Genomic DNA, 50,424 nt, shown 5'->3' with positions numbered 1-50,424 from the left:
AGCACCTCGGCGTCGACGGGCATCCCGTTGGCGTCCGTGCGGTACACGGCGAAGCGGGCGATCGAGTCGACGGTCTCCGCGGCGCGGTTCAGTGCCTTCTGGGTGACCGTGATCGGCTGCCCGCCGTCGTCCTCGCTGTAGTCCGACGCGTCGAAGTCATCCGGGGTCGCGTACTGGCGGGCAGCCATCGGTCACTCCTTCGGCTGCTCGGCGGGCGCCAGCCCGGTCGGCTGGACGGGCTCCTGCGCGGGAGCCTCGGTTGCCGCAGGCTTCTCGACGGGAGGCACCTTCTCTGCCGGCTTGTCGTCTGCGATCGTCGCGCCGATGGCCTCGAAGTAGGCGGCAAGGTTCGGCCCGATCGAGGCGACCGTGGCCTTGCCATCGGTGAACTGCGTCCCGGCGATGAGCGCGCTGCGCTTGTCGCGGAGCGTGATGGTCTTGCTCACGATGTGTCCTTCCCCGCTTGCGGGCGCCCCGGAATTGCTCGGGGCGCCCGCGCGGCGGCTACTTGCTCTTGGCCTGGCCGGCCTTGTCGTCAGTCGCCGTCGTCTCGGTGGACTTGGCGCTCTCGTCCGGCGCGGACGGTGCGGGGGCGGTGTCCGGCTCGGGCACCACAGGCTCGGCCGGGATGACCGGCTCCTGTGGGCCCTGCGGCGCGGACGGTGCGGGGGCGGTGATCTCTTCGATCTCCTCGCGCACCCAGCGGGCCAGATTCTCGAGGTGTTCGAGGAGTCCCTCGGACTCGATCTCCTGGCCGCTGTTCACGTTGCGGTACTTGAACGCCATGCTGTGGTCCTCCTTGGACTACGCGGCCTTGTCGGCGCCCTTGATGAGCACCGCGCGGGCCGGGTCGAGGGTCTTGACGCCGTACAGCACGTCGAGGGACACGATGTCCTTCTTGCTCTTGATGTCGTAGTCGTAGACCACGCGGATGCCGAAGCCCTTGTAGCCCTCGATGGCGGCGTTCTGCGCGCCGAGGGGCAGCTCGAGCTGGCGGGTGACGAGGGCGACCGCGGTGCGGTGGAATCCCACGTTCACCTCGGTCGTCGGCTGGCCGGCGGCGGGGTTCGCGGCGGGCTGGCCGATGTTCTGGCTCATGTACGGGTCGAAGCCGAACAGGAAGCCGCCGAAGTTCGCCTGGCGGAGGGCCGCGGTCGAGCCGGACTGGTCTGCGCGCTGCAGGAGCGGGTCCTTGAGCCACGCGCCCTTGGTCTTCGGGCCGACGATGACGCGGCGCTCGGTGACCGGGACGTTGGCGATGTCGAGGACGGTGCCCGCGTCGACGAGGGAGTCGGCGGCGGTGTACAGCGACGTGTAGTCGCCAGTGCCCGAGCCGACCTCGGCGGTGATGTCGTTGCGGAACGACAGGACGTCGCGGTCGATCTTCTGCGAGATCGCCTCCATCGCCGGGTCCAGGAGCTGGGCGGCGAAGTCCTCGATCTTCAGCGACAGGTCCTTGGTCGTGACCGAGAAGCTGACGTCGGCGTGGTGGTTGAGGACCACGGGGACGTTGCCCTCGGTCGCGTCCTGCAGGTCGATGGAGCCGCCGTCGGCGAACTCCTGCGCCTCGAACACGGCCGGCTTGCGGACGTTGACGGTGTCGCCCACCTTCGCGACGAACTCGGGAGAGTAGTCGCGGTGGACGAGCTGGGCGGCGACGGTCGTCTCGTAGAGCGTCGCCAGAGCCGCCTGTGCGATGACCTGCGGCGTGAGGAACGTGTTTGCCATGATGGTGGCCTTTCTTCGTGCTTGGGAGGCCTAGAACGTGTAGCCGCGTTCCTTGCGGTAGCGCTTGCGCTGGGCCTCGATGTCGTCTTCCGGCTCCGGGGTCTGGTCGCCGGTCGTCGGTGCATCCCCTGTGGACTGCGAGGCCACCAGGACTTCACGCAGCTTCGGGTTCTTGTCGACTGTCGCCTTGACCAGTGCGGAGACCTGCTCCGCGTAGTCGTCGGCGTTCTGGTCGAGCGCGGTGAGCGCACCGGTGCCCTTGAGGTAGGGCGTCACCAGGTCGAGGTCGGCTCCGTGCGTCTTCGCGGCGGCGCGGATCGCATCCTCTTCCGTGCGTGCGGCTCGCTGCTTGGCGAGCGCGTCGCGTTCGGTCTTGATCGAGTCGCGCTCCTGGGTGAGCTGCTCGATGAGCTTGCTGGGGTCGGCGGGCTCGTCGTCCTTGATGAGTCCGAGCGCCTTTCCGATGGTCTGCGCCTGCTCGGCTGCGGCGTCTGCGCGGGCCTTCGCGACCGCGTCATCGATGGCCTTCTGCGCGGCGTCCTTGTTGCCGGTGCGGAGCTTGGCGTTCTCGTCGCGGAGCCGCTTGAGTGCGGCGTCGACGCGGGCGGGGTCCGATTTCCAGTCGTCGTCGGCGGGCACCTGGTCGGTGTCGGGCGTCGCGTCGGCCTGGGCGTCAGTAGCCGCGGGTGCGACGTCGACGGGGTCTGAGCCGCCGCCGAGGTCGCCGTCTTCGGGGGCCAGGGTACGCAGGTTGCGGTTCACGAGCTGGCCGAATGCGTTGCGGTGCATGGTGTTGCTCCTTCTCCCGCACCTGGCGGGCATCGGGGACGAGCTCGGAGGCGCACCAGGCGCCAGCGAGCGTGTGGGGGTGGTGGGTTGAGCCCTGACCTCGCCCGGCACCCCCACAGCGAAAGGAGGCGAGGTCAGGGGGTGTGCGAGCCCGAATCCGGGCATGAAAAAAGCCCCGGGGCTGGTGAGCTACGGGGCTGGGGTGAGTGGGCCGCTAGGCGGTGAGCACTTCGGGGATGGTCTGCGGGTCGGCGCGCTTCAGGTCGTCGGCGAGCCGCTGGGCGTACACCTCGGCGCGGTCCTGCGGATCCCACAGGTCGATTGCGAAGTTGCGGCCGTCGCCAAACTGGTCGTCGGCCTCGATCGTGATCGTCACCGTGGCCGGGACGATACCCGGAAGCAGGGACAGGTCGTCGCTCGGCAAGGTCGCCAGATTGAGGGTGCGGCGAAGGTCGGCTCGGGGGTCGTTGGACCGCTGCTTGAGCCGGATCCGCACTGTCGCATCCTCGTACATGGCGCTCCTATGGTAGACCGACTGCGAATCCGTCACCGATGATCAGCAGCCCGTCGATGTCGGTGTAGCGCTGCATCGCCTGGGCTGCGATGTCTCTGGCTGACTTCTCGCTGACGGGCGTCTTCGCGCCGCGCACGTCAATCACGATGCGGCCCGCTTGGCGTCGCGCCGTGCGGATCTGCGTGAGGATCGTCTTCGTGTTCCCCGACTCCGAGGTCTTCATCTCGAGCGTCTGCCCGCTGCGAGCGAGGATCGCGTCGGGGCGCTTCTCCGTGTCGCTTCGGCGGACAGCCCATACTGGGTGACCGGCACCCGACAGCCAGGTAGAGATCGCACGCTCTGCCTTGCTGAACGTCGACCCGTCCTCCACGACGGCGCCAGCCGCGCGGAGACTCGTGACGTCGGGCCGCGCGTAGGTAGACGGCTTCGACATGCCCGCTGCGAACGAGTCGGGGACGCTGCGCGCCTGACTCGGCGACGGCTTGGGCGTTCCACGGCCGCGCGGGTTCTCCGTGCCGCCGTCTGCGAAGCCGAGCTGTTCACGGTACGAGCGCCGGGAGACGCCGGTGGTCGCGACGTGCTTGCGGATCTGCGCCTGTGTGGCCTTCACATCGGCGAGAGCCTCGGCACGTGCACGCGGGTCGAGTGCCGTCGCCGCGTCGCGCTTCGACTGCCGCACCTGCCGCTCGAGGGCACGGAGCCGGTCTTGTGCCTTCTCCATCGCCGGGTCGAGCGTCGACGGGTCTTGCAGTTGTGTGACGCCGGGAAGGTAGCCGACGACGGAGCACTTGTCGTTCGGGTGGCCCCAGCCACCGTCACGTGCCTGCTGCAGCGTCCCATCGATGTGGATCACGGTCGGTGCGCCTGTGCGGGCATCCGGGACAGTGACGTCTCCGAGCGTGCCATCTGAGGACAGGACCAGGCCGGCCCAGGGTCGGCACCGTGAGCACGCGGACAGTGAGGCGATGATCGACACGAGGGAAACACCGGAGGCCTGCATCTGCGCGACGGCCGCATCCTGCCAGGCACGCTGCGTCGCCGTGCGGGTCGCCATTTCGGCGTAGGAGCCGATGCGCCAGTTGCGGTCCGCCTTGTCGACGAAGCCGGTGATTCCCTCGTTGAGAAACCGCTGCACGATCGCGCGTTGGGTGACCTGCAGCGTCGACGTGCCGGTCAGCACGTCAGGCGAGATGAGGGAGACCATGCGCTGGTATGCATCCGAGTCGAAGCGGAGGATGCGCTGGTTCAGCGCCTCAAGCTTGTTCGTGAGATCCAGGCGCAGAGCGATCGCCGCGTTCACGGACGCCGGCGCCAGGCCGAAGCCACTCGCGCGGGGCAGATGGTCTGCGGCGCCGAGCATCGCCGCGGCGGCCTGTGTGCCCTGTGCGGTGGCGATGTCGATGATGCGGTCGGCGAGCTGCTGTGCGTCCACGCCTTGCAGCGCTTCGCGGGAGAACGCTTCGAGCTGCCGGATGGTGTTCAATCGCTCCGTCATGGACGGGAACACCTCTAGGCCGCGCGCCACACGGCGGCGCAACTCGGTCAGCAGCCGGAATTCGATGTCCGAGTAGAGGTCCGCGATGTCACGGCCGAGATCCTCAACGAGCTGGGCGTGGGTGAGATCCGGATCCGGAACGTACTGGACCATGGATCACCCCCACGCCCGCGTAGCTACTCGTCGGCGCCGTACACCTTGTCTCGCGCGCGGCGCAGCGTGCGGATGAGCTTGTTGAGCTCGTCTCGCGTCAGGACCGGCGTGAACATGAGCGTGCGACCCTCGCGCTGCCCCTTCGGGTTCTCCACTGCGAACTGCGCGTAGCTGATGTCGACTTCGAGTCCGACCTGAACGTGGCCGGTCGGGTACTGGTCAGTGGTGCCACCGGCGAACCACGACACGAACAGCGCTGACTCTGCGCCGACGATGCCTTGCGCTGGCGGCTCATCGCTGGACGCTTCGACTGGTGTCAGCAGGTCGCCGGACAGCACCGGGTCGTTCCGGTCGAGGTCGATGTAGTTGATCTGCTCTCTGGGCATCTCGCCCCTTCCTGTAACCGCCCGCAGGCGGCTTCACGGCATCGCGCCGGAAGTTGAAGTTTGGCTAGTGGCCGTCGATGTCGCGGGCGTCGATCACCCGCACGTTGTGCTCGGCATCCCACTCGGCCTCGTACTGCTCGTGCAGCATCAGGTCGCGGTCGGTGTCCGGCATCATGCGTGCGCCTTGGCGTGTTCGCGCACCTCGCGTCCGTCGAGTGAGGCGTGCACGTGAATCCACACGTCGGCGCCGTCTTGGTCGTGGTGCAGCTCGACCTTGGGGCCGCACGGGCAGCCCTCACCGAACTCGTGCCGGATCAGGTCGTCAATCGGTAGGACATCGACGCCGCGTGCTCCGGTTGCGAGGTTCTCGACCGCGACAGACATCCACCGTTGACGACGAGCACGGCGCCAGAGGCGACCGAGCCGCGCGAACATCAGTCGTCCCCGGATTCCAGTTGAAGCTGCAGCGCCCGCACGAGACCGAGGCCGACGTAGTGCGGCTGCCGGTCAGCGAACTCGCTGAGGTACTGCACTCGTTCGTTGTCGAAGTCCTCGGTGTTCGCGCCGGCCGCGATCAACGCGTAGCCGTTGACCATCGCACCGTTCAGCTCGTCGGCGACATGAACGGCGATTGCCTGGTCCAGCGCCGCCTTCGTCTCAGCACTCACTCGGTGCCTCCTCGTGCGCCCACATGTGTGCCCAGAGGTCGGCCATGTCCGGCGTGCACTCGAGCCGCAGCTCCTGATCAAACTGGCCCACGATGTCGGCAGTGACGGGTACCGGCACGATCTGCTCGCACACCGGGCAGATGACCTCGACGGTTCCGACGCTGACCGGGCCGCTCGCGACTGTCATGCTCGCTCCTCGATGTTGTGTCCCCGTGGCGCGCAGCCGCCCCTACCCCTCGGTGCAAGACCGAGCGAAAGCAGGGATAGTGGGGGCGCTTCGGCGAGTCAGACCGTTGACGCGCCACGGGAGGACCGGTCAGGCGGCGTCGTTCTCGGCGTCGCTCTGGTCTTCGTTGTCGTCGGCGCCGGTGAACGTCGACGGGTCGGTGAGCTGTAGCGGCTGATGCTCGGCGTTGATCCGGTCGACTTCCTTCTTCACGAGGTCGTCGTTCCAGTCGGGGTTCGCGCGCTTGACCGCCGTCCATGTTGAGATAGCGCGGGCGGCACTGAGCTGGGCGATGATCCGCGATTCCTTCTCCGCGTCGACCTGCAGCTCCTGCGGCCACGATGCGGCGACCTGCGCGCCGGCGATGCCGCCGCGTCCGGGGAACACGATCGCGTCGAGCTCGAGGGCCACGCTCGCGATGTAGGTCAGCGCGGATGTCGCGTACCGCTTCTGCTTGTCGAAGGTCGTCTCTTCGCGCTTGTCGCGCATCAGCTCGCCGGTCGCCGTGAGGTTCCCGGCGCGCTCCTCGTAGTCGCGGGCGCCGAGGCCCGCGTTGCGGAGAACGATCTTCGACAGGCTGAGGATCATCTGCTCGTGCGCCGCCGTGCGGATCTCGAACTGCTGGGCGGTGATCTGCGCCTTGTCGTCGACGTTCTTGATCGAGTCGATCTGCGCGAAGACCTCTTGCTCCTCATCCCAGGACGCGCCGCGGCCGGGCCCCGTGGTCTTGAGGAAGTTCTGCGGGATGAAGATGCGGCCGCGGCCGATCTTCAGATCGCGCATGTACGACGACCAGGCCTCGTCGACGGCGTTCAGCTCCGACTCGACGCCCGCATAGTCGGAGCGGCCGAGGTGCGCGAGCGTGCCGAGCTTGCGGAAGTCGCGGTCCTTCTTCACGTTCGGCTCGTACGCCGCGGTGAGGCGGGTGATACCCGTGTACAGGGTGACCGTGTGCGTCTCTGGGTCGATCTCCTTGCCGCGGTCCGCCGTGACGAGCCACGCAAGCTCCGGCAGCGTGTCCGCGGGGACGGGGAAGCCGACGTTGTCGCCTGTGCCCTTGTACAGCCCGTGGAGGATGCGGCCCGGTTCGTGCCGTTCGAAGTGCCGGTAGAAGTCCTCACCGTCGGCGTGCGAAGACCAGAACGTGACCGCGGCGAGGCGGCCTGCGGACCATTCGGGGATCGCCGTGTCCGCGTCGTGCGCCCGAGGGTACACGTGGTCATTCGTGGCTGTGTTCCATGCGACGGAGAAGTACGTGCCGCCGAGCGCGGAGGTCAGCTCGCCGGACTCGGCGAACATCATGCGCGCCTCGTCCGAGTTCATGATCAGGTCCAGGCGGTCCTGCACGATCTGCTCGGCCCGCGACGGCAGGCCATCCGGGTCGGCGGTCGCCGAAGTGAACTCGGGAGGCTCGGCCCACAGCATGTCCGACTTCATCGTGGCGACGTCGGCGGCAAGGGGAACATGCAGCGCGGTGCGCCGCGTTCCCGGTGTGACCCGCTTGCCCCAGAACAGGTTCGAGATCCCGTTGAGGACCGTGCCGTAGATACCGCCTGTGCGCGCTTCACCGTTGTGGGCGTGGGTCGCTGACGGGGCGCCGGTCGCGTAGATCGCCTGCAGCGTGTCGATGTCGCCGCGGTACCAGGCGTCATGCTCACGGAACCGGTCGAAGACGGGACGGAAATCGGTCGGAGGCCAACTGGTATTCGGGACAGGCAGCGGCATGCGTTGTGTCCTTTCGGTCAGGCGGCCAGGTCGTACCAGGTGATCTCGTCGCGCCACTGGAACTCGGTGGAGGCGATCGCGTAGCGGCCGGCGTCGAGGGAGTCGTCGGCGACCTTGATCGGCTCGTCCTTGCCCGCGGCGGTGGCCTTCGGGTCCCACGAGTAGCCGGCTGCTTCCTTGATGAAGCCCTGGCACCGGTCCGACACCGCGAGGTGCCCCTCGGCGAGCAGCGAGGCGACCATGCCGATGCCGTATGCGACGTCATTCACAGCGCGCTGGTTGCCGATGCCATTGACGTTGAGCTCCTGGCGGAAGTGCTTGGCGGCCGGGTCGGCGTAGATCGTCTCAGGGCGCAGCGCGGTCTCGTACGGGAGGTGCTGGGCGGGCAGCCACGCTTTGAACTCCGCGGCCATCTGCGACGGCGCGAGGGTGACATTGTCGGTGATCCGGTCGCGGCGGAATTCGTCGACGAGATACAGGCGCGATCGGGGCTTGAGCGATGTTCCTTCTCGTGAGAGGCCGAGGATGATGCCGGACGTCGCGTGGTTGGTTCCGAAGTCGAGGCCGATGGCGAGCAGCGCCTGCATTTGCGGGAGCGTCTCCCAGGGCACGACGTGTCGGTCGGGGTCCCACATGTCGTAGATGGCACCCTCGGCGGCGACCCATTCGCCCTTAATGAAGCGGCGATTCCACAGGCCCGTGAACTCGCGGTTCTTCTGCTCAATCCACGACCGCTTCAGCGTCGGGTTGTCGTCCATCGTGAAGTGGAAGTAGGACCAGCCGAGCTCGCGGTAGCGGTCGAGGAACTTCACCTTGAACCAGTGAGCCGGGGAGTCGGGGTTCGTGGTGCCGAACAGCTTCGCGCCGGTCACGGACATGCGGCCCAGGAGCTGGGTGAAGAACTCTTCGGGGATGACCGTGATCTCGTCGACGTATGCGCCGGCGACGGTGAGGCCACGGACGACCTTCTCGGCCTTCGCGTCGGACGCGCCGAGCACGAACACGGTCTTGCCGAGGATCCGCGCGGTCGGGGCGCCGGATGTGTAACTGACCTGCTTGGCGAGCGGCCCGAAGAGACCCGCGTCCATGAGCGGCATGAACACGTTGCGGTACGCCGAGTCGCGGGTGCGGGCCACGACGACGAGCACGCCGCCCGATGGGGCTACGGCGACGAAGCCGAGCCAGCGCAGCAGCGAGCCGATGGTCTTGCCGGAGCGGATCGCGCCGTCCCAGACGTTCACCGAGCACTTCGAGTCCCGCACTGATGACAGCTGCTTGGGGGAGAGTGCGACAGACAAGCTCGCCCCCTCGTCGTCTAGGCTCGAGACGTGGCAGCAACCAATCACGGCGACATCGCCGCGATGACCGTCGAGGAACTCCGCGCCGAAGACGAGCAACTCAAACAGCAGTGGGACCGCCTTGAGCGGAAGTCCGATCCGCGCGGCATCTATGCGGCCCAGCAGGAGACGATCGAGACTCGCCGTGACGCCATCCGGAAGGTGCTCGCCGAGCGCGACTGAACGCCGACTTTACATAGTTGGTGATTATCAGGCCGGGTTATCCACAGGCTCGTCGTCCTCCGACGCCGAGTCGTCAACACCGATCTGAGCCATCAGCTTCACGATCATCGACACGCCCTCAGCCGCACCGCCGTCACCATCACGCTCAACCACACGCGTCACCTTGTCGAACGCGATCGCAGCCGTGGTCATCATCGACCGCTTCGCCTCAACCGGCGGCTCGTCGAGCGTCTCCTCAGCGAACGTGTTGTCCTTGCCGCCGAAGTTGAACACCCGATACTCGCCATGCATGTCGTCGAGGATCAGGTGCGCTTCCTCGAGCATCCGCTCAGCCAAAGCCGCCCGACCGGCAGCGAGATCAGCAACACGAGCTCGGGTCGCCTCCTCCGTCTGAGACCGATCGAAGCTCAGCCCCATGTTCCGCGCATGCCGCGAAACCGTCTCCGTCGACGCATTCAGCTCAGCCGCGATCTGACGAAGCGGCATCCCCGCAGCGTGAAGCTCACGCAGACGTGCGCGTTTCTCATCGCCAAACGTATGAGCCGCGGCCATTGGATCACCTCGTTCGCTTCACGGCCCCAGGCCGGGTGTCAGCAGGCCCCTTCACCGTTGGCTAGTGTTCGGTGGGAGGTAGGCATGGCGCGTCTTGGAGAGCGGCTCGGGTTGCGTGAGCCGAGGTCTGTCCTTCAGACGGACTCGCTTGACGGTCCGACGCGAAATCGGATCTGGAACGTCATTGAGATGGTTCGGGAACACATTCGGGAGCACATCGATTGGCAGATCGATGAGAGCATCCTCCAGGCCATTTGGATGGTCCATTACGAAGAGCGCCTTGACGAGCTGGGGCACAGCTCGAAGGCTGTGGCTCGCATGAAGGACGACGTGGTCTCGGGTGACTGGCTTGCTGTACTCGAGGTCGTCGAGAGTTTCGTGAATCAGCTTGACCATCCGAAGACGCGCACCATTCGCACACAGGCTCTTGACTTGTTCAACCTGGCATTCGTGCGCTACCTGGTCGGTTTCCGCTTCGTCGGGACAGAACTCGTGTCCGTCACCGACAAGGAGGAGATTGAACAGATCGCCGGAGCACTTGAGGCGACGAGCGGAACGACTTCGCGGACGCACTTGGACCGAGCACTAGCGCTGCTGGCCGACAAGCGGGAGCCGATTTACGCGAAGGTCATATCTGAAGCCGTCGGTGCGGTCGAGTCGGAGGTCCGGCTCCTGACTGGCAAGAACGATTTGGCGGACGGTCTGAAGCAGCTGGAAGCGAAGGGCTACGCAATCCACCCTGCTCTCAGAGGCGCGTGGACGAAGCTCTACGGATACACGAGCGATGCCGGCGGCATCCGTCATGCGCTCATCCGGGATGACGAAGTTGATGAAGCGCTCGCCGTGTACTTCCTTGTCTCCTGCTCTGCGTTCATCAACCTGCTGCGTAAGGTGAGCGCTTCCGACCGGACCTAAGCCAACGAAGTCCACCATGGCGGAGCGCCGCGGCTCCGTCTGAGCTATTGAGGCGCTGGCCGGAGTTGAACCGGCTTGCGCGGCGTTGCAGGCCGCTACCTGGCCGTTCGGTCACAGCGCCGTGGTTTGGTGGGCGCGCCTTTGCGGTGATGTGTTCCGCGGGCCGCGCATCGGGCATCACTCCGACCGGGCGACCCCAACCGTCGATTACGGCGGCATGTCGAACGCGTCCTGGCTCCTCCACCAGGGGTCGAACCTGGAACCTCACGGTTAACGGCCGTGCGCTCTGCCTGTTGAGCTATGGGGGATCGGTGGGGCCGGCTGTGGTCTCGTCCCGGGAGTGCCGTCGTTGGCCCCGATGCCGCTTGCCTGTTACGTGGCACTCGCCTTGGCGTCTCTGACCGGTCCTGACCCGGCGACCTTCGCGTCGACAGCGCGATGCTCTTCCATCTGAGCTACGGAGACACAAGAGCGGCCGGAGATTATCGCGGGCCGGCCGCTGTTCGCTCGCCGCTACGAGCGCCCGCTGATCGGGCGGGAAGTCTGCCCGGGTTCGCGGTCAGCTGGGCCGGGCGCCCTGGTTGCCCCTGTGGGGGAGTAGTGCCAGTTATGCGGCCCTTGTCTGGCGCGGGCTACGTGTTCTGTTGTGCCGGCGTATGAGCTCGGCGTGCGTCGGCTTCGCGGGGTCTTCCGTGCGACGCGTGACGGTCAGTGACAGCTCGCTCTGGCTGTGCCCGACTCGTGCGGCATTCGGGTGCCGCTCTCGACCGACCTGGGGTGTTCAAGCCCGGGCCGGGAGACAGAGAAGGCGAAGCGCCGATTTTTTCGACAGCTTCGCCTAGCCCCTCAAGTATGTGCGAGATTCGGCGGGTCCGCAACGACATCCGTCTCGGCGTGTCGTTCGGTGACCCCGTCCAGGCCGTCGTCCCAGAATCGATTGAAGAGCGAGCCGGTGAGCGCGTCCCAGATCTCGTCACTCACCACACGGTCGGGTGCGACATTGCTGCCCGCGCGGCGCGTGATCCATGCCGCCTCGTCAATCGTCATCTCCACGGTGACGGTCGCAGGTATCTCGTTCTCGCCGAGGGCGATGTTGCGCACCTTCACTGTGCTGGCTCCTCGTCATCGAATTCAGCGCCTTCCAGGGCAGCGTCCGAGCGCCACCGGAATCCCTCTCGCTCCACCGCCGCCTTCGCGCCGGTGATGAAGTCGCGCCACCGCGTCGGCTCTGGGCCCGTCCTGCCGTGCAGGTCGCGAATCTGCCTCACGAGTTCGTCATCACCTGGGTTCTCGTGTAAGCCAAGGACTTCGGAGATCACGTCGCGGAAACGATCGGCGGCGTCGGCCGCGATGCGGTGTGCGGCCTTCTCGTCCTCTAGTGCCGTGACGAGCAGCTCAACCCTCATCGCGCTGAATCCTGTTCGACTACGGCGGACGCCATTGCTGCCTCGCGGGCTTTCCGTTCACCCGCGGCGATCGCTTCGCCAAGCATGCGGAACTGGGATGAGTCCCACGTCGCGCCGCAAGCATTGCAGCGGGCACCGGTCGTCGTCTCGGTCTGCTTGTCACGCATGAACACGAGGGCGCGGGACTGGATGAGCTCGCCGGCGTCGTGCTTGTCGAGGTACTCGACGCCACACGCGGGGCAGGGCGCCTTGATCGGGACCTCGCGGGCGGTGGGGTTCAGGTAGGAGCGCACGGCGTTGGCCCATCGCTCGACGAGGGTGAGGGCGCTGTATTCGTGGCGGGCGTAGAAGAACGTCGGCTGGCCGGGCTTTGGTTTCTCGACGGGTTCGCGGGTCTGGATCTCGTAGAGCACGTCTTCGCGGGCGCGGACGGCCCACTGGGTGACGTAGTCCTCGGCGTGCCCGTACGGGGTGGGCCGTTTGCTGACCTGGGCAAGCACCTGTGCGGCTTCGTCGGTGATGCGCTCGAGCAGGTCGACGGCCGCGGTGTCGATGGGAGGCCGCGATCCGAACGCGGCGGACCCGCCGCCGGATTCCATGCCGCCGAAGATTGCTTCGCGCAGCTGGTGGAGGAGCGGGCCCTCGGTGGTCGTCTTGATGCCCTGGTCCGTGTGGACGATGACCAGGTGGTCTTGGGTGAGCTGGTCCACCAGGTCGGCGAACGACGCGGTGACGGTTCTCACGATGCCCTCCGCTCGGCAGTGATCTTGATGATCGCCGGCTCGGTCGTGACCCTGTTGTGCGCGTAAGTCGACACGTCGACATGCCTAGTCTCGATGTTCGTGATAGTTACGTCGTTGGGCAGGCGGCGCAGAGCAGCAACCATGCTCTCGGGTGTGGCATCTGCGCTCTCGGTCCACCGTTCGTAGCTGATGCGTTCGTAGCTCACAGTTCGCCCTTCTCGAGTTTGTGCGCCCACACGTCGAGCTGCCGTTTGATCTCGGCGTCCTTCTCGTCGTCGAAGATGTGCAGCCGGTACGCGAGCTGACGGATGCGGTCTGCGGCATGCTGGTCGAGGACCCGCTCCGTTTCGGTCAGGTCGACGTGCTCGTCGGTGATTTTGTCGAGCTCGGCGAGGGACGTGTCGGTGAATCCGTTGAGGAACGTCCGACCGGACCAGTCGCGCACACGGGTTCGTATCCGGTAGAGGACGACGTTCTCGCGCTTGAGCTTGGTCGCGTCGATGGGGCGCTTGGAGGCCATCGGTGCTTCTCGCTTTCCGCCGCGCGCTCGCGCGGCGGGAAAAGATACACCCTGAATGCCGAGGACGCGCGCGCCACAACGCGCTGCGCTACTTCGCGATGAGACCTTCGTTCGCCCACGCGACGATCGCGGCCGCGCCGTGGAAGGCCGCTCGCGCCTCACGAAGATCAACCTCGCCGTTTCGGTGGCGATCTTCCTGGCCATCCCAAAGCGCCTGGATGAATCCAATCAGGGTCTCGGCGTTGCGGCCCGCGTGGTCAGCGCGCTCATCGAGAGGGAGCGTCCATGGCATCTTGGCATTGCGCATAACCGCGAGCATGGTGCCGAGAGTCGCGCCTGTGTTCTTGGGCTCGATTGTCTGATGAAGAGCAGTCTCGACGGCTTTGACGGACATCTTGTATGCCTCGCCGGGGTTGGGGCTGATCCCGTATGCCGCGGTGAACGCCCTGTGGAGCAACAGTCCGGGGCCCGCGTCTGCAAAGGTGGCGAGGAGAGCATGAAGCTCTCCTTCTGGAAGGCGCTCAACCAACCGCTCGTGGCCCTCTGCGTCAGGGGCGACTGTGTATTTCGAATTGTTGATCTCAAAGATCCGCCTGAGTTCGACGGGGGTGGCTGTCCCTGAATAGAGGTAGGCAACCACATCTGCGAACCGCAGCATCAGCATCGGCGTGAGCTGGCGCATGCGTCGGAGGACGTCTTCTCCGGAGATGTGTCCCGTCGGGGTGTCCCCCAGTTCGATTCCCGCGAGTGCCCTAATCTCGCGCGCCATGTCCAGGTTCAAGAACCGATATGGGCCCACGACATAAGTGACCGCTTCATACAGGGCAGCCATCAGTGCATCGCGCAGTGGCGGCGGGGTCCCATCCTGAAGCACCAGCAGATCGGTGTACTCCTCGTCCGTGACGCCAAACGGTCGAAATCGTTGCGCAGCCATGGCGCGAGCCTATCTATGTGAGCGGACGCCAGCGCCGGCGATCGTGGGTGGTGTGCAAACCTTTCGCGGTGGGGGTTCCGGTAGGCGCGGAAAGCGCCTGTGCGGCCGCGGGTCGATGCTTTCGCTGGGAAGCGGCGCGAGCCGTACAGGCGCACCAGCCGAGCGCTGCCTGTCCCAAGTTGGACGTTGACGCTTGCGGCGCTGACTAGCCTTCGGACGCAATCTCAGCCGTCGGCGGCTTCTTCTTCTCCGGGCGAGCGCGCCGGTTACTCGTTTCAGGCGAGGACACTGCGGCTGTAGACGTCGGTTCGATGACGACCGCTCTCTCCCATAGCCGCTGATAAGCCCCTCGGATGGCTTCGGAAGCAGCTTTGTCGGGGAGTGGGGTAATAACGCCCGGCCGCCGTGAGATCGTGTTGAGACTGCTGCCGAAGATCACCACGTCGCCTAGGTCCGGAATGAAGAAGCGATCGTGCAGTTCCTTTGCTGGGAGGTATCGAACTTCAAGCGGGCGGGTGACCGCTGCAAGTCCATGTGCCAAGATCGGCCGCTTCCGGCTCATGTCTTGATCTCCGGTCAGGATCCTCGTGACCGACGGAACATCGGCGAGGTCGAAGAATTGCGGCGTTCCCAAGTACGGATCAACGATCATCCCCGCCGACTGTCCCGTGATGACGTCGAAAACGCGCGCGTACGCCAGCGGATCTGTTGGGTCAATGACTACCGTCACTGGCTCGTCTGTTGAGACGTCAACGGTGGGACGGTTGAGTTCTTGAAGCACGGCCATCCCGAGTTTGGTCGGACGCACATGGCCGTGCTGAACCGTAGCCCAACCGAGGCGAGAGAAGTACGCCGACATCGTCTCGCCTTCTTCAACTTCGAACTGTCGGCCCAGGGCATCAGCCACTGAAGCAATGCTCGTCCTCATGTGCAAGGGCAGGGTTACCGGCTTCCGTCGCGTAGGCGCCTTCGCGTAGGCATCAAAGTCCGCTGTCGCGAGCTCCTGGTCGTTGCGCGTTACTGCGGCCATGTATGCGAGAGCTCGGTGAGCGCTTTCGTCTGCAAGTTCCACATCCGAGACGCTATCTCTCTGGCGGCGTGACAGTTATGACCCGGCGGCGGTCGATTGTCCGCCGGAAATTGCCTCATACGTCTGCTCGAAGATGTCGGGCTTGCACGGGTAGAACGTGTCGGGCTTCGAGTCGGGGATGATCCAGTCGCCGTGCCGGACGACCGCGGTCTCGCCGTGGGTGGTGGTGACGTTGATCGCGAGGTAGTCAGGGCCGGTTTCGTCGCACGTGTCGCTCGCCTCGACGGCCTCGATGTAGTAGCCCGGATTCATCTGGTTGATGACATTCGGGCCGACGAACTCGCAGACCTCCTTCCAGGTCGACCAGCGCAGCTGAACCGCCTCGATCTCGACCGGCTTCTTGCGGAACTTGGTGGTCATGCGTTGGTCCCTTCTACGTGCTCGCGTGCGAGCTGGAAAACGATCTGGTCGTGGACCTCATCGGGGAGTCGGCGCAGGCCGAGCGCGCCCTTGAACGGGATCGGGTGGGGGAGCGGGCGCGGGTTCGCGAGTTCGAAATGCCACGCGCCCAGCTCGGCCCAGTCGGAACACGCGCCCTGAGCCCCGCCAAAGAATGAGAAGCGCTCGCACTGCTCATCGTTTGATCCGTGCACGTCGATGAGGTCGACGACGCCGATGATCGCGCCGAGCGGGAGACGGTACGGCCACGACTTCTCGCTACGCATGAGCAAGCCGCTGAGGTCCTTCTCGACCTCGATGCCGTGTCCGTAGTCGATCCGGTCGCCGCGGCGGCCCGGCTGAGCGAGGCCAGCGTGGATAGCGATTGGGCCGCGGTATCCGCCGGTGAGGTCCCTCGTGCGGTTCTCCACCGTCTTGCCCATCCTCAGAATGGCCGTCGCCCACGGCTGGCGAACTGTCAGCACGCGCATCTCGCTCACGAGCGCTTCCCCAGGTCGAGTTCGGGGATCACGTCGAAGGTGAGCGTGTCGAGGTTGAGCAGGTCGGCCCAGTCGTGCGCCTTCCTGCGCTTCACGTACGCGAGGGTCACGTGCGGCTTGTACTCGGGGAACGTGTCCACGTGGGGGAGGAACGAGAGGCGGGCGTGCGCGTCAGCGAGCTCGCGGGTCACGTCGAGGCGGGCGACGACGCACCCGTACGGCTCGTCCGGGTCTGGGGAGTCGAACACCTCGACGTGCGAGACGCTGAGCTGCGCCGGCGGCTCCCAGTCGGCGAGCACGGCTCGCACCTGATCTTCGATCTGCCAGGCGCGCTGCAGCAGACCGTAGAGCAGCGTGACGTGTCCGCCCTTCGCCGCCACCGCGCCGTCAACCCACCAGTGCTCGGGGTTCGTGGACGTGTACAGGTCGGCCTGGTCGAGGAGACCCTCGCGGCCGTCGAAGACGTCGAACGAGCTGACGGGGAGCATGACGCACCCCAGCTCGCTGACTTCGATGCCGAGTGCGTCGGTCACCGCCTTGAACTGGCGGATGCTCTGAGCGGCGGTCATGCGATCGTCCTTCCTGCGAGCGTCTCCGCGCGCGTCTGCGCGTGGTGCTCGCGGTCGTAGTGGAGGTGGCACCCCTGACACATGGCCATGAGGTTGTCGTCGGAGCAGTTCTCGGGCGTGTGGTCGAGATGCGCGGTGGTGAGGATCACCGTCGAGCCGGTGCCGTAAGCCGGGCCGCGGTGCACGTTCGGACATCGGCCCTCGTGCGTGCCGCGGCCGCAGCGTCCGTCGCACTCGCATCGGCTTCCCGCGCGCTCGAACTTGATCCGGTCGCTGATCTGCTTCCAGTCCTCGGGGTAGCGCGCCCGCTCGCTTTCACGGATCGGCATCAGCGGTTCGCCAGCTCAAGCAAGACCGCCGCGTGGCAGATGTCGGGCTCGCCCGGTTCGGGAAGCGGGCACCAGCACGCGAGGTCATGGCCGGCGAGTTCGGTACGGATCTCGTCCACCCTGGGCGCGAGACCCGGGTGATTCAGCACCAGGTCCCGGAACCGCCGCACAGCGGATGCGCGCGCACCGTCGAGGTCCGTGCACTGGCCGATGAACCCGACCCCGTCTCGTTCGAGATCGAACGGCCCGCGACGGTGCACTGGGACGATCCGGATCGGGTTGCCCCACTTCGATGGCCGCGCGACGACGATCGCGCCCTCCGGCTTGCGATAGCCCTTCTTGCGGCTCAGTCGGATGCGCTCAGGCATCGGTGCGCCCTCCTGCGAGCGCGCGCGGCTGGTGCGCGGGGCACGGCGCCGGCACGCCGCAAAATCCGCACTTCGGGTCCCACGTGCCGACGAACGCGTTCGGGGCATCGCGGTGCAGGTGCTCGTGGTGCGCGGTCTTCTGCGCGGCCGACATGAGGCAGATCGTCATGTCGAGTGGCAGCGGCTCCGGGTCGAGGCGTGGCGCGCGCACGCGGGCTCGGAGCTTTCCGTTCGATGCGACCAGCAGACCCCATCCAGCGGGCAGCTCGCCCTTTTTCACGATCGATGCGTCTGGGATGACAAGCCACCAGTGGTGCATGTACCTCTTGAACGCCTCCGACTTCTCCGGGTCGCGGAGCTCGACGAGCCAGTCAGAGCGCGAGACCTTCACCTCGTGACCGTGAAGTGCGAGCGATGACCCGTAGGGGACGCCCGGATACTTGTCGGCCGCGATGAAGTCGACGATGCGGGTCGCGTTGTATCCCATGCCATTGCGCACGTGCTCGGCACGCACCCAGCGGTCAGCGAAGGTGCCCGCGCGCTGGTACGAGTAACGATCGAGCAGAAGGTCGAGCATGTCGCGCTCGGTCATCCTCGGCTGCGGGAGACGTTCGGCGATCGCCTCGATCTGCTCGGGGTCCACCAGCGCGCTCACGAGCGCGCCCCGGCCGTCAGCTCGAGCCTGCCGCCCGTGGTGATCGCCGTCGACACCATCACAGCACCTCCGGTTCGTCATCGAGGATCACGACATCGGACTCCGGATCGATGCCAGCCGGGTCCGGCGCGAAGGCCGCGAGGTTCGCGAATCGCACGGATGTTCCCTGACCCCACGGGCCCGACGTGGGAGTCGACTGCATAATCGCGACGAGCGTGTCCTCGACGACGGCGCTCGTGGAGAGTTGCACTCGTACGCGCTTGCCGATGTGCTCGCCGCTGAGTTCAGTCGGCTTGATGGTGTGCGTCATGGTTGGCCTCCTGTTCAAAAGGGCGTGTCGTCGCTGTAGCCGCCAGGCGTCGGCCACGGGTCGGCGGCGCCGAGGGCCGTGGCAGCCCACTCCTGCTGTGCGCCCTGGGGCGTCACGCCCTGGTCACCCGTCCACGCCTGCTGACCTTGCTGGTTCGTGCCTGCCTGATTGCGCGCCGCGCGCGTCACCTGCGCGGTCGCGTAGCGCAGCGACGGACCGATCTCCTGCACGTCGAGCTCGATGCTCACGCGGTTCTGGCCGTCCCGGTCCTGGTAATTGCGCTGCTTGAGGATGCCCGTCGCAACGACCCGCGCGCCCTTGGTGAGCGAGCCCGCGACGTGCTCGGCGAACTCGCGCCAGGCGCTCGCGCGGAGGAACAACGCCTCACCGTCCTTCCACTCGTTCGACTGACGGTCGAACTGCTTCGGGGTGCTCGCGATGGTGAAGTTCGCCACCGCGAGGCCCGTCTGCGTGTAGCGGAGATCGGGATCGGACGTGAGATTCCCCACGACTGTGATGATCGTCTCGCCGCTCATGCAGCTACCTCCTTTGCCGCTTCTGCGGCCTTCCTGCGGTCGCGCTCTTCGAGAGCTGCGATCGCGATCTCAAGTTGTCTGTCGGCCGGAATGACCAGTGTTGGCTTGTGCTGTTTCTGGTGCTTGCGGCGCTTCACGGGCGCCTGCTCGGGAAAAGCGGCGGGAGAAGATATGCCTGTATTTGGCTCTTGTCCAGTCCAGATTTCGGCACCCCACGAATGAGCGCGCCGCCACGCCTGGTACTCGGGCGTTTGCTTGTACTCGTCGACGGTCATGCGTGCCGCCGCCATGTGGCCGGGCGCGGGTTTGCCTTGAGCTTCAGCCGCAGACGGATGTCCTTCACCTGCGCATTCGTGAGGCTCAGCTCGGCGGCAATGTCCGCGTCGCACATGCCCTGAAGCACCCGGGCGCCGACCTGCTGCTCGAGCGTGAGGCCCGACAGGTCGCCGGCGATCATGCCGCTGATGATGTCCGCCACCGTCGTGCCGAGCCGCTCGGCGCGGGCCACGAGCCGCTGGTAGATCTTCTCCGGAAGGTTCAGCGCGACCCTCATGCGCTCGGCTCCTGGTCGATCTGAGCCTGAGCCCGGATCTTCGCGTCGACGTACGCGATTGCATCCTCGAACGTGTTGAGGTGCAGCCGGTGACGGAAATACGCCGGCAGCGACGGATGCGACACCCGCCAGCACAGCTCGCCCGTCCACGGGAACCGTGCCCGGCTGATCACCCACTTGGGCTCGGAGTTATCCACAGGGTTGCTCGCGCGGTTACCAACGTGAGGGATCTCTGAAAGGTGAGTAGCTCGTGCGTTAGTTCGTTCGTTCGTTCGTGCCATTGGCACAACGCCTTCCTGCCATGCGCCTGCCATCGCGTTGCTATCCGTCCTGCTATCCGGGTTGCTATGCGTTCCGCGCATTGCCCCACCTCTCCTCGGCGCCCTTCTTCCCTGCCGCCGACTTCACCTCGTGGATTGCCTGCGCCTCAGCGCCGACGACCTGCCTCGTGCCGAAGTTCTTGATCTGCCAGCCGCCCTCGACGACGATCCACAACCGGGCGTCGACCAGGAGCCGCGCATCAGCGGCCGTCCCGTGCACGAACGGCAGCGTCGCCTTCTTGATCAGGCCGTCCGTGCCCTGCCCGACTGCATGCGCCAGCGAGCAGAAGTACACGAACGCAGCAGCCTTCCCCTTCGCCCCCAGCCCGACCAGGTCGAGCACCTTGTCGTGCGTCGGGAAGTTCGTGTCCGCCCGGAACCAGGGAAGTCCATCAGCCATCAGCCGTCCCAACCCATCTCGTGCATGCGCTTTCGCGCCTCCTTCTCCGTGATCTGCGTGAACCCGCCGACGTCGTCGTAGAGCACCCAGACGAGCGAGAGCGTGAACCGGCCCGGGACCTTCACCCAACGCCGCGCAGGCCACTCGCGCGGATCAGCCAAGGGCCATCCCGGAACAGCCCAGCCCTCCGCGACCGCCTCGCGCGGATGCTCAGTGACCCAGCCGTGACACCCGTCCGTCCCGGATCCGCACAGCAGATTCAAGTTCGACGCGAGCGTGAGGCCACCCTGCGACCTGTTCTTCCGGTGATCCCGGTTCACACCAAACACGGGATGCACGCGGCGGCACTTCACGCACACGCCGAGATCGCGCAGCGTCACGAGCTCGTAGGCCAGTTGCTCTTCAGCAGCGCTCGGGCGCTGCGTCTGCTCGTACTTCGGGCCGATCATGCGCGGAATCCCGACGGGAGTTCTCCCAAAACCGGCGCGATGATTGAACTATGACAGCCCTGACAAGCCAGTTCATTGCCCAGATTCAGCGAACGCCGTTCACGCTCGTCGTTGATGGAAGGACAGTCGTCGTGCGCGCGTCGCGTGCTCGATTCGGACTGGTGTCCGCGGAAGCGGAGGTCATGGAGGGTGACGTGCGAATCGGCTACCTCACGGCGTATAGCGAGACAGAGCGAGGTGCGGTCCCAGCCTCCCAGGTCGGTCTTGGCGCGCCACGGCTCTTTCGCGAGCTCGAGCCCGCGGTTCGATTGATTCTGCGCAAGTCGCCGGCGCCCAACGTCGACTGACAGGTCAGGCTTCACGCGGCGACCCCCAGCGACTCGACCGATGTCGCGAGCAGGTCGCGCGCCGACGGTGGAGTGACCGCGTTCCCCGCAGCCTTCACCAGGTCACGCTTGGAGATCGGCTTCACACGGTCAGGCGACTGCCACTTGTAGTCGGCGGGGAACGCCATGCCCGCCGCAATCTCGTGCGGCTCGAGCATGCGGAACAGCGCCTCGGGCACCAGCTCTTCGGCGGCCTTCAGGTCGGCGGCTGAGACGCGCGGCTTGCCGGTCATCTCCCCGTGCTGGATTAGCGAGACGTTGCCGCTCGTCGTGATCGTGCGCAGGTACTCGGTGACTGGTGTGCTCATCGAGGCATCCGATGATCCGTGCGAACCGTGGGAGTTGTTCCGGTGGATCAGCGCGTGAGCTGCACCATCTGCGACGATCGTGCGCAGCGGGTCCGTCATCGGGTAGAGGTTGCGGTCCGCGCGATCGCGGAACTGCGACACTAACGCGTCGACGAGCATGTGGTGATTCCCACCCGCTGCGACCGTCGACATCGGATCATCCACGGATCGTGACGTCGACGTGCCGTACATCTCAGCCAGGAACGGAGACACGAGCGCCGTCTCCGCGCGCGTGGTCAGCGTTCGCAGGTACTGGTCAACGGACTGTGCCTGCTTCCCGTCGCGCGCCTCGACGGGCACGAGCAGCGAGGCGTGCATGCCGCCTGCGACGAGCGCGGGCAGTACCTCGGAGATCTCGCGCGCCCGAGACTCGTCGGAGCCGGAGACGTGGTTGACGATCAGCGGATTCACGAGCGCTTTGGTCGCGGTCGTGGTGAGCGACTTCAGCGCGTCCTCGATCGGCCACGCCCTGTAGTACGCCTCGAGCTCGCCGTGGTTCGGGTGTTTCGGGTCCGCCGCGTCGTACGTGTTCCCTGCTGCCTCGGCGATGAGTGGTCCCCAGTAGCGGGCGATGCCGGCGGCGATGCGTGCGCGGGTCTTCGGCTTGAGCCGGTCGCCGATGCGCTCGCCCGGGATGGACCAGTCGATCGCGGATGCCGCGGGAAGCCACCCGGGTTCGACCTGACGGCCGCACCTGGAGCAGCAGTAGATGTACGCCTGGCGGTACCGTCCTACGCTGCGGTTCGGCTTGAACGACTGCACGGACTCCACGACGACGTCACACCGGGTGCAGTACGCCTTCGGGCGCAGGATGCGGTCGAGCTCGGGCGGCCGCTCGCCTTCGGGCCAGGCGACGATGTAGATCCGGTCGCGGGACTGCGGCGCGGGCAGCCCGAACGTCTGCGCGTGCATGGAGTTCAGCGATACAACCCGGAAGTTGTAGCCGAGCGCGCGCAATTCCTGCCGCCACACCGTCCATGCCGTGCGGTACTGCGCCTGAGTCGCAATGTCGACGACGTTCTCCACGAACACGAGCCGGTAGCGGTGGTACTCGATGAACTTCAGCACGTCGAACATGAGCAGCCTCGAGCGGGTCTTCACGTCATCGCTGAGCGGGTCCTCGAACAGGCCCTCTTCGATCGCGGGAAGCTTCGACCCGTTCGCCTGACTCCACTTCGTGCACTCCGGCGAGAACCAGCCGATCGTCGTCTTGGGGAAGAAGCTCGGCCGCTCCTGGTGCAGGTCCACGACTGAGTGGTCCGTGTCCGGGTGGTTCCAGTTGTGGATCTCGGTGACGGTCTTGTTGTGGTTCGCGGCGATGCGGATCTTCACGCCAGGCACCTGGATCATTCCCGTCGACGAGCCGCCGGCGCCCGCGAAGAAGTCGCTAACCGTGATATCGAGGCTCAACGGGTCACCCCTGAGGGATCGAGTGCGTCACCGATGAGAGCCATTGACTCGTCGCTGAGGCGCAGGCGGCGCCGTCCTGCCATGGACACCGTCTGGCACGGCGTCTTTGGGGTCTCGATCAGCAGCTCAGGCTGGTTTGCGGCCAGCTTTGCGAGCATGCGCGTTCCGACCGCGGGGATGTTTGGGGTGTCGTCAGGCGTGTTCGCATAGAAGTCCGTGACGGTGATGTCGTGGCTCATTCCGACACCTCGGGCTTCCGCGGGAAGACGTCGAGGTTCGGCTGGATGAGCGCGGTGGCGTAGACCTTGCCCGCGTTCTCGAAGTCGAGGATGACGACGCCCGGCTTGTTCGGATTCGTGCCCTTCGTGAAGGTCAGACGAGGCGTCTCGGCACCATCGAGTGAGAGTGCCCGCGCCTTGTTCAGAAACGCGAGCTTCAGGAGCTTCGGCTCGGACGAGATCTCGGCGGCGCGTGCCTGATCGAGGAGCTTCCACACCGGAGGGAAGTTGCCGGCGACAGTCTTCGCAGTGCGGCTCAGCGCCAGGTCTCCGCCCGAGATCGTGATCGTCACCGTGGCCGCTTTCTCGTCAGCGAATTCTGTGACGACGGTCGCAACCGGGTCGTGCCCGCCGAAAGCCTTGCGGTTCTGCCTCATCGTCGTGACCACCCAGGACAGCTCCGAGTGGTGGATGAGCAGCTCGTGAGGCTTTGCCGCCTTCTTCGTCTCTGCGAATGCCTCGTGCACGCGGTACCGGTCCGTGGCGAGAGCGCGCACGCGGCCCTTCTCGACCTCGAAGTGCGCCGCCAAGAGAATCGGCGTGGCCCATTCGGTCTTGTCGATCGCCGCGAGGGAGGCCTCGGCGAGGTAGCGGAGCGCGTGCGCACTCATGGTGAATGTCTGCTTGGTCATGCTGCTGACTCGCTTTCGGTGTCGAGAAGGTCGAAGAGAGACGGGGTTTCGTGGGCGCGATCCATCTCGTGCTGGTACATGACCGCGTCTCGGAATGAGGTGGGGTTGAGCTCGCTCGCGCGGCCACGCCGGCCGAGCTTCCGGGCGCGAAGCGGCACAGTGCCGAGTCCGCCGAAGGGATCGAAGATCAGCTCGCCCGGGTTGGAGAACCGCTCGATGAGGCGGTCGACGATGTCGAACTGCAGCGGGCAGACGTGGAACTCGAGGTCGCGGCGCGACTGCTCACCATTGAGGGTGAGCATTCGGTTCACGTCGTCCCACACCCACGGCGACCAGCTGCCCGGGTCGAGGGACTTGAACGTGCGCGGCAGGTTCTTCCGCGCCTCCATGTCCTCGCCGAGCGCGACGTGAGCGGCGTAGTCGTAGAGGTTCACGCGGGAGTGGCGCTTGAACAGCGCCGACCACTCATCGATCTTGAGCCCGGCGAGGTCCTCGGCTGTCAGCAGCCGGTTGCCGCTCGAGCGCCAGTCTGCGGCGGCGTCGATCTGCCACTTGACGAGCGAGAACGTGTCACGGGTGTGCTCCACGCGCTCGTCGGCGTAGCCCTTCGAGCGGTCCGTCTGCGGCTTGTGGAACAGCAGCACGTATTCGGGCGTGCCGACGCCCATCTTCGTGCCGTCCTTGAGCATCTCGGAGTACGAGAGGCGATAGGTCTGGTTGTTCTCGCGCACCACGTCGGTGGTGATCGTGATCATGCCGACGTAGTCGAAGCCGTGCTTCACGCCCTCGCGCCACGTCTGGTGCTCGAATCCGCCGAGTGTTGGGATTCCCGCGCCTGTGACCGCTCCGAACTTGATGCGGTCCTTCACGTGGATCGCGAGGATCCGGCCCGGCTTCAGCACCCGGTAGACCTCCGGCCACCAGAAGTCCATCTGCGCCCAGAAGTGGTCGTCGCCGTCGACGTGACCGAAGTCGTTGTAGGACTCGACGTACTCGTACTGGTCGCTGAACGGGATCGAGGTCACGATCTCATCGACAGACGCCTCGTCCATCTGCGTGATCATCTCGACCACACAGTCGTTGAGCGCGATGGTCCACTCGTCACCCGACTCGACCTGCCGCTCGACACCCATCGTGCGGGTCAGCTCGGCGCTGATGGCCGTCGATGACAGCCCGAACTCGCGGATGATGTCTGACATGCGCTCGGTGAGCTCATCGTGCTCGCGCCACTTCGCCTGCAGCGTCTCGACGACCTCGGACTCCGTCTCGGCGGCGATCATGTGCACTTCGCAGTCGCGCGCCTGACCGAACCGGTGGATGCGGTGGACGGCCTGAATCGTGTCGTTGAACTTGTACGTGACGCCGACGAAGACGGCTGTGTTGGCCTGCTGCAGGTTCATGCCCTGCCCGAGCATCACCGGCTTGCCAATCAGCGCGTACGTCTCCTTCGCGCGCCACGCGTCGAGGCGCCGCTCGGCTTCCTCATCTGAGAGCGTCCCGTGCACGGACGAGTAGCTGAGGCCGGCGCGGTCGAGCATGCGCTCGAGCTCGGCCTGCTCGTCGTTGAGGTCGCACCACAGGATGATCTGGTCCTGGTCGTGCGCGCTCCTGCGGTGCTCGGCGACGAGCTGTTCAGCGAGGCGGATGCGATCCTCGAGGGTCATGCGTTTCTCGCGCGCCGTGTCCGCGAGCGACATCGCGCCGCCGCGGAACAGGTGCCCCTGCCCGTCCTTGTCCATCGTGTGAGCTGCGACGTCGACGTCGACGGTGTGCCAGTGCACGTTGAGCACGGGCAGCGCGTAGCCGTCGTCGTCGAATCCGAGGTCGGACGGGCGCTGCAGGAACGTCGCCCACGTGTTCAGCCACAACCAGAACTCGCGCTCCTTGTGCGGGTACAGGGTGAGGTCGTTGGCCTTCTGCGAGTTGCGCTGAAAGAACCGTGTGAGCGCCTGACCGGAGTCCATGATGCCCAGGAACGCGGCGTAGTGGATCAGCTCTTTGAACCGGTTCGGGCTGGGTGTGGCGGTCGCGACGAACCGGAACGGGATCGAGTCGAACAGGGTCAGGAACTCCTGATAGGTCTTCGACCCGTACGAGCGCAGCACGGATGCCTCGTCGAGGCTCACGGCCGTGAACAGGTCGACGTCGAGCTTCCCGTCGCGCACGCTCTCGTAGTTGGTGACGTAGATGCCGCCGCCGCCGACCTCGTCGGTGTGGCGCACGAACGTCACGTTGACGCCGAGCAGGTTGCGGCCGTCGCGGATGAACTCGCCGCGCACGCCGAGCGGCGCGATGATCAGCGCGCGCCCACCACGGTGCTTCGTGATCAGCCGGAGGATCTCCAGCTGCATGACGGACTTACCGAGACCGAACTTCGCGAAGATCGCGCGCCGGCCACCTGCGACCGCCCACCACACGATCGACTTCTGGTGCGGCTTCAGGATGGGGGAGATCTCGTCGGGGTCGACCTCGAAGCCGAAGCTGCGGTCGAATGCGACCTTCTCCTTCAGGAATGCGTTGTACGCCTCGAGCCGCTCAGTGGCCGGCGCGAGCTCGGGCGTCACTGGGTGACCTCTTCCAGCTTCCGCCCGACGATCACGCCGACGTACGTCTCGACGACGATGTCCTCGTCCTTCGCTTCGAGAACCGCCTGCGCGCGAGCACGCTCGTGCTCGGCGTACGCCCGCAGCTTTCCGATCATCTCGGCGCGGGAGAGTCGCCCGTAGTCCGCAAGGCTGAGGCCATGGATGCTCTGGTCGCGCAGGCGCGCGCTCGTCATGCGCTCGCTCATGCCGCCCACCGCACCTTCGTCAGCGCCTCGCCATGCGAGACCGGCAACGACTCCTCGATTGGATGCTCGAGGTGCCGTGCGCCCATCGCGGCGAGCACGAGACTGTCCGCGACGTTGTTGTCGGTCACGTCGGCGTGCGGATACCGCTTCACGACGGCCGCGAGAACGGCGTCCTTCGCGGCGTTCCCCTTACCTGTCGCGTACTTCTTGAGCGACGATGGGGACACCTCAACAACCCGGTAGTCAGCGGAGATCAGTTCGTGGACGATGAGCCACCACAGCCCGGACCGGTCGTGATGTGAGCCTGCGGTCTGCGAGTAGGCAGGCTGCTCGATGACGACCACCGATTCGGTGGACAGCATGTCGGCGTGCAGGAGGATCCGGTTCATCAGGACCCGCAGGCGCCAGTCGCGGTCAGCGAGAGAGTCGCCGCGCTTCCCGCTGGACTTGATCAGCTCGGACTTGATGCCGTCCGTGCCGATTGATGTGACACCGGTCCCGGTGAGGGACAGGTCAATGCCGAGGCTGTAGATGATTGGCGGCGGGGACTGGATCTGCTCGGTGACGCCGTCTTCGGGCGCGCCGATAATGGGTGAGTTCACCTTGGTTCCTTTGACAGAGGGAGTTCGTGGTGGATTGAGGGGGTCCGCGCCGCTGGAATCGGCTCGGACCCCCGGCTCGTCAGTCGAGGTGCGTGTTCGCGATGATCTGGTTCAGTTCGCGGGTCACGCGACGCCCCTGAATGGGTTCGATGAGCGCGCCTGCAACGATCAGGGCGATGACGGCCGTCCAGAACAGGACGGTCATTGCGCCGATCGCCGCGAGGATGTAGAGCAAGATGGCCATGGCTTTCACCCCCTCGGCCCGAGAAGCCGCTTATTGATGGACATGAGACCAATCGCGCGTTCGCTGATCGCGCGCTGCATTTCGGTTGCGTAGCGCAATTTCTCTTTGGCCAGGTTCAGCTCGTGCAGCTCGCTCTGCGTCTTCTGAATGGCGAATTGCCGAGCAAGGACCGCGCCGTGCTTGCTGTGCATGACCATGTGGTCAGCAAATGCCGCCTGGTACTTCTCCTCGGCGCGGTGCCGCTCCTCGTACAGGAACGTGACGACGCGGCCGACATGCGCGCCCAGCTCACCGGCGGCCTCGATCATGTCCGCGACCTCGCCGGGGCCGAGCGTCGGCCCGTAGAAGCCTTCAGGCACGGCCAGAAGCGCTTCCACCTCGGCCTGCGCACGAGGCTCGATGATCTCGCCGCTGGCGTGGTTCACGAGCTGGTCACTCATCGACGGACTCGCCCTCGATCGGCTCATCGTCCGCGGGCTCGAAGCGCACAGGCGCCTGCTGCTCGCGAGCGAGCGAGCCCATGCGCGCGAACGCCAGCGACTGCAGCTTGTCGGTCATCTCGCCCGCTTCACGCGCCTGCGAGATCAGGACCTTGACCTGCTCGATATCTGTCTCGTTCTGGAGGAGCTGCGCCCAGTCACGCGACGGCTCGGACGGTTCGATTTCGCCCTCAATCACCTGGCCGCCTTCATCGACGGCCGCGCCGAGCTCCTCAGGCGTGTACACGACGCCGAGCAGATAGTCCTGCGCGCCTTCACGGGCGACCTCGCTGATCGCGCGGGCCTTCGCCATGTTCTCGCCGTAGTGCTTCCAGTTGTCCTTGTTCAGCAGCCCGGCACGCTCAGCGCGCTCGCGGGTCCACACCGCACGGAACGTGAAGTCGGGGTCATCGGGGCGGATCAGCTCAGCGATCGCCTCGAACGTGCCGTCCTTCCACGAACCCTGCGTGGTGACGCGCAGCTTGACGCCGCTCGAGCGCACCTTCGCGGCCATGAGCTGGGCAGACATCGCGGGCTTGCCGTCGATCACAGCGATGTTCGACAGGGCGGCGATCGGGTGGAAGCCGAGCATCGCGCCGTACTCCATGACCAGGAGGACTTTCGCGGCGTTCGGCGCCGGCGGACCCATCGTGCCGTCCTGCTTTCGCATGGGCGACCACAGGCCGCGGGGGATCAGCTCGCCGGCCTGCGCGATGGTCCGCGCGTACTCCTGACGCTCGCCCATCGAGGACGCGCCGTAGGGGGTGATTTCGGTGCTCATGCAGTGAGCGCCTCCTTGAACTCGAGTGCGACCTGCAGCCGCGCGGATACTTCGATGGCGAGAGGGAACGACTGGTCCCGCGCGGCGATGATGCGCGGGTGGTCGCGGGGGATGATCAGCTCGTGGATATCGCTGCCGCGGATGACCCATTCGCCGTCCTGCTTGATGAGGGTGCACCACAGGAAGTGCGTGCGGATCGCCTCCGGCATGACCTCGAACTGGGTGGCGAGCTGCCGCCACTCGGCAGTGCTGGGCCCGTCCGCGATCCGCCCGACACGGGCCTTGCACTCAGCGAGCACGACACGCCCATCCGGATCCTCGAGGATGCCGTCCGGTGTTGCCGCGATGCCCTCGATGACCGGGTGCGCGATGAGTGCCGTGTTCTGCGGGATGCCCGCGTAGGCGAGCATCATCGGCTCGAACCGGTGGCCCAGCTCCGTGCGCTCGTTGCCACCGAAGTGATCCTCACGCAGCTTCGCCGCCACGTACTTGTCGATCGACGACGCCCGCGCGTAGTGCGCCACATCCGATGCGCCGACGATCCCGCGGCGCGCGGCCTCCCACGCGAGACGGTCGTCGCCCGGGTTGATGATCCGGTCACGCCAGTCGGGCATGGTTCCCCTTCCTGTGTGCGGGGCGCTTGCGGCGCGGGATCTGGGCGCCCGTGACGCCGGCATGGATGTTCGGGTCGAAGGTGGAGCGGTCGAGTCCGACGCGCGCCGTGAGCCAGGTGAGGTCGGCGGGAAACCGGGAGACGTGCTTGCCGGTTCCAGGGCTGATGCTGACGACGGGTGCAAGGTTCACCACAGGTCCGCTGCTCTTCGCGAGATCTGGTCGGCGCCACTGATGAGCTTCGCCTCCATGCGGAGAGCCTCCGCGGCCTGCGGCATCTCGAACTCAGCGAGCGCGATGAGGTTTGCGGTGCGCTGCTGCTCAGCGAGCTCGAGCGTCGCGTGCGCATGCGCCTCCAGCATGTTCATGATGTGCTGGGCATCGGAGGTCTCGTAGCCGATGCTCTGAAATCCCTCCCGCGCGATGAGTCGGGTGGCCTCGTCCCTGTGGTTCATGGCAGCCTCCGGTTGAACCGAGCGAGGAACCCGGCGGCCGCCTGCGTCTGGACCTGCTTCGCCTGCTTGGCCTGCTCCGCGGGGTTCTTCCACGGCAGCCACACGATGCGGCGGGCGCGGTCCTCGTACGCGACCGTGCGGGTCTTCGGCGTGTGCTGGTACTTGGTGCCGGTCTCGCGCTGAATGCGCTTGCGGGCCTTGCGTGCGGTGGTGCTCATGTCTACTGCTCCTTCGGGTCGGTGGGGGCCTGGGCGTTGTCGCCAAGGCTGGAGAGGATGAGACGGCTGGCCTCGCGATACGCCTCGCGTGCGGCGTCGATCATCCAGAGGCGGAGGTCGTCGGAGCTCAGCGCATCGGTGATGCGCGCAGGTTCTCCGTTGTCGATCTCGTGCTGGCGCAGTAGGTCGTCGGCAATCTGCGCCGGAGTGCGCGCGGCCACTACTCCGCCACCTCCGCGACTTCGCCCGCCTCGATGACGATGCCGACCGGCTGACCGTCCGTGACGCGCGTGATCCACACCTGGACCCCGAACTCATCAGCCAGCTCGCCGATGATCTTCAGCGACTCGGAGTCGATCGACTCACCCCGGTCGATGCGGCACACCCGCAGCTCAGGGTTCGAGGCGAGTGCGACACCGAACGCGGCCCGGTACTGCTCCTCGGTCGACGCCTGCGTGAGCACACGCCCGTTGAACGTGACGCCGTTGTCGTCGAACGACAGCTCAGGCACCGGAAACTTCGCCCGGGCGATGCCCTCAGCCTTCGTGCGGTCGATCTCCTGCAGCTTGAGCGTGTAGCCCGCGACCTCGTTCTTCAGCGAGGACAGCGTGCTAGCGACGCGGGCGCGGTCGTTCTGCGCGCGGATCCGGGCGTTCAACTTGTCGAGGTTCTCGATCTTGTCCGCGAGCGGCGTCGTGTCGACGTACTCGGGGAGATCCTGCAGCGCGGCGAACGCGACCTTGTGCTCGCTCTGTGCGCGGGCGAGTGCCCGCTCAGCGTCCTCCACTGCGGTCTGTGCGAGCTCGAGGCGGCGCATAGCTCGCGCGATCTCGTCGTTGACCTCGCGCGCCCGGTTCAGTTCGTCGAGCAGATCACGCGCCGACACCTCCTCCGCGGGAAGCTCCGGGTCCACGTCAGGGAAGCCCGCGAGCTGCCCCTCAAGCTCCTTGACCTTGCGGTTCACCTCGGTGCGACGGTCGAACACGCCCTTGCGCTCCGCGGCGAGCTGATCCGGGTCGAACGGCAGCGACGGGCCCAGCGCGCGCACCAACTCGTTGACCTGAGCGGTCGAGCCGAGCTCGAGGAACGACTGCGGGTCGAACGACACGAGCGAGAACAAGCCGTCGAGGATCTGCTGCGGGGAACCGTACTTCGCGCCGTCGCCCGACTCGATGGTCAGCGTCCCCGCGTCGTCCTTCGTCCACCTGCGGGTGGCGACGTACTTCACGTCGCCGTGCTCGTCACTGATCTCGAGGCGAACCCACGCGGCGTCCTGCCCGTCGCGGATCGGCTGCGAAGTCTCCTTGGAGACCTTCGCGCCCTTCAGGACGGCGAAGATGCCGTCGAGGATGCTCGTCTTGCCCTGACGGTTCTTCCCCGACAGGACGACGACGTTCGACTCGGGCGTGATGTCGACGGCGACGAGCCGCTTGAAGTTGGCCGCGGAGAAGCGTGTGATCGTGAGACTCATTTGGATTCCTTGTTCGTGAATGCGTGCACGCACGCGATGAAGAGGCCGGTGAACCCGGCGATGAAGGCGAGCAGGTACCACCAGGTGGCCGGCTCGAAGAGGGCAGTGATCGCGCCTGCGGCGCCGATCAGCAGGAGAACGAAGGCGGCGAGCTTCACCAGGTGCCCTCCGGCTCCTCGTGCTCGCACCCGCAAGCGGGGCACTTCCACACGGCGTCCATGCCGTTGAGCGGGTCTTCCGGGTCGATGGTCGCGTCCACGCCGCCATGCCAATCGCACGTGTGCTCGCGGCCGTTGGCTGGGTCGCAGTCGCACTCGACGTAGATCCACACGTCCTTGACCTGGGCGCCGCTAGTGGACATGGGTCATCGCCTCGATCACGTAGCCGAGGGCACCGGCGATGAGGATGATCCCCGAGCCGGTCGCGATCGCGAGGTTCTCCTGCCCGCGCACCGTCAGGCCGCGGTGCAACTTCGGGAGCTTCTGACCCACGGGCACCGGGACGCTGTCCGGCTTCTCCTCGAGCTGCGCGACCGCGAGCGGAACCGTGTCCATGCTCGGCGTCCTGGTCGTGGTCACGCCGACCTCCCGAAGGCCATCTGTGGAAGACCGAGCAACGCGAGGATCTGCGCCGCCGCGTCCTCCGCGTTACGCGCCCGGACGGTCGCCACGCATCGGGCGTCCAACTCCTCCTTCGGGATGAGGGGCGTGGCCTTCACGAGCGTCTCCGACTCGTACACGTTGACGCTGCTCGGGTCAGGGATGAACGTTGCGACGTCGGTCACAGTCACACCTCCGCTTCCGCGGCCTCAGCGAGCAGCAGATCGACGTCGACCGGCTCGTCCTGGGGGTACGCGAAGTCCGCCAAGGCGCTCATCCACTGCCGCGCCTCCTCAGGAGTGAGGTGCAGGTGGGCCACGGTTTGCGGAACGTTGGTCACGAACGTCGGATTCAGCTGCGACCGCACGGGGCGCGTCTGCTGAACCAGGAACCCGTCACCGACCCGGAGCAGGGAGCCGTGGCCGATCACCGTCTCGAACACAGGGCGGGTATCGTCCGCTACAGTGTCCGCTGAGGGGAACTTGGGCATCTGTGGTGCCTTTCTTCTCTGTCGGCCCCCGCTGCAACGGGGGCCTACTGCTTGGTGAGGGCGGCTATGCCGCGTTGGGGCGGGCGATCGGCCTGACGACCTTGGAGCGCATGTACGCCTCCACCTCGTCGGCGTCGTAGCGGACCGTCTTCGAGTCCGGCTTGTAGAAGGGGATGCCGCGGCGGCGATACCGCATGGCCTGGAGGTTGACCTCGCTGATGCCGGTGATCTCAGACACCTGCGTCGGGCTGAGCCAGGTCGTCACGGTCGATCACCGGACCTGATCTGCGCGAGCTGCTCCTTGAGCCCTGCGACCTGCGCCCGGAGCTCGATCGCCTCGACGTCAGGGTCTATGGGGAAGGTGATCGGATCGGACTTCACGACCTTGAACTTGAGGCCGGACCGCTTTCCCGCATCCACAGCGGCTGAACGCGACAGGTAACCGGACTGGCGTCCGAGCGTGTCGCCGACCGTGACGAAGATCTCGTCAGTCCAGTCGAGGTGCTGGTCTTCAAGGGCAATTGCGCGCCACAAGTGCAGGGTGCTCATGCTGCGTCCTTCGCGGCGAGGCCCCATGCGGCAGCCGCGCGGGCAATCGCCGCGGCACCCTGAGGGGTGATCTTGAGCGTGTGCATGACCTCGCCCTTGAAACGGGGCGCGTCATGGTTCGGGACAGGGCGGAAGTAATCGCGCTTGTCGGCGTACGCCGAATAGCGGGTCACGATCTCCTTGGCGCGCTTAGTGGCTGACCACCGCTCGATGTGCTCGGCGTACATCCACCGGTGCGAGATCAGAGCGTCCCGGAGTGCGCTCTCCTGAACGCCGATGGATTTGGCGACGTTGCGCAAGAGGCGAAGATCTTCGCACGCCACGAACATCTCGACGTAGGCGATCTTCGGTGCGTCCTGGGCGATCTTCGCTTCGAGCGCCTCGCGATGCTCGACCTCGAGGGCGTAGGCGCGGAGCGCCTCAGGGAGGGACTGCGGCACGGCGATCCTGTGCGCCATCTCGAAGAACGCCTTCACGAGCGCCTTCTTGAAGGTGCGGACCTGCTCAGTGTTCCGCTGGTAAGTCATCAGCAGAGTCGCCTGCTGCTCGTTGAGAAGCGCCACGCGGACTCGCGCGTTGTTGTAGCCAGCTCGCATTTCAAATGCGACCTGTCCGAACTCCTCGAAGTCGGCAATGTTGTTGCCGATGAGCTGGAGCACAGCGCGGTGCTCGACACCGGCGCCGGACGCGATGGTGTCCGAGGCGACTACCAGCGCGCCGTCGTGCGTGAAGATCTCCAGGTCGCTCATGCCGCTTCGCTCCGGCGCTTTTCGATCCACGCCCAGACGTCCGTTTCATAGAAACGAACACGGCGGCCGAGTTTGAATCCCCGCGGGCCGCGGCCCTGCTGGCGAAGCCACCGCAGGGTTGCGGGGGTGAGGCCGGTGAGTTCTGAGACATCGTCGTAAGAGAGGAGCCGGGGCTTCGGCGGCTCAAGGTTCTGCGTCATCGCTTCCGCCAAACTGTTTCAATCGCAGACCACTGTGATCAGCGCAGTTCAACTATGAGCATTGCGCTCCTGCGTGTCAAGCAGTACCTTGTGGAATGTGCAGGCAAATGCTGACTATGTTGGAGCAATCGAGCCGAGCTTCGGAAGCGCGGTGCGCGAGGCGCGTCAGGAATTTGGTTGGAGTCAACAGAAGCTCGCGGATCGACTTGCCGACAGCGGTCTAAAGCTCGACCCGACCGCGATCACTCGCATCGAGAAGGGTCAGCGGTCGGTGAGGCTCTCCGAGGCGGTGACCATCGCAGCCGAGCTCGGCATCGACCTCAACGAACTGATCAAGACGGTCGAAAACCCAACGCAGGTGCTAGCTCAGGCACGAGAATCCGCGAATAAGGCAATGCGAGATGCCCGCTATGCCCTTCAAGCCATGGTCTTCGAGTTCAACGACATCGCGCTGATGTTGGAAGACCAGGACGAGATGCTTGAAATCCTCAGAGCTGAGTCTGGGGGCATTGTCAATTCAGCGTCGACCTATCTTCCGTGGGTGGCGGAGCGAATAGCCGCAATATCGAGCGACGGTTGGGCAGTGCTCTCCGTTGAAGACCGTCAGCGCAGAGACCAATTGGTCGATCTGCTCAATTTCGTGACCAAGGATCTCGTCGTCTCGGCGGAAGACTATGCGCGCTATGAGGCGGTCCGGCAGCAGGAAGGGTTTCTCATTGACCAGTTCATCGATGTCGGAACTCAAGGGCAGGATGACCTGCATGTCGTGGATCTAGATCAAGATCCGTTTGAACTGGCGGCATCGGCCGACGACACGGCCGTTGATCCGGACGAGCACGAGGCCTAGGAGGGGCATTGAGTCTTGCGGAGCTGAACTGGGGGAGCGGGGGCAGCACCGCCTACATGTACGGGCGAGACAGCATGATCGACAGCGAGTGCGCAGCGGACTACGACCCTTGGGCGCACGCTGACGACCTGGGGGCTCCGCTGGTCTACCGCGCCGATTTGCCGCTCGCCCAGATGGTCGCCTGCTACTCCAATCGGCACCGCGCGATCTTCGTCCGCTCGGGACTCACAAACGCCGTTGAGCGCTGTGCCGTGGCACACGAGCTTGTGCACTACGAGCACCGCGACATCGGCACCACCACGTCGCAGGAGAGACGCGCCGATCGCATCGCCGCGCAACGCCTCATCCGCCCCTCAAAGCTGAGTGAGGTCATGTCCATCACCGAGGACATCGGCCGCGCAGCACTCGACCTCGAAGTCACCGAGCGCGTTATGCGCACCTACCTGCGCTTCCACACGCACTGGACCCTGTAAGGACCAATGAGCACAATCAAGGCCTACGAGACGGCAGCGGGCAAGCGCTACCGCGTCCGCTACCGCAAGCCCGACGGGTCGCAGACCGACAAGCGGGGATTCCGCACCAAGCGCGACGCTGAGCTCTTCGCCGCGACGGTCGAGGTGAAGAAGGCGCGAGGCGAGTACGTCGACCCGAGCCTGGGGCGAGTCACCGTCGCGGAGCGCTCAAAGTCCTGGCTCTCAGCCAAAAAGGCGCGCGCGAAGGCCTCGTACTATCGCACGCTCGAGATCGCATGGCACACCCACGTCGAAGAGCGATGGGGCGGCATACGCCTCGTTGACATCGAGTTCAGCGACGTGCAGGACTGGGTGAGCGAGCTCGCAGAGAAGCGCAGCGCGACCGTGGTCATCCGAGCTCACGGAATCCTCGCCGGCATCCTCGACACTGCGGTCCGCGATCGCCGCCTCGCACGCAACGAGGCCCGCGGCGTCGTCCTCCCGCGCAAGCGGAAGAAGAAGCACGTGTACCTCAGCCATCTGCAGGTCGAGCAGCTCGCCGCCGAGTCGCGCGAGAAAGCAACGCTGGTGCGTGTGCTTGCCTACACCGGTGTCCGATGGGGCGAAGCGACTGCGCTTCGCGTCAGCGACGTCGACTTCGGGCGCCGGCGACTCTACGTACACGAGAACGCCGTGCGCGTCGGACCGAAGACCGTCGTCGATGACACCAAGGGCGGCAAGGCGCGCTGGGTGCCGTTCGCTCCCTTTCTCGAGTTCGGGCTCCGTGCGGCGGCCAAAGGAAAGCGTGCAGACGAGTTGCTATTCGGTGACGGCGAGAACTATCTCAAGACGCCGGACTATCGCGACGGGTGGTACGCGGGTGCGAAGAAGCGGGCGGGGTTGCCCGAGAGCCTCACGATCCACGACCTGCGTCACTCAGCGGCATCCTTCGCAGTCGCGGCTGGTGCCAACGTCAAGGCCCTGCAGCGGATGCTCGGACACGAGTCCGCAGCGATGACGCTCGACGTCTACGCCGACCTGTTCGACGACGATCTCGACAAGGTCGCCGACGCGCTCGAGCGCAGCCGAGATGAGGCGCTCGGAGCTACCGCTTGACCTACTTTGCCCACATCTTGCCCACAATCGATCTAGATTTCTGTCGAGTCAGGTCGATTCACGTCGGTTGAAATCAGCGGAATTCCGCGCAAGTCGCGTGCGTGACCGTGAATGGCGGGGCCGGGAACAGGGTTCGAGTCCCTCCAGGGGCACTTTTGTCGCAATAAATGTACCACTTCACGGCATGTGCAGCGTGACCTCGGCGCGCTCCGGGCCGCCGCATTCCGCGGTGCCGCCGATGCGCTTCCACTTCGGACTGACGTAACGGTCGTGCAGCAGTGCTCCGCCCTAGTCGAAGGCGCCGATGTGGCCGGCATCCGGAGTGATCATGCCGAGCTGCAGAGTCCAGACGTCGCCGTCGCGCGTCGTTGTCTCGAGCTGGTCGGGCGACGGAGTCGGATGAGCCGGGGGTGTGCAGTTCGCCCCCGCGCAGAAGGTGACCCGATCGACGACGCCGACGTTCCCCGTCACCTGAACGCGCAGCTGGTTGCTCCAGCCGATCGCCGTGCAGGCATGCGGGGTCGTGCAGGCGCTCAGGCCGGCCGCGAGCAGCACGGCGCAGGCGGGGGCGGCGAGGCGAGGCATCCGCATGTCATTCATCGTGTCGTGATAGCGAGCGCCGCGACATACCGATTCGATTGCGTTATCGACACGGAATTACCGCGCGTTCGGATAAACGGTCGATAACCTTGTTATCGACCGGTATCGCAGATATCGGGTTACGCGACTATCAAGGGATGCCGCAATGAAGAAGGTTATCGAGCAGCTCGTCGACGACATCTCGGGCGATGTGATCGCCGAGGGTGCGGGCGAGACCGTGTCGTTCGCGATCGACGGGAAGTCTTACGAGATCGACCTCGGCGAGAAGAACGCGGCGAAGCTGCGCGACGCGCTCGCACCGTATATCGCTGCGGGCCGCCGGTCGTCGGCGCTCGCCGGGCCTGCTCGCGCGGCCGCCAGCCGCGTCTCGAAGTCCGCCGCCTCGCACTGGAGTGCCGGGTACGCCGCCGTGCGCGAGTGGGCGCAGGCGAACGGCATCGACGTCTCGCCGCGCGGCCGCGTGGCCGACTCGGTCATGAAGGCCTACGAGGACGCGCACAAGTAGCACGCACATCGAGTACGGGGTTGTTGTGCGCAAAGCCGCCGGATAGCAGCAGCAAGCCCGTACTCGATTGCGGCCTCATCCCTTGGGATGAACTTCGGGCCCGGCGCGAGCCCAGAGCGGATGCCAGGCCTAGCTTTGCCGGCATGAATGAGTTCCTCGCGCGCATCGGCGCCGGCCACGGCTGGTCGCCACGGCTGGTAGGGCGTGTCCGCGTCTGGGCGCCGGTGGGCGGCGCAACCGTGTTTCTCGCGCTCTGGATCGTTGCGGAGTCCGGACGGCTCGCAATGGCTTCGGCGGTCATCACCTTCGCCGCATGGGCGTTGGTCGTGGCGCTCAGCGGAAGATGGCCGCTGGTGTCCATCGCCCTCGCTGTCGTCATCCCCATCGTGTTGGGAAGCGGTGGGATCGTGCTGCAGTTCATCTACGGTGCGCGTTGGAGTGATCAGCGCTACACCGTGATCGGGGGCTCGAGCTACTGGTACAACCTCGACACGGCATGGCCCGTATGGTTCGCCGCCCCGCTCGCGGTGGCGTGGATCGCGTTGACGCGAGAGACGCGCCTCGTGCGCGGCCTCGCGCTCGCAGGCGGCCTCGTCAGCGCTGGGCTTTACAGTGCGCTTCTGATCGCCTCCGGCTGGATGGTCTGGACGGGTCAGTTCGGCCTCGGAGCTTGCATAGAGCTGCTTGTCAGCCTCTGCGCCACTGTCGTCTTCGCCTGGCTTCTGGGCCTCGGCCTCTCCGCCATCTGGCGCGTTCGGGTCGTGACGGGCGACCTCGAGACGACCGCCGCGAAGCTCGACGAGGCCGACCTCGAGCTTCGGCTCGCGCACGACCGCGGGCGCATCTCGCGCGACATCCACGACTCCCTCGCGCATTCGCTCGCCGTCATCGTGGCGCAGGCCGAGGGAGCGGCGGCGATCCACGAGCTCAGGCCGGAGGCGGCGCCCGAGAGCCTCTCGAACATCTCGACGGTGGCGCGGCATGCGCTCGCCGAGGTCCGGCGGCTGGTCGAGCGCATCACCGACGACGACGATCTCAGCGAGCACACGAGCCGTATCGAGCACATCCCGGCTCTGGTCGACGAGCTGCGCCAGGCGGGGGTCGATGCCACGCTGCGCGTGCTCGGCGACCTCGGCCCGCTCGCCCTCTCGAAGCAGGTGGCGGTGTTCCGCATCGTGCAGGAGAGCCTGACGAACGCGCTCAAGCACGGCGGTCGCGGCAGCGCGGCGACCGTCACCCTCGACGCGCAGGGAGCGGGTCTCGCCGTGTTGATCGTGTCGAAGTCCGGCGGCGGCGAGCCCCTCGTGAACGGCGGCGGCCGCGGCATCGGCATCGCGGGCATGAAGGAGCGCGCACGGCTCGTCGGCGGCTGGCTGACGGCCGTGCCGAGCGACGACGAGACCTTCGTCGTGACGGCGTTCATTCCTCCGGACTCGGCGGTCACCCCCGACGAAGCGCCCCAGGCGCCGGCATCCGATGAGCTGATCGAGGCCGAGTCGGAAACCGCTGCTCTCGCCATCGAGGGCGCGCATGACTGACGGGCCGATCCGCGTCGTGATCGTCGACGATCAGCCGCTGTTCGCGGCCGGCCTCGCGATGCTCATCGACGCGCAGCCCGACATGCGCTGCGTCGCCACGGCGCACGATGGGAACGCGGCGGTCACGCTGGTGCGGCAGGTGCGGCCCGACGTCGTGCTGATGGACCTGCGGATGCCCGGCCTCAACGGCCTTGAGGCGACGCAGCTCGTCGTCGCCGAGCCCGAGCCCCCGAAAGTCGTCGTGCTCACGACCATCAAGCGGGACGAGGCCGTCTACCTCGCGCTGCGCGCGGGCGCGAGCGCACTGCTCACGAAGGATGCGCTGCCCGCCGAGGTGCTGGGCACGATCCGCGAGGCCGTCGCGGGGGAGAGGCTGGCCGGGGCATCCGACACCGTCGACGTCGTGCGCGAGTTCGCGAACCGCGCGCAGACGCGCACACCCGATGACACCCTCGCCGCGCTCAGCGCGCGCGAGCGCGAGGTGTTCCTGCTGATCGCGCGGGGGCTCAGCAACGCCGAGATCGCCGAGGCGACCGTGCTGACCGAGGCGACGGTGAAGAGCCACGTGCGCCAGGTGCTCGCCAAGCTCGGCTTGAAGAGCCGGGTGCAGGTGGTCGCCTTCGCCTATGAGAACGAGCTGATGGGCGCGGTGAGATGAGCAGTCCGGATGCCTGGACCGTCGGCCCCGCCGCGGTGAACTTGCCGCCGACCGTGTCGGTGGACCTGACGGCCGTCGTCGAGGCTCAGCTGCGCAGCGCCGCAGCGGGCGAGCCGAGCGGCAGCTTGGGCAGCAGGCCGGCCGCGCGGGCGCGGTCGACGGCGACCAGCCGGTCGCTGCAGTGGAGCTTGCGGTAGCTGTTCTCGAGGTGCTTGCGCACCGTGCGGTCGCTGATGCGCAGGTAGCGGCCGATCGCCGCCGCCGTGAGGCCGTGCGCGAGCAGGCTGAGGACCTGCAGTTCGCGCCCCGTCAGGTCGAAGTCGTCATGCGGCTGGGCGCTGCGCTGGGGCAGCGCGGTGACGGAGGCCAGGATGCCGGCATCCGTCAGCCCCCTCTCTTCATCGTCGAGCGCGCCGGTGCTCTGGATCAGCGCGAGCACCGGTTGCAGGCGGGTCGCGAGCGCGACCTCGTCGGCCGTGAAGTCGTGGTCCTCTGGGCGCGAGAAGATCCAGGTGGTGCCCGAGAGCAGGCCGGTCTGATGGGTGAGGATCGTCAGCTGGCTCTCGGCGCCGAGCGGGTGCAGGACAGAGGTGTAGGTCGTCGTGCGGTGGTACTCGCGCGGAGTCGTCACGTCGCTCATGCGGCGCGGGGGTCGGTCCTGACGGCGGGTCATGACGTCGGCCCAATAGCTGCGCATCATCGGGTTGTCGCCGATCAGGTCGATGAGCTCCGCACCGGGCGGCGCGGCGAGCGAGCCGAACGGCTCGCCGTGCGCTGTGACGGTGCGGTTTGCGAAGTCGACGCGGCTCCAGGTGACGCCGTCGCAGGGGATCAGGCGGCCGAGCGCGTCGATCAGCGCATCGAGCAGCTCGGCGCGGCCGGCGATGCCGGAGCCCGCCCAGGTGATCTCCGCGAGCAGTTCTTCGAACATGATGTTTTCTCAGCGTGTCATCGGCGGATCGGCCGCGCAACGATCGGATCGCACGCCCTGTCTACCCAAGGTTCACCTCGTGTGACCAGGATGGGGGTCAGATTCGGCTCGCCTTCGAAGCCGCCCGACCGAAAGAAGGACCATGCGCACGAAGCTCATGCTCGCAGGAACCGCGCTCGCGGCATCCGTCGCCCTCCTCGCCGCCCAGCCGGCCGTCGCGTCGCCCGCGCACGGCGGCCCGCGCCCCGCTCCCACCGCGAACTCGAACGCCTGCTCGCCCCGCATCGACGCCGTGAGCTATAGCGACGCGCTCGACAAGAAGGTCGCCTTCGGCGCCGAGGTCAGCGGCCTCTCGTCGATCGCCTGGGACCGGCGGCAGCAGGCCTGGGTCTCCGCTCTGGACAACAACGGGTCGACGCCCGAGTACGTGTGGTCGTACCGCGACCTGTCGGACCCGCACGTGATCCATGCGCCGCTCGTGCTGAAGAAGGCCGACGGCACCCCGTACGACGGCGGCAACATCGCCACCGATCCGAACGCCGCGGACAACGAGGGGCTCGCCGTGCTGAACGACGGCTCGTACCTCGTGAGCTCCGAGGTCGAGCCGTCGATCCGCATCTTCGGCCGCGACGGGGTGCAGCGGGCCTCGCTGCCCGTGCCCGCCCGCTTCGCGGTGACCGGCTCGACCGCCGCCGGCGAGGCGACCGCCAACGCCACGCTCGAGGGCCTCACGGTGACGCCCGACGGCAAGACGATCGTCGCCGCGATGGAGGGCGCGCTCTCGGGCGATGTGTCGTCGTCAGGTGACGCCACCGCTCACCGCCTGCTGGTCTACACCTCCGGCGCGCACGGGCAGTGGCGGCTGACGAAGCAGATCGAGTACAAGACGGATGCCGGCATGCGGATTCCCGAGGTGGCGGCCTACTCGAACGACGCGGTCGTCGTCGAGGAGGCGTCGTGGTCGGCCGACGTCGGCAACGCGGTCAACCTGTTCGCGGTGACCGGCCTGTCGCGCGCCGCCGACGTGTCGCGGGTGGCGAACCTGGGGGATGCCTCGCCGCGGCTCGCCGTGCAGAAGACTTTGCTCGGTGACCTCGTGGACTGCCCGACGCTCGGCGCGACGGCGCTCGAGACGCAGGCGAACCCACTGCTCGACAACTTCGAGGGCATGGCGATCACGGGGAGGCTGCCCGGCGGGAAGTACGGCGTCTCGCTGATCAGCGACGACAACAACAGCGCGGCCCAGCACACCCGCATCCTCAACCTGGCGGTGAAGCTGCCGTAGTTCCTGCCGTTTTCCGATGTGTGCCCCGCGAGGGGGTGTGCATGTCGGTGGTCTCGGGTAGGCAGGGTTCCATGACGAACTCCTCCGACCAGACCCCGAACGCCGCCCCCGCGGGGCGCACCCCGATTCCCGGCAGCGGCCGCGCGCCGGCCGCCCAGGTCAGCGCCGTCAACCCGCCGGAAGGCGCCGGCCAGCACATCGAGGTGACCCTCGTGCTGCGGCGCCGCAACGAACTGCCCGAGTCGGTGCTGCGCGGCGCACCGCTCTCGCCCGAGGAGTTCACTGAGAAGTACGGCGCCGACCCGGCCGACGTCGCACGGGTCGAGCAGGCGCTGACGGAGCACGGGGTGCAGGTGCTCTCGGCCGACCTCGGTTCCCGCCGCGTGCGCGCCGCGGGAACCGTCGATCAGCTGCAGAGCGCATTCGGCACGAGCCTCGAGTGGGCAGAGAGCGAGGCTCCCGGCGGCGGGAAGGTCTCCCACTGGCACCGCACGGGCGAGCTCTCGGTGCCCGGCGACCTCGACGGGGTCGTGAACGCCGTGCTCGGCCTCGACACCCGCCCGCAGGCGCGCGCGAACTTCCGTGCCGTGCTGCCGAATGCGGTGTCCTCGAGCTACACGCCCGTGCAGCTCGGCGCGGCATACGGATTCCCCGCCGGAACCGACGGCAGTGGGCGCACCGTGGCCATCATCGAGCTCGGGGGCGGCTTCGAGGCATCCGATCTCGAGACCTATTTCTCCGGCATCGGGGTCTCGTCGCCCACGGTGACCGCCGTGAGCGTCGACGGCGCGCAGAACGAGCCGGGCGGCGACCCGAACGGCGCCGACGGCGAGGTCGCGCTCGACATCGAGGTGATCGGCGGGCTCGCTCCCGCGGCCGACATCGTCGTCTACTTCGCGCCGAACACGGATGCCGGTTTCGTCGACGCCGTCGCCCAGGCCGCGCACGCGACGCCCACGCCCGACGCCATCAGCATCAGCTGGGGGCAGAGCGAGGACCAGTGGACGGCGCAGGCGCGGCAGTCGATGGACGATGCCTTCTCCGATGCGGTCGCGCTCGGCATCACCGTCACCGTCGCCGCCGGCGACGACGGCTCGAGCGACCGGCAGAGCGACGGCAAGGCGCACGTCGACTTCCCGGCGTCGAGCCCGCACGCGCTCGCCTGTGGCGGCACCCGGCTCGAGCTGGATGCCTCGGGCAAGGTCACCTCAGAGACGGTGTGGAACGACGGCTCGGGCGGTGGTGCGACCGGCGGCGGCGTGAGCGACACCTTCGCGCTGCCCGACTACCAGCAGCCCGTCGACGTGCCCGGCGCTTCCGGCGGCAAGACCGGCCGCGGCGTGCCCGACGTGGCCGCCGTCGCCGACCCCGAGACCGGCTACAAGGTGCGCGTCGACGGGAAGGACGCCGTCATCGGCGGCACCAGCGCGGTCGCCCCGCTGTGGGCAGCGCTCGTCGCGCGCCTCGTGCAGGCCTCGGGCACGCGGCTGGGGCTCGCGCAGAAGCTGCTCTACGCCGACGCCACCTCGGGCACGTCGCCCGCCGGCTTCCGCGACGTCACCTCGGGGTCGAACGGGGTGTACTCGGCGGCCTCCGGCTGGGACCCGTGCACGGGCCTCGGCGTGCCCGACGGCGAGGCCCTGCTGGGCGTTGTCAGAGGTTAGCCGCTGCCGGCGCGTTTGCGCCCGTATGGCGTCATCGTGTGCCCGTGGCTCGCGCGAACGTGCCCGGTCGGCGCGACCGCGTCCGTCGTATCGGGCACAGTCGCGCCGACTGGGCACAGTTCTGGGCCACGGCAACGCCTGCCGGGTCTGGGAAACGCGCGAAACTCGGCCCGAGTTCCGCGGAAACACGGGCGCGGCACCCTAGGGTGGGCGGCGTGTGGGGCATCGAGAGGAAGAGCGCGCCGGGTGGCGTGATGACCGATTCCGGGGCCGACCATGCCATGAACCCGCCCGCGCAGGGTACGACGCCGCACCAGCTCACCACGGGCGACCCCAGCGTGCAGGTCGGAAACGTGGCGGAGCACGCCTGGTCGAAGTGGCGTGAGGAGCTCGCCGCCGTCGGCGGACCCTCGCCGCTGCTGCACTTCCGCGACGAGGCGCGCACCCGTATCGATCTCAGTTCCGCGCACCCTGGCGGCATGCCGACCTTCATCACGGGCGAGCGCACGCTGCTGTCGAGCCTGATCCGCGACGACATCGCCCTGCGCAACGCGCGGCTCGCGGCGAGCGCCATCACCGAGAAGGGCATCGAGCTGCGCAGCGTGCGCGGCATCGACGGCGTGCACCTCGCCATCGGCCTCGCGGCCTGGCGCAACGGCGAGGACGAGTACCTCGCCCCCGTGCTGCTGCGCCCGCTCGCCATCCGCCGCTACGGCCGCGACTTCGAGCTCAAGCTGCGCGGCAAGCCGTTCCTCAATCCGGAGCTCGCCCGTGCGCTGGGGGAGCAGTTCGGCATCCGTCTCGACCCCGACGAACTGGTGGGCCTCGCGCTCGCGAACGGCGCCTTCAAGCCGCAGCCCGTCATCGACCGGCTGCGCGCGCTCACCGCGCAGCTCGCGTGGTTCCAGGTGCAGCCGCGCCTCGTCGTCTCGAGCTTCGCCGACGTGGCCGGCACGATGACGGCCGATGCCGCGCGGCTCAGCCACCCGATGCTTGACGCGCTCGCCGGGAACCAGGCGGCGCACCATCAGATCGAGGGCGCCTACAGCCCCGCCCAGGTCGTCGGGCAGGACGCCCGGCCGCCGGCCGTCGACGCCCTCCTGCTCGACGCCGACGAGGAGCAGGACGCGATCGTGACGCAGATCGCGGCGGGCAACTCGCTCATCGTGAAGACGCTGCCGGGCACCGGCGGCACGCAGACCATCGTCAACGCCCTCGGCGCGCTCATCGCGCAGAACAAGCGCGTTCTCGTCGCGAGCCCTCGCCGCTCGAGCCTCGACGGCATCGCCGCGCGCCTTGCCAACGTCGGCCTCGCCGGCGCCGCCGTGCGGCCCGAGACGCTGCGCCGCGACCTGATCGCCGCGATCACCCGCAACGAGAAGGCCGAGCAGCCGAAGATCGCCGATGTCGACGACGCGCTCGTGCGGCTGCGGAAGGTGCTGCTCGACTACCGCGGGGCGCTCACGAGCAAGCATCCGGCGCTCGGTGTCAGCGTTCTCGACGCCCTCGAGGAGGTCGCGAACCTCGCGCTGCTGCCCACGCCGCCGTCGACCACCGCGCGCCTCGACTACGACTCGCTCGTCGCGATCGCGGGCAGCCGCAAGGAGGCGGCGCAGACGCTCATCAAGGCCGCCCGGCTGGGCGAGTTCAAGTACGGCCCGGGGGATTCCCCGTGGTACGGCGCCCAGTTCCGCACGCCGGCCGACGGCGAGGTCGCGCACGAGCTCGCCAAGAAGCTCAACGCGATCGAGCTGCCCCGCCTCATCGATCGCGCCACGAAGCTGATCGCGACGACGAAGCTGCGCCCGTTCGAGAACATCGCGGAGCTCGGCGTCTACCTGCGCCTGCTGGCCGACCTGCGCGAGACGCTCGACCGCTTCCTTCCCGCTGTCTTCGACCGCCCGCTGAACGAGCTCATCACGGCGGTCTCCGGCCGGCGCGACAACGGCATGAGCAATGGCGACCGCCGCAGGCTGCGCAAGCTCGCGCTCGAGTACGTGCGCCCCGGCGTGCACGTCTCCGACCTGCACGAGAGCCTGCTCAAGATCCAGCAGCAGCGCACCCTGTGGAACCGCTTCGCCGAGGCCGGTGCGCCGCCGGCCGTGCCGGTCGGCATCGCCGATGTGCAGGTGGCCTACCAGCGGGTGGCATCCGATCTCGCCAGCCTCGACGGCCCGCTCGCCCGCGCCGGCACGCCCGCCTCGCTGACCGTGCTGCCGCTCGCGCAGTTGAGCTACCAGATCGCCGGGCTCGCCGCCGAGAGCGAGGTGCTCGCCAACCTGCAGGAGCGCACCCAGCTCGTCGCGCAGCTGCGCGAGGTCAACCTCGACCCGCTGCTCGCCGACCTCTCCAGCCGGCACGTCGGCGAGGCGCAGATCACCGCAGAGCTCGAGCTCGCCTGGTGGCAGTCGGTGCTCGAGCACCTGCTCGGCAACGACAAGGCCCTGCTCGGCGGCAACACGAGCGTGCTCGACCGCCTCGAGGCGGATTTCCGGCTCGTCGACGAGGCGCACGCCGGTGCACAGGGCCGTGGCCTCGCCTGGCAGCTCGCCGAGACGTGGCGCATCGGCGTCGTCGACAATCCCGACGAAGCGAGCGCGCTGAAGCAGCTGCTGCGCGCCGACCGCGCGACGCCGGCCGCGCTGATCGCGAATGCGCCGCGCCTGGCGCGCGCTCTCGCGCCGGTCTGGCTGGTCTCGCCGTACGAGGTCGGCAAGCTGCCCGATTCGCTCGAGTTCGACGCGGTCTTCCTGGTGGACGCCGGCGCCTGCACCCTGCCCGAGAACATCGGCGCCATCCGCCGGGCCCGCCAGCTGGTCGCATTCGGCGACCCGGTGACGCAGACGCCTGCGCCGTTCGAGACGGCGGTACGGGCGGATGCCGCGGCGAGCCCGCTCGTGCCTCACGATGTCGACGCGCTGCACTCGAGCTCGACCCTCGCCCGACTCTCCGAACTGCTGCCCGTGTTCACCCTGACCCGTTCCTACCGGGCGGGCGGCGACGACCTCGCCGAGCTCGTGAACCGCCGCTTCTACGGCGGGAAGATCGAGACGCTGCCCTGGGCCGGCACCTACCTCGGGCACGGCTCGCTGAACCTGCACGTCGTGAAGGAGGGCTTCGGCCTTCCCGATCCGGAGACCGGCGCCGTGGAATCCGTCGACGCCGAGGTCGCCAAGGTCGTCGAGCTCGTGCTCGACCACGCGATCAACCGGCCGCGCGAGTCGCTCATGGTGATCACCGCGTCGAGTCGGCACGCCGTGCGCGTGAACCAGGCGGTCATCCGCGCGTCGCAGAGCCGGCAGGAGCTCGCCGATTTCGTGCTCGCCGACCGGGCCGAGCCATTCACCGTCGCGACCCTCGAGCAGGCCACCGCGCGCAGCAGCGACCGGGTCATCTTCTCGATCGGCTTCGGGCGCACCCCGCACGGCCGCCTGCTGTCGAACTTCGGGCCTCTGGCCGCCCCCGGTGGTGAGCGGCTGCTCGCGGTGGGGCTGACCCGCGCGCGGCGCTCGATGGACATCGTCTCCTGCTTCCGTCCCGACGACGTCGATGACACCCGTCTGCCGCACGGCGTGGTCGCGCTCTCGCACGTGCTCGGCGAGGCCGCCGACATGGACGCCTCACTGCCCGACGCCCCCGAGACGACCGAGCCGCTGCTGGTCGACCTGCGCGCCCGCCTCGAGCGCCGCGGGCTGTCGGTGCGCCTCGGCTACCGCGGCGCGCTGCCGCTCGTCGCGTCGTACGCGGGCAAGGCGGTCGTGGTCGAGACCGACCAGATCGTCGGGCACGGCTCGCTGCGCGAGTCGCTGCGCCTGCGCCCCGAGCTGCTGCGCCGCCTCGGCTGGCACTACCTGCGGGTGCACAGCTTCGAGCTGTTCGCGGACCCCGAGGCGATCGCGGCCCGGGTCGCGCGCCTCATCGGCGCGGCCCCGCCGCAGAACGCCGAGACGACCCCGCTCGACCTGCCCTGAGCGGGCAAGATGGTCGGGTGGCCGAGCAGCAGGACGATGAACGGATGCCGCGGCGGCGGCCGCATCGTCGGGTGACGACCCCGCCTGCTCCCGGCTCCGACCCGACGCCTGCGCTACCGCCGCGCGCCGACGAGCCAGAGGAGAGTTCGGAGCGCAGCACCTCGAACGACGAGCGGCTCAAACGCGACGTGCCGCCGCACTGGTAGACCGAGCACGTGAAGCGCTGAGCGCTACAGCTGCGGCGGTTGCTGGCTCTGCGAGCCCGCGGCGGCCTGCTGGGCCTTCAGCAGGTCGCGGATCTCGGCGAGCAGCTCGATGTCGGTCGGTGCGGGCGGCTCGTCCGGCGCACCCGCCTTCTTGCGGGCATCCAGCCGAGCCTTGAAGTGGTTCATCGGCAGCACCATCACGAAGTACACGACGGCGGCGACCGCGAGGAAGCTGATGATCGCGCCGATGACCGAGCCGAACAGGATCTCGGATTTCTGACCGCCGATGCCCGTGATCGGGACCCTCAGCGCATGATCCAGGCTCTTCGCGTTGAAGATCGCGCTGATCAGCGGGTTGATGATGCCGGTGACGATGGCGGTCACGACGGCCGTGAATGCGGCGCCGATCACGACCGCGACGGCAAGGTCGATGACATTGCCGCGCATGATGAAGTCTCTGAAGCCCTTGAGCACTTTGCCCCCTTCGCGAACAGCCTGCGCCCGACGACCTTCCTGGGCGTTCCCCTGCATATTAGGACCCCGAGGAGCTCGACCCGCCAGATGACGCGCTGCCCGAGCCCGACGAACCCGAGCCCGAACTCGACGAGCCAGACCCCGACGACGGCTTCGGCGCGCCGCCGGCCGAGCCGCTGCGCGAGTCGGTGCGGTAGAAGCCCGAGCCGTTGAAGGTGACGCCGGTCAGGCCGAACACCTTGCGCAGGGTGCCGCCGCAGTTGGGGCACGCGGTGAGGGCGCCGTCGTTGATCGACTGCACGATGTCGAAGGCGTGACCGCACTCGGTGCACTTGTAGGAGTAGGTGGGCATGGTTCCTCGCGTTCTCGAGCCGTGCCGCCTGCGATCACTCCGGCAGAGTCTGGCCCTCGGGTAGACCCAGGGCCTTCGCCCGCTTCGACAGCGGAACGATGCGGCTCGGGGTCACGACCCCGTCGACCGGCTCGTCGTGCCGTTCGCGGGGTACCTCGTCAACCAGTTCGTCGTCGAACAGCACGGCAAATACCGGGGGACATTTTCCCATGCTGCCGAGCATCTTGTCGAAATAGCCCTTGCCCCAGCCGAGTCGCATGCCGCTGCGGTCGACCGAGGCCGCCGGCACGAGGATCACGTCGACCTCGTCGATCGCCATCGGTCCGAGCAGCTCGCCGGCCGCCTCCGGCCAGCCGAGGTGGCTGACGACCTCGCTCTCGCCGTCGCCGGTGGTCCAGTCGAGCAGTCCGTCGACTCGGGAGATGGGCAGGAGGGTGCGGATGCCGGCATCCCTCGCCCAATTCAGGAACGGCCGGGTGTTCGGCTCGGTCGGCGCAGAGAGGTAGGCAGACAGCGACGTCGCCCGCAATCCGGAGACGAGGGCCTGGAGACGCTGCGTGAGCTGCTCGGTCTCGCGCTCGGTCGTGACGAAAGGCTTGTTGCGCCGCCGCTCGCGCAGCTCGGCACGCAGAGCGCGCTTCTGATTCGCGATCTCGTCGGCGGGCATGCCGACATCATAGGGAGTGCTGATCTGTAGTCTGAGGTGCATGGCGAAGTCTTCGATCACGAAAGCCGTTATTCCTGCCGCCGGTCTCGGGACGCGGTTCTTGCCCGCGACGAAGGCGATGCCCAAGGAGATGCTTCCTGTGGTCGACACTCCCGCCATCCAGTACGTGGTGCAGGAGGCGGTGGATTCCGGTTTGCACGACGTCCTTCTCGTGACCGGCCGCAACAAGAACGCGCTCGAGAACCACTTCGACCGCGCGGCCGAGCTCGAGGCGCAGCTCGAGAAGAAGGGCGACACCGACAAGCTCGCGAAGGTGAACTTCTCGACCGAGCTCGCCGATGTGCACTATGTGCGCCAGGGCGACCCGAAGGGTCTCGGCCACGCCGTGCTGCGTGCGCGGCCGCACGTCGGGAACGAGTCCTTCGCGGTGCTGCTCGGCGACGACATCATCGACCAGCGTGACACCCTGCTCACCAAGATGCTCGAGGTCGCCGAGAAGCGGCACACCACCGTCGTCGCCCTGCTTGAGGTCGACCCGAGCCAGATCCACCTCTACGGCGCAGCCGCCGTCGAGACCACCGACGACCCCGACGTCGTCAAGATCACGGGCATGGTCGAGAAGCCGAAGGCTGAGGACGCGCCGAGCAACTACGCCATCATCGGCCGCTACGTGCTGCGGCCCGAGATCTTCAACATCCTCGAGCACACGGCGCCCGGCAAGGGCGGCGAGATCCAGCTGACCGACGCGCTGCAGACGATCGCCGAGGGGCCCGAGTGGATGGGCGGCGTCTACGGCGTCGTGTTCCGCGGGCGCCGCTACGACACGGGCGACCGGCTCGACTACCTGAAGTCGATCGTGCGCATCGCCGCCGACCGCGAGGACCTCGGCCCCGACTTCCGCCACTGGCTCATCGAGTACGCCTCGACACTGCCCGAGCAGATCCCCGCCGGCGAAGAGATCGTGCCGCCGACCACCGGCACGATCCCCGTGATCCACAACGGCTAGGTGTGATGTCCGGGGAGGTTGTCCCGCCGTGCGGCGGTGAGTCGATGTGACAGGGGAAGGCCTCCGGTTGTGGAGTGGAGCTGTCTAGTTCACCGCTTCACCTACCGGAGGCCTTCGTGTCCCACGCT

Annotated in this window: 77 protein-coding genes and 3 tRNA genes (1 of these 80 only partly in view); 14 read left to right on the top strand and 66 right to left on the bottom strand. The window is 67.1% G+C overall.

Annotated features, from left to right (window positions below):
• From ABD708_RS11950 to ABD708_RS11890, 13 genes are all read right to left on the bottom strand, one after another.
• Nucleotides 1–188 carry the start of a hypothetical protein gene (locus ABD708_RS11950; protein WP_344754698.1) on the bottom strand. The gene continues 211 nt to the left of window position 1, outside the view, so 188 of the gene's 399 nt are visible here — the first part of the coding sequence; its start codon is at nucleotides 186–188; the stop codon falls past the left edge of the window.
• A 3-nt stretch (nucleotides 189–191) separates the two neighbouring features.
• A complete protein-coding gene (locus ABD708_RS11945; protein ID WP_344754696.1) occupies nucleotides 192–446 on the bottom strand; it encodes a hypothetical protein in 255 nt (84 codons plus the stop codon).
• A gap of 58 nt (nucleotides 447–504) precedes the next feature.
• Nucleotides 505–786, bottom strand: coding sequence for a hypothetical protein (locus ABD708_RS11940; protein WP_344754694.1), 282 nt, complete (start codon nucleotides 784–786; stop codon nucleotides 505–507).
• Between the two features lie 18 nt (nucleotides 787–804).
• The gene (locus ABD708_RS11935) at nucleotides 805–1,728 is read right to left on the bottom strand and encodes a major capsid protein (protein WP_344754692.1); all 924 of its coding nucleotides are present in this window, start codon (nucleotides 1,726–1,728) and stop codon (nucleotides 805–807) included.
• Nucleotides 1,729–1,758: 30 nt separating this feature from the next.
• Nucleotides 1,759–2,517 carry a hypothetical protein gene (locus ABD708_RS11930; RefSeq protein ID WP_344754690.1) on the bottom strand — a complete coding sequence of 253 codons (759 nt, stop codon included), beginning with the start codon at nucleotides 2,515–2,517 and terminating at the stop codon, nucleotides 1,759–1,761.
• A 214-nt stretch (nucleotides 2,518–2,731) separates the two neighbouring features.
• Complete coding sequence (locus ABD708_RS11925) at nucleotides 2,732–3,031, bottom strand: hypothetical protein (protein ID WP_344754688.1); 300 nt, start codon at nucleotides 3,029–3,031, stop codon at nucleotides 2,732–2,734.
• 7 nt (nucleotides 3,032–3,038) lie between these two features.
• A complete protein-coding gene (locus ABD708_RS11920; RefSeq protein WP_344754686.1) occupies nucleotides 3,039–4,679 on the bottom strand; it encodes a phage minor capsid protein in 1,641 nt (546 codons plus the stop codon).
• A gap of 23 nt (nucleotides 4,680–4,702) precedes the next feature.
• Nucleotides 4,703–5,065 (bottom strand): hypothetical protein, encoded by a 363-nt coding sequence (locus ABD708_RS11915; protein ID WP_344754684.1) that lies wholly within the window; start codon nucleotides 5,063–5,065, stop codon nucleotides 4,703–4,705.
• A 171-nt stretch (nucleotides 5,066–5,236) separates the two neighbouring features.
• Nucleotides 5,237–5,449 (bottom strand): hypothetical protein, encoded by a 213-nt coding sequence (locus tag ABD708_RS11910; protein WP_344754682.1) that lies wholly within the window; start codon nucleotides 5,447–5,449, stop codon nucleotides 5,237–5,239.
• Between the two features lie 50 nt (nucleotides 5,450–5,499).
• Entirely contained in the window at nucleotides 5,500–5,733 is a 234-nt protein-coding gene (locus ABD708_RS11905; RefSeq protein WP_344754680.1) for a hypothetical protein, read from the bottom strand.
• Nucleotides 5,723–5,920, bottom strand: coding sequence for a hypothetical protein (locus tag ABD708_RS11900; RefSeq protein ID WP_344754678.1), 198 nt, complete (start codon nucleotides 5,918–5,920; stop codon nucleotides 5,723–5,725). Before ABD708_RS11900 ends, ABD708_RS11905 begins: the two co-directional genes overlap by 11 nt.
• A gap of 129 nt (nucleotides 5,921–6,049) precedes the next feature.
• Nucleotides 6,050–7,684, bottom strand: coding sequence for a phage portal protein (locus ABD708_RS11895; protein ID WP_344754676.1), 1,635 nt, complete (start codon nucleotides 7,682–7,684; stop codon nucleotides 6,050–6,052).
• A gap of 17 nt (nucleotides 7,685–7,701) precedes the next feature.
• Nucleotides 7,702–8,982 (bottom strand): PBSX family phage terminase large subunit, encoded by a 1,281-nt coding sequence (locus ABD708_RS11890; RefSeq protein WP_344754674.1) that lies wholly within the window; start codon nucleotides 8,980–8,982, stop codon nucleotides 7,702–7,704.
• A gap of 30 nt (nucleotides 8,983–9,012) precedes the next feature.
• On the opposite strand from ABD708_RS11890, the gene ABD708_RS11885 reads away from it, so the two are divergent.
• The gene (locus ABD708_RS11885; RefSeq protein WP_344754670.1) at nucleotides 9,013–9,204 is read left to right on the top strand and encodes a hypothetical protein; all 192 of its coding nucleotides are present in this window, start codon (nucleotides 9,013–9,015) and stop codon (nucleotides 9,202–9,204) included.
• Between the two features lie 27 nt (nucleotides 9,205–9,231).
• Here ABD708_RS11885 and ABD708_RS11880 read toward each other — a convergent pair whose 3' ends face one another.
• Entirely contained in the window at nucleotides 9,232–9,756 is a 525-nt protein-coding gene (locus ABD708_RS11880; RefSeq protein ID WP_344754668.1) for a helix-turn-helix domain-containing protein, read from the bottom strand.
• Between ABD708_RS11880 and ABD708_RS11875 the strand changes: the two genes are divergently transcribed.
• Entirely contained in the window at nucleotides 9,742–10,671 is a 930-nt protein-coding gene (locus ABD708_RS11875) for an AbiJ-NTD4 domain-containing protein (protein ID WP_344754666.1), read from the top strand. The two genes, ABD708_RS11880 and ABD708_RS11875, sit on opposite strands and share 15 nt — an antisense overlap.
• Nucleotides 10,672–10,721: 50 nt before the next feature.
• Here ABD708_RS11875 and ABD708_RS11870 read toward each other — a convergent pair.
• The 23 genes from ABD708_RS11870 to ABD708_RS11760 form a co-directional block, all read right to left on the bottom strand.
• Nucleotides 10,722–10,792 (bottom strand) — tRNA-Cys (locus ABD708_RS11870).
• Between the two features lie 111 nt (nucleotides 10,793–10,903).
• Nucleotides 10,904–10,979: transfer RNA gene (locus ABD708_RS11865), tRNA-Asn, on the bottom strand.
• 81 nt (nucleotides 10,980–11,060) lie between these two features.
• Nucleotides 11,061–11,136 (bottom strand) — tRNA-Asp (locus ABD708_RS11860).
• A 381-nt stretch (nucleotides 11,137–11,517) separates the two neighbouring features.
• Nucleotides 11,518–11,778 carry a hypothetical protein gene (locus ABD708_RS11855; RefSeq protein WP_344754664.1) on the bottom strand — a complete coding sequence of 87 codons (261 nt, stop codon included), beginning with the start codon at nucleotides 11,776–11,778 and terminating at the stop codon, nucleotides 11,518–11,520.
• A complete protein-coding gene (locus tag ABD708_RS11850; RefSeq protein WP_344754662.1) occupies nucleotides 11,775–12,077 on the bottom strand; it encodes a hypothetical protein in 303 nt (100 codons plus the stop codon). The genes ABD708_RS11855 and ABD708_RS11850 overlap by 4 nt, the downstream gene beginning before the upstream one ends.
• A complete protein-coding gene (locus ABD708_RS11845; protein WP_344754660.1) occupies nucleotides 12,074–12,820 on the bottom strand; it encodes a DUF7341 domain-containing protein in 747 nt (248 codons plus the stop codon). The genes ABD708_RS11850 and ABD708_RS11845 overlap by 4 nt, the downstream gene beginning before the upstream one ends.
• Entirely contained in the window at nucleotides 12,817–13,026 is a 210-nt protein-coding gene (locus ABD708_RS11840; protein WP_344754658.1) for a hypothetical protein, read from the bottom strand. The genes ABD708_RS11845 and ABD708_RS11840 overlap by 4 nt, the downstream gene beginning before the upstream one ends.
• Nucleotides 13,023–13,340, bottom strand: coding sequence for a hypothetical protein (locus ABD708_RS11835; protein WP_344754656.1), 318 nt, complete (start codon nucleotides 13,338–13,340; stop codon nucleotides 13,023–13,025). Before ABD708_RS11835 ends, ABD708_RS11840 begins: the two co-directional genes overlap by 4 nt.
• Before the next feature lie 88 nt (nucleotides 13,341–13,428).
• Nucleotides 13,429–14,274 carry a hypothetical protein gene (locus ABD708_RS11830; protein WP_344754654.1) on the bottom strand — a complete coding sequence of 282 codons (846 nt, stop codon included), beginning with the start codon at nucleotides 14,272–14,274 and terminating at the stop codon, nucleotides 13,429–13,431.
• 205 nt (nucleotides 14,275–14,479) lie between these two features.
• Nucleotides 14,480–15,181, bottom strand: coding sequence for a hypothetical protein (locus tag ABD708_RS11825; RefSeq protein WP_344754652.1), 702 nt, complete (start codon nucleotides 15,179–15,181; stop codon nucleotides 14,480–14,482).
• 198 nt (nucleotides 15,182–15,379) lie between these two features.
• Nucleotides 15,380–15,724 (bottom strand): hypothetical protein, encoded by a 345-nt coding sequence (locus ABD708_RS11820; protein ID WP_344754650.1) that lies wholly within the window; start codon nucleotides 15,722–15,724, stop codon nucleotides 15,380–15,382.
• Nucleotides 15,721–16,242 (bottom strand): ASCH domain-containing protein, encoded by a 522-nt coding sequence (locus tag ABD708_RS11815; RefSeq protein ID WP_344754648.1) that lies wholly within the window; start codon nucleotides 16,240–16,242, stop codon nucleotides 15,721–15,723. Before ABD708_RS11815 ends, ABD708_RS11820 begins: the two co-directional genes overlap by 4 nt.
• Nucleotides 16,239–16,811, bottom strand: a complete 573-nt coding sequence (locus tag ABD708_RS11810; RefSeq protein ID WP_344754646.1) for a 2'-5' RNA ligase family protein — start codon at nucleotides 16,809–16,811, stop codon at nucleotides 16,239–16,241. Before ABD708_RS11810 ends, ABD708_RS11815 begins: the two co-directional genes overlap by 4 nt.
• Nucleotides 16,808–17,140 carry a hypothetical protein gene (locus ABD708_RS11805; protein ID WP_344754644.1) on the bottom strand — a complete coding sequence of 111 codons (333 nt, stop codon included), beginning with the start codon at nucleotides 17,138–17,140 and terminating at the stop codon, nucleotides 16,808–16,810. Before ABD708_RS11805 ends, ABD708_RS11810 begins: the two co-directional genes overlap by 4 nt.
• Nucleotides 17,140–17,508 (bottom strand): DUF4326 domain-containing protein, encoded by a 369-nt coding sequence (locus ABD708_RS11800; RefSeq protein WP_344754642.1) that lies wholly within the window; start codon nucleotides 17,506–17,508, stop codon nucleotides 17,140–17,142. Before ABD708_RS11800 ends, ABD708_RS11805 begins: the two co-directional genes overlap by 1 nt.
• Nucleotides 17,501–18,163, bottom strand: coding sequence for a hypothetical protein (locus tag ABD708_RS11795; protein ID WP_344754640.1), 663 nt, complete (start codon nucleotides 18,161–18,163; stop codon nucleotides 17,501–17,503). The genes ABD708_RS11800 and ABD708_RS11795 overlap by 8 nt, the downstream gene beginning before the upstream one ends.
• A gap of 58 nt (nucleotides 18,164–18,221) precedes the next feature.
• Nucleotides 18,222–18,473, bottom strand: a complete 252-nt coding sequence (locus tag ABD708_RS11790; RefSeq protein WP_344754638.1) for a hypothetical protein — start codon at nucleotides 18,471–18,473, stop codon at nucleotides 18,222–18,224.
• Between the two features lie 14 nt (nucleotides 18,474–18,487).
• Nucleotides 18,488–19,009, bottom strand: coding sequence for a single-stranded DNA-binding protein (locus tag ABD708_RS11785; protein WP_344754636.1), 522 nt, complete (start codon nucleotides 19,007–19,009; stop codon nucleotides 18,488–18,490).
• Entirely contained in the window at nucleotides 19,006–19,284 is a 279-nt protein-coding gene (locus ABD708_RS11780) for a hypothetical protein (protein ID WP_344754634.1), read from the bottom strand. The genes ABD708_RS11785 and ABD708_RS11780 overlap by 4 nt, the downstream gene beginning before the upstream one ends.
• The gene (locus ABD708_RS11775; protein WP_344754632.1) at nucleotides 19,281–19,562 is read right to left on the bottom strand and encodes a hypothetical protein; all 282 of its coding nucleotides are present in this window, start codon (nucleotides 19,560–19,562) and stop codon (nucleotides 19,281–19,283) included. Before ABD708_RS11775 ends, ABD708_RS11780 begins: the two co-directional genes overlap by 4 nt.
• A complete protein-coding gene (locus ABD708_RS11770; protein WP_344754630.1) occupies nucleotides 19,559–19,759 on the bottom strand; it encodes a hypothetical protein in 201 nt (66 codons plus the stop codon). The genes ABD708_RS11775 and ABD708_RS11770 overlap by 4 nt, the downstream gene beginning before the upstream one ends.
• Nucleotides 19,760–19,907: 148 nt before the next feature.
• On the bottom strand, nucleotides 19,908–20,282 hold the full coding sequence (locus tag ABD708_RS11765) for a hypothetical protein (protein ID WP_344754628.1): 375 nt from the start codon (nucleotides 20,280–20,282) through the stop codon (nucleotides 19,908–19,910).
• The gene (locus ABD708_RS11760) at nucleotides 20,282–20,731 is read right to left on the bottom strand and encodes an HNH endonuclease (protein ID WP_344754626.1); all 450 of its coding nucleotides are present in this window, start codon (nucleotides 20,729–20,731) and stop codon (nucleotides 20,282–20,284) included. Before ABD708_RS11760 ends, ABD708_RS11765 begins: the two co-directional genes overlap by 1 nt.
• Nucleotides 20,732–20,781: 50 nt before the next feature.
• Here ABD708_RS11760 and ABD708_RS11755 point away from each other — a divergent pair, with 50 nt between their 5' ends.
• On the top strand, nucleotides 20,782–21,078 hold the full coding sequence (locus tag ABD708_RS11755; protein WP_344754624.1) for a hypothetical protein: 297 nt from the start codon (nucleotides 20,782–20,784) through the stop codon (nucleotides 21,076–21,078).
• 11 nt (nucleotides 21,079–21,089) lie between these two features.
• Here the strand turns inward: ABD708_RS11755 and ABD708_RS11750 are convergent, their stop codons facing one another.
• The 24 genes from ABD708_RS11750 to ABD708_RS19490 form a co-directional block, all read right to left on the bottom strand.
• On the bottom strand, nucleotides 21,090–22,874 hold the full coding sequence (locus tag ABD708_RS11750; protein ID WP_344754622.1) for a DNA cytosine methyltransferase: 1,785 nt from the start codon (nucleotides 22,872–22,874) through the stop codon (nucleotides 21,090–21,092).
• Nucleotides 22,871–23,113: a hypothetical protein gene (locus ABD708_RS11745; protein ID WP_344754620.1), complete on the bottom strand. Its 243-nt coding sequence runs from the start codon at nucleotides 23,111–23,113 to the stop codon at nucleotides 22,871–22,873. The genes ABD708_RS11750 and ABD708_RS11745 overlap by 4 nt, the downstream gene beginning before the upstream one ends.
• Nucleotides 23,110–23,784, bottom strand: coding sequence for a hypothetical protein (locus tag ABD708_RS11740; RefSeq protein ID WP_344754618.1), 675 nt, complete (start codon nucleotides 23,782–23,784; stop codon nucleotides 23,110–23,112). Before ABD708_RS11740 ends, ABD708_RS11745 begins: the two co-directional genes overlap by 4 nt.
• On the bottom strand, nucleotides 23,781–26,348 hold the full coding sequence (locus ABD708_RS11735; RefSeq protein ID WP_344754616.1) for a DNA methyltransferase: 2,568 nt from the start codon (nucleotides 26,346–26,348) through the stop codon (nucleotides 23,781–23,783). Before ABD708_RS11735 ends, ABD708_RS11740 begins: the two co-directional genes overlap by 4 nt.
• On the bottom strand, nucleotides 26,345–26,575 hold the full coding sequence (locus tag ABD708_RS11730; RefSeq protein ID WP_344754615.1) for a hypothetical protein: 231 nt from the start codon (nucleotides 26,573–26,575) through the stop codon (nucleotides 26,345–26,347). The genes ABD708_RS11735 and ABD708_RS11730 overlap by 4 nt, the downstream gene beginning before the upstream one ends.
• On the bottom strand, nucleotides 26,572–27,177 hold the full coding sequence (locus ABD708_RS11725; protein WP_344754613.1) for a RuvC family protein: 606 nt from the start codon (nucleotides 27,175–27,177) through the stop codon (nucleotides 26,572–26,574). Before ABD708_RS11725 ends, ABD708_RS11730 begins: the two co-directional genes overlap by 4 nt.
• Before the next feature lie 79 nt (nucleotides 27,178–27,256).
• Complete coding sequence (locus ABD708_RS11720) at nucleotides 27,257–27,421, bottom strand: hypothetical protein (RefSeq protein ID WP_344754611.1); 165 nt, start codon at nucleotides 27,419–27,421, stop codon at nucleotides 27,257–27,259.
• Between the two features lie 5 nt (nucleotides 27,422–27,426).
• The gene (locus tag ABD708_RS11715; protein ID WP_344754609.1) at nucleotides 27,427–27,861 is read right to left on the bottom strand and encodes a hypothetical protein; all 435 of its coding nucleotides are present in this window, start codon (nucleotides 27,859–27,861) and stop codon (nucleotides 27,427–27,429) included.
• A complete protein-coding gene (locus ABD708_RS11710; protein ID WP_344754608.1) occupies nucleotides 27,854–28,681 on the bottom strand; it encodes a hypothetical protein in 828 nt (275 codons plus the stop codon). The genes ABD708_RS11715 and ABD708_RS11710 overlap by 8 nt, the downstream gene beginning before the upstream one ends.
• On the bottom strand, nucleotides 28,678–29,295 hold the full coding sequence (locus tag ABD708_RS11705; RefSeq protein WP_344754607.1) for a hypothetical protein: 618 nt from the start codon (nucleotides 29,293–29,295) through the stop codon (nucleotides 28,678–28,680). The genes ABD708_RS11710 and ABD708_RS11705 overlap by 4 nt, the downstream gene beginning before the upstream one ends.
• Entirely contained in the window at nucleotides 29,279–29,488 is a 210-nt protein-coding gene (locus ABD708_RS11700) for a hypothetical protein (RefSeq protein ID WP_344754606.1), read from the bottom strand. Before ABD708_RS11700 ends, ABD708_RS11705 begins: the two co-directional genes overlap by 17 nt.
• Nucleotides 29,482–29,748: a hypothetical protein gene (locus ABD708_RS11695; RefSeq protein WP_344754604.1), complete on the bottom strand. Its 267-nt coding sequence runs from the start codon at nucleotides 29,746–29,748 to the stop codon at nucleotides 29,482–29,484. The genes ABD708_RS11700 and ABD708_RS11695 overlap by 7 nt, the downstream gene beginning before the upstream one ends.
• A complete protein-coding gene (locus ABD708_RS11690; RefSeq protein ID WP_344754602.1) occupies nucleotides 29,745–29,966 on the bottom strand; it encodes an alpha-protein kinase family protein in 222 nt (73 codons plus the stop codon). Before ABD708_RS11690 ends, ABD708_RS11695 begins: the two co-directional genes overlap by 4 nt.
• A gap of 2 nt (nucleotides 29,967–29,968) precedes the next feature.
• Nucleotides 29,969–30,187: a hypothetical protein gene (locus ABD708_RS11685; protein WP_344754600.1), complete on the bottom strand. Its 219-nt coding sequence runs from the start codon at nucleotides 30,185–30,187 to the stop codon at nucleotides 29,969–29,971.
• Nucleotides 30,187–31,437, bottom strand: a complete 1,251-nt coding sequence (locus ABD708_RS11680) for an AAA family ATPase (RefSeq protein ID WP_344754599.1) — start codon at nucleotides 31,435–31,437, stop codon at nucleotides 30,187–30,189. Before ABD708_RS11680 ends, ABD708_RS11685 begins: the two co-directional genes overlap by 1 nt.
• Nucleotides 31,434–31,595 carry a hypothetical protein gene (locus ABD708_RS11675; RefSeq protein ID WP_344754598.1) on the bottom strand — a complete coding sequence of 54 codons (162 nt, stop codon included), beginning with the start codon at nucleotides 31,593–31,595 and terminating at the stop codon, nucleotides 31,434–31,436. The genes ABD708_RS11680 and ABD708_RS11675 overlap by 4 nt, the downstream gene beginning before the upstream one ends.
• Complete coding sequence (locus tag ABD708_RS11670) at nucleotides 31,592–31,798, bottom strand: hypothetical protein (protein ID WP_344754596.1); 207 nt, start codon at nucleotides 31,796–31,798, stop codon at nucleotides 31,592–31,594. Before ABD708_RS11670 ends, ABD708_RS11675 begins: the two co-directional genes overlap by 4 nt.
• A complete protein-coding gene (locus tag ABD708_RS11665) occupies nucleotides 31,788–32,015 on the bottom strand; it encodes a hypothetical protein (RefSeq protein WP_344754594.1) in 228 nt (75 codons plus the stop codon). Before ABD708_RS11665 ends, ABD708_RS11670 begins: the two co-directional genes overlap by 11 nt.
• Nucleotides 32,012–32,221: a hypothetical protein gene (locus ABD708_RS11660; RefSeq protein ID WP_344754592.1), complete on the bottom strand. Its 210-nt coding sequence runs from the start codon at nucleotides 32,219–32,221 to the stop codon at nucleotides 32,012–32,014. Before ABD708_RS11660 ends, ABD708_RS11665 begins: the two co-directional genes overlap by 4 nt.
• Nucleotides 32,222–32,223: 2 nt before the next feature.
• The gene (locus tag ABD708_RS11655) at nucleotides 32,224–32,526 is read right to left on the bottom strand and encodes a hypothetical protein (RefSeq protein WP_344754590.1); all 303 of its coding nucleotides are present in this window, start codon (nucleotides 32,524–32,526) and stop codon (nucleotides 32,224–32,226) included.
• 64 nt (nucleotides 32,527–32,590) lie between these two features.
• Complete coding sequence (locus tag ABD708_RS11650) at nucleotides 32,591–32,791, bottom strand: helix-turn-helix domain-containing protein (RefSeq protein WP_344754588.1); 201 nt, start codon at nucleotides 32,789–32,791, stop codon at nucleotides 32,591–32,593.
• Nucleotides 32,788–33,075, bottom strand: a complete 288-nt coding sequence (locus ABD708_RS11645; protein WP_344754586.1) for a hypothetical protein — start codon at nucleotides 33,073–33,075, stop codon at nucleotides 32,788–32,790. Before ABD708_RS11645 ends, ABD708_RS11650 begins: the two co-directional genes overlap by 4 nt.
• A complete protein-coding gene (locus tag ABD708_RS11640; protein WP_344754584.1) occupies nucleotides 33,072–33,824 on the bottom strand; it encodes a Rha family transcriptional regulator in 753 nt (250 codons plus the stop codon). The genes ABD708_RS11645 and ABD708_RS11640 overlap by 4 nt, the downstream gene beginning before the upstream one ends.
• Entirely contained in the window at nucleotides 33,821–34,024 is a 204-nt protein-coding gene (locus ABD708_RS19490) for a helix-turn-helix transcriptional regulator (RefSeq protein WP_425553289.1), read from the bottom strand. The genes ABD708_RS11640 and ABD708_RS19490 overlap by 4 nt, the downstream gene beginning before the upstream one ends.
• Before the next feature lie 73 nt (nucleotides 34,025–34,097).
• On the opposite strand from ABD708_RS19490, the gene ABD708_RS11635 reads away from it, so the two are divergent.
• The 3 genes from ABD708_RS11635 to ABD708_RS11625 all read left to right on the top strand — a co-directional run bounded on the left by ABD708_RS11635 (nucleotide 34,098) and on the right by ABD708_RS11625 (nucleotide 36,439).
• Complete coding sequence (locus tag ABD708_RS11635; protein ID WP_344754582.1) at nucleotides 34,098–34,871, top strand: helix-turn-helix domain-containing protein; 774 nt, start codon at nucleotides 34,098–34,100, stop codon at nucleotides 34,869–34,871.
• Nucleotides 34,872–34,945: 74 nt separating this feature from the next.
• Nucleotides 34,946–35,344: a M48 family metalloprotease gene (locus ABD708_RS11630; protein ID WP_344754581.1), complete on the top strand. Its 399-nt coding sequence runs from the start codon at nucleotides 34,946–34,948 to the stop codon at nucleotides 35,342–35,344.
• A 6-nt stretch (nucleotides 35,345–35,350) separates the two neighbouring features.
• On the top strand, nucleotides 35,351–36,439 hold the full coding sequence (locus ABD708_RS11625; RefSeq protein WP_344754579.1) for a tyrosine-type recombinase/integrase: 1,089 nt from the start codon (nucleotides 35,351–35,353) through the stop codon (nucleotides 36,437–36,439).
• 288 nt (nucleotides 36,440–36,727) lie between these two features.
• Here the strand turns inward: ABD708_RS11625 and ABD708_RS11620 are convergent, their stop codons facing one another.
• A complete protein-coding gene (locus ABD708_RS11620; protein WP_344754577.1) occupies nucleotides 36,728–37,039 on the bottom strand; it encodes a hypothetical protein in 312 nt (103 codons plus the stop codon).
• A gap of 145 nt (nucleotides 37,040–37,184) precedes the next feature.
• On the opposite strand from ABD708_RS11620, the gene ABD708_RS11615 reads away from it, so the two are divergent.
• From ABD708_RS11615 to ABD708_RS11605, 3 genes are all read left to right on the top strand, one after another.
• On the top strand, nucleotides 37,185–37,544 hold the full coding sequence (locus tag ABD708_RS11615) for a histone-like nucleoid-structuring protein Lsr2 (RefSeq protein ID WP_344754575.1): 360 nt from the start codon (nucleotides 37,185–37,187) through the stop codon (nucleotides 37,542–37,544).
• 143 nt (nucleotides 37,545–37,687) lie between these two features.
• Nucleotides 37,688–39,082, top strand: a complete 1,395-nt coding sequence (locus ABD708_RS11610; RefSeq protein ID WP_344754573.1) for a sensor histidine kinase — start codon at nucleotides 37,688–37,690, stop codon at nucleotides 39,080–39,082.
• On the top strand, nucleotides 39,075–39,740 hold the full coding sequence (locus ABD708_RS11605; protein ID WP_344754571.1) for a response regulator: 666 nt from the start codon (nucleotides 39,075–39,077) through the stop codon (nucleotides 39,738–39,740). Before ABD708_RS11610 ends, ABD708_RS11605 begins: the two co-directional genes overlap by 8 nt.
• An 85-nt stretch (nucleotides 39,741–39,825) precedes the next feature.
• On the opposite strand, the gene ABD708_RS11600 is transcribed toward ABD708_RS11605, so the two are convergent.
• Entirely contained in the window at nucleotides 39,826–40,671 is an 846-nt protein-coding gene (locus ABD708_RS11600; protein ID WP_344754569.1) for a helix-turn-helix transcriptional regulator, read from the bottom strand.
• Between the two features lie 142 nt (nucleotides 40,672–40,813).
• Here ABD708_RS11600 and ABD708_RS11595 point away from each other — a divergent pair, with 142 nt between their 5' ends.
• From ABD708_RS11595 to ABD708_RS11580, 4 genes are all read left to right on the top strand, one after another.
• Nucleotides 40,814–41,956, top strand: a complete 1,143-nt coding sequence (locus ABD708_RS11595; protein ID WP_344754567.1) for an esterase-like activity of phytase family protein — start codon at nucleotides 40,814–40,816, stop codon at nucleotides 41,954–41,956.
• 71 nt (nucleotides 41,957–42,027) lie between these two features.
• Nucleotides 42,028–43,620, top strand: a complete 1,593-nt coding sequence (locus ABD708_RS11590; RefSeq protein WP_344754566.1) for a S53 family peptidase — start codon at nucleotides 42,028–42,030, stop codon at nucleotides 43,618–43,620.
• Between the two features lie 254 nt (nucleotides 43,621–43,874).
• Entirely contained in the window at nucleotides 43,875–47,591 is a 3,717-nt protein-coding gene (locus tag ABD708_RS11585; protein ID WP_344754564.1) for a DEAD/DEAH box helicase, read from the top strand.
• Nucleotides 47,592–47,608: 17 nt separating this feature from the next.
• A complete protein-coding gene (locus ABD708_RS11580) occupies nucleotides 47,609–47,797 on the top strand; it encodes a hypothetical protein (RefSeq protein ID WP_344754562.1) in 189 nt (62 codons plus the stop codon).
• Between the two features lie 24 nt (nucleotides 47,798–47,821).
• Here ABD708_RS11580 and mscL read toward each other — a convergent pair whose 3' ends face one another.
• The 3 genes from mscL to ABD708_RS11565 are packed head-to-tail and all read right to left on the bottom strand — an operon-like array spanning nucleotide 47,822 to nucleotide 49,290.
• Nucleotides 47,822–48,271, bottom strand: coding sequence for a large conductance mechanosensitive channel protein MscL (gene mscL / locus ABD708_RS11575; protein ID WP_344754560.1), 450 nt, complete (start codon nucleotides 48,269–48,271; stop codon nucleotides 47,822–47,824).
• Between the two features lie 58 nt (nucleotides 48,272–48,329).
• Complete coding sequence (locus ABD708_RS11570; RefSeq protein ID WP_344754558.1) at nucleotides 48,330–48,623, bottom strand: FmdB family zinc ribbon protein; 294 nt, start codon at nucleotides 48,621–48,623, stop codon at nucleotides 48,330–48,332.
• A 34-nt stretch (nucleotides 48,624–48,657) separates the two neighbouring features.
• Nucleotides 48,658–49,290: a 5-formyltetrahydrofolate cyclo-ligase gene (locus tag ABD708_RS11565; RefSeq protein ID WP_344754555.1), complete on the bottom strand. Its 633-nt coding sequence runs from the start codon at nucleotides 49,288–49,290 to the stop codon at nucleotides 48,658–48,660.
• 40 nt (nucleotides 49,291–49,330) lie between these two features.
• Between ABD708_RS11565 and galU the strand changes: the two genes are divergently transcribed.
• A complete protein-coding gene (gene galU, locus ABD708_RS11560; protein ID WP_344754553.1) occupies nucleotides 49,331–50,296 on the top strand; it encodes a UTP--glucose-1-phosphate uridylyltransferase GalU in 966 nt (321 codons plus the stop codon).
• Nucleotides 50,297–50,424: the final 128 nt, after the last annotated feature.

Origin of the sequence: Gryllotalpicola koreensis (assembly GCF_039538185.1) — a bacterium.
In the GTDB taxonomy this organism is placed as follows: Bacteria; Actinomycetota; Actinomycetes; order Actinomycetales; family Microbacteriaceae; genus Gryllotalpicola; species Gryllotalpicola koreensis.
Note: the sequence above shows the minus strand (reverse complement) of the source record. Positions and strands in the feature narration are given on the sequence as shown.

Excerpts from the sequence above, each read along its gene's own strand:
- ABD708_RS11940 (WP_344754694.1), bottom strand. The coding sequence starts at position 786 with ATGGCGTTCAAGTACCGCAACGTGAACAGCGGCCAGGAGATCGAGTCC.
- ABD708_RS11935 (WP_344754692.1), bottom strand. The coding sequence starts at position 1,728 with ATGGCAAACACGTTCCTCACGCCGCAGGTCATCGCACAGGCGGCTCTG.
- ABD708_RS11930 (WP_344754690.1), bottom strand. The coding sequence starts at position 2,517 with ATGCACCGCAACGCATTCGGCCAGCTCGTGAACCGCAACCTGCGTACC.
- ABD708_RS11925 (WP_344754688.1), bottom strand. The coding sequence starts at position 3,031 with ATGTACGAGGATGCGACAGTGCGGATCCGGCTCAAGCAGCGGTCCAAC.
- ABD708_RS11920 (WP_344754686.1), bottom strand. The coding sequence starts at position 4,679 with ATGGTCCAGTACGTTCCGGATCCGGATCTCACCCACGCCCAGCTCGTT.
- ABD708_RS11915 (WP_344754684.1), bottom strand. The coding sequence starts at position 5,065 with ATGCCCAGAGAGCAGATCAACTACATCGACCTCGACCGGAACGACCCG.
- ABD708_RS11910 (WP_344754682.1), bottom strand. The coding sequence starts at position 5,449 with ATGTCTGTCGCGGTCGAGAACCTCGCAACCGGAGCACGCGGCGTCGAT.
- ABD708_RS11900 (WP_344754678.1), bottom strand. The coding sequence starts at position 5,920 with ATGACAGTCGCGAGCGGCCCGGTCAGCGTCGGAACCGTCGAGGTCATC.
- ABD708_RS11895 (WP_344754676.1), bottom strand. The coding sequence starts at position 7,684 with ATGCCGCTGCCTGTCCCGAATACCAGTTGGCCTCCGACCGATTTCCGT.
- ABD708_RS11875 (WP_344754666.1), top strand. The coding sequence starts at position 9,742 with ATGAGCCGCGGCCATTGGATCACCTCGTTCGCTTCACGGCCCCAGGCC.
- ABD708_RS11880 (WP_344754668.1), bottom strand. The coding sequence starts at position 9,756 with ATGGCCGCGGCTCATACGTTTGGCGATGAGAAACGCGCACGTCTGCGT.
- ABD708_RS11850 (WP_344754662.1), bottom strand. The coding sequence starts at position 12,077 with ATGAGGGTTGAGCTGCTCGTCACGGCACTAGAGGACGAGAAGGCCGCA.
- ABD708_RS11835 (WP_344754656.1), bottom strand. The coding sequence starts at position 13,340 with ATGGCCTCCAAGCGCCCCATCGACGCGACCAAGCTCAAGCGCGAGAAC.
- ABD708_RS11830 (WP_344754654.1), bottom strand. The coding sequence starts at position 14,274 with ATGGCTGCGCAACGATTTCGACCGTTTGGCGTCACGGACGAGGAGTAC.
- ABD708_RS11820 (WP_344754650.1), bottom strand. The coding sequence starts at position 15,724 with ATGACCACCAAGTTCCGCAAGAAGCCGGTCGAGATCGAGGCGGTTCAG.
- ABD708_RS11810 (WP_344754646.1), bottom strand. The coding sequence starts at position 16,811 with ATGACCGCCGCTCAGAGCATCCGCCAGTTCAAGGCGGTGACCGACGCA.
- ABD708_RS11805 (WP_344754644.1), bottom strand. The coding sequence starts at position 17,140 with ATGCCGATCCGTGAAAGCGAGCGGGCGCGCTACCCCGAGGACTGGAAG.
- ABD708_RS11800 (WP_344754642.1), bottom strand. The coding sequence starts at position 17,508 with ATGCCTGAGCGCATCCGACTGAGCCGCAAGAAGGGCTATCGCAAGCCG.
- ABD708_RS11790 (WP_344754638.1), bottom strand. The coding sequence starts at position 18,473 with ATGACGCACACCATCAAGCCGACTGAACTCAGCGGCGAGCACATCGGC.
- ABD708_RS11785 (WP_344754636.1), bottom strand. The coding sequence starts at position 19,009 with ATGAGCGGCGAGACGATCATCACAGTCGTGGGGAATCTCACGTCCGAT.
- ABD708_RS11780 (WP_344754634.1), bottom strand. The coding sequence starts at position 19,284 with ATGACCGTCGACGAGTACAAGCAAACGCCCGAGTACCAGGCGTGGCGG.
- ABD708_RS11775 (WP_344754632.1), bottom strand. The coding sequence starts at position 19,562 with ATGAGGGTCGCGCTGAACCTTCCGGAGAAGATCTACCAGCGGCTCGTG.
- ABD708_RS11765 (WP_344754628.1), bottom strand. The coding sequence starts at position 20,282 with ATGGCTGATGGACTTCCCTGGTTCCGGGCGGACACGAACTTCCCGACG.
- ABD708_RS11760 (WP_344754626.1), bottom strand. The coding sequence starts at position 20,731 with ATGATCGGCCCGAAGTACGAGCAGACGCAGCGCCCGAGCGCTGCTGAA.
- ABD708_RS11755 (WP_344754624.1), top strand. The coding sequence starts at position 20,782 with ATGACAGCCCTGACAAGCCAGTTCATTGCCCAGATTCAGCGAACGCCG.
- ABD708_RS11745 (WP_344754620.1), bottom strand. The coding sequence starts at position 23,113 with ATGAGCCACGACATCACCGTCACGGACTTCTATGCGAACACGCCTGAC.
- ABD708_RS11740 (WP_344754618.1), bottom strand. The coding sequence starts at position 23,784 with ATGACCAAGCAGACATTCACCATGAGTGCGCACGCGCTCCGCTACCTC.
- ABD708_RS11730 (WP_344754615.1), bottom strand. The coding sequence starts at position 26,575 with ATGAGCGAGCGCATGACGAGCGCGCGCCTGCGCGACCAGAGCATCCAT.
- ABD708_RS11720 (WP_344754611.1), bottom strand. The coding sequence starts at position 27,421 with ATGGCCATCTTGCTCTACATCCTCGCGGCGATCGGCGCAATGACCGTC.
- ABD708_RS11715 (WP_344754609.1), bottom strand. The coding sequence starts at position 27,861 with ATGAGTGACCAGCTCGTGAACCACGCCAGCGGCGAGATCATCGAGCCT.
- ABD708_RS11710 (WP_344754608.1), bottom strand. The coding sequence starts at position 28,681 with ATGAGCACCGAAATCACCCCCTACGGCGCGTCCTCGATGGGCGAGCGT.
- ABD708_RS11705 (WP_344754607.1), bottom strand. The coding sequence starts at position 29,295 with ATGCCCGACTGGCGTGACCGGATCATCAACCCGGGCGACGACCGTCTC.
- ABD708_RS11695 (WP_344754604.1), bottom strand. The coding sequence starts at position 29,748 with ATGAACCACAGGGACGAGGCCACCCGACTCATCGCGCGGGAGGGATTT.
- ABD708_RS11690 (WP_344754602.1), bottom strand. The coding sequence starts at position 29,966 with ATGAGCACCACCGCACGCAAGGCCCGCAAGCGCATTCAGCGCGAGACC.
- ABD708_RS11680 (WP_344754599.1), bottom strand. The coding sequence starts at position 31,437 with ATGAGTCTCACGATCACACGCTTCTCCGCGGCCAACTTCAAGCGGCTC.
- ABD708_RS11670 (WP_344754596.1), bottom strand. The coding sequence starts at position 31,798 with ATGTCCACTAGCGGCGCCCAGGTCAAGGACGTGTGGATCTACGTCGAG.
- ABD708_RS11655 (WP_344754590.1), bottom strand. The coding sequence starts at position 32,526 with ATGCCCAAGTTCCCCTCAGCGGACACTGTAGCGGACGATACCCGCCCT.
- ABD708_RS11645 (WP_344754586.1), bottom strand. The coding sequence starts at position 33,075 with ATGAGCACCCTGCACTTGTGGCGCGCAATTGCCCTTGAAGACCAGCAC.
- ABD708_RS11640 (WP_344754584.1), bottom strand. The coding sequence starts at position 33,824 with ATGAGCGACCTGGAGATCTTCACGCACGACGGCGCGCTGGTAGTCGCC.
- ABD708_RS19490 (WP_425553289.1), bottom strand. The coding sequence starts at position 34,024 with ATGACGCAGAACCTTGAGCCGCCGAAGCCCCGGCTCCTCTCTTACGAC.
- ABD708_RS11630 (WP_344754581.1), top strand. The coding sequence starts at position 34,946 with ATGATCGACAGCGAGTGCGCAGCGGACTACGACCCTTGGGCGCACGCT.
- ABD708_RS11625 (WP_344754579.1), top strand. The coding sequence starts at position 35,351 with ATGAGCACAATCAAGGCCTACGAGACGGCAGCGGGCAAGCGCTACCGC.
- ABD708_RS11620 (WP_344754577.1), bottom strand. The coding sequence starts at position 37,039 with ATGAATGACATGCGGATGCCTCGCCTCGCCGCCCCCGCCTGCGCCGTG.
- ABD708_RS11615 (WP_344754575.1), top strand. The coding sequence starts at position 37,185 with ATGAAGAAGGTTATCGAGCAGCTCGTCGACGACATCTCGGGCGATGTG.
- ABD708_RS11610 (WP_344754573.1), top strand. The coding sequence starts at position 37,688 with ATGAATGAGTTCCTCGCGCGCATCGGCGCCGGCCACGGCTGGTCGCCA.
- ABD708_RS11605 (WP_344754571.1), top strand. The coding sequence starts at position 39,075 with ATGACTGACGGGCCGATCCGCGTCGTGATCGTCGACGATCAGCCGCTG.
- ABD708_RS11600 (WP_344754569.1), bottom strand. The coding sequence starts at position 40,671 with ATGTTCGAAGAACTGCTCGCGGAGATCACCTGGGCGGGCTCCGGCATC.
- ABD708_RS11595 (WP_344754567.1), top strand. The coding sequence starts at position 40,814 with ATGCGCACGAAGCTCATGCTCGCAGGAACCGCGCTCGCGGCATCCGTC.
- ABD708_RS11590 (WP_344754566.1), top strand. The coding sequence starts at position 42,028 with ATGACGAACTCCTCCGACCAGACCCCGAACGCCGCCCCCGCGGGGCGC.
- ABD708_RS11585 (WP_344754564.1), top strand. The coding sequence starts at position 43,875 with ATGACCGATTCCGGGGCCGACCATGCCATGAACCCGCCCGCGCAGGGT.
- ABD708_RS11570 (WP_344754558.1), bottom strand. The coding sequence starts at position 48,623 with ATGCCCACCTACTCCTACAAGTGCACCGAGTGCGGTCACGCCTTCGAC.
- ABD708_RS11565 (WP_344754555.1), bottom strand. The coding sequence starts at position 49,290 with ATGCCCGCCGACGAGATCGCGAATCAGAAGCGCGCTCTGCGTGCCGAG.
- galU (WP_344754553.1), top strand. The coding sequence starts at position 49,331 with ATGGCGAAGTCTTCGATCACGAAAGCCGTTATTCCTGCCGCCGGTCTC.